The sequence below is a fragment of the Serratia sp. M24T3 genome, assembly GCF_000257645.1.
Lineage (GTDB): Bacteria > Pseudomonadota > Gammaproteobacteria > Enterobacterales > Enterobacteriaceae > Rouxiella.
In genome coordinates this window covers 1-57671 of record NZ_AJHJ01000001.1, presented here as the reverse complement: position 1 = coordinate 57671, position 57671 = coordinate 1, and the positions used below count along the sequence as shown (strand labels likewise).

General features: G+C 51.5%; 37 protein-coding genes (1 of these 37 running past the window's edge). 25 read left to right on the top strand and 12 right to left on the bottom strand.

Features of this window, described 5'->3' with window-relative positions:
* A protein-coding gene (locus tag SPM24T3_RS00185) for a glucan biosynthesis protein (protein ID WP_037377304.1) crosses the window boundary here: on the top strand, positions 1–1566 show its 3' portion. Its footprint begins 39 nt before the window's first position; the window shows 1566 of its 1605 coding nt (coding positions 40–1605); the start codon falls outside the window, past its left edge; it ends in the stop codon at positions 1564–1566.
* A 216-nt stretch (positions 1567–1782) separates the two neighbouring features.
* On the opposite strand, the gene folK is transcribed toward SPM24T3_RS00185, so the two are convergent.
* The 6 genes from folK to thpR form a co-directional block, all read right to left on the bottom strand.
* Complete coding sequence (folK, locus tag SPM24T3_RS00180) at positions 1783–2262, bottom strand: 2-amino-4-hydroxy-6-hydroxymethyldihydropteridine diphosphokinase (RefSeq protein WP_009634646.1); 480 nt, start codon at positions 2260–2262, stop codon at positions 1783–1785.
* The gene (gene pcnB / locus SPM24T3_RS00175) at positions 2259–3581 is read right to left on the bottom strand and encodes a polynucleotide adenylyltransferase PcnB (protein WP_237712953.1); all 1323 of its coding nucleotides are present in this window, start codon (positions 3579–3581) and stop codon (positions 2259–2261) included. The genes folK and pcnB overlap by 4 nt, the downstream gene beginning before the upstream one ends.
* Before the next feature lie 343 nt (positions 3582–3924).
* The gene (gene gluQRS, locus SPM24T3_RS00170) at positions 3925–4800 is read right to left on the bottom strand and encodes a tRNA glutamyl-Q(34) synthetase GluQRS (RefSeq protein WP_009634643.1); all 876 of its coding nucleotides are present in this window, start codon (positions 4798–4800) and stop codon (positions 3925–3927) included.
* A gap of 186 nt (positions 4801–4986) precedes the next feature.
* The gene (gene dksA / locus SPM24T3_RS00165; RefSeq protein WP_009634642.1) at positions 4987–5442 is read right to left on the bottom strand and encodes an RNA polymerase-binding protein DksA; all 456 of its coding nucleotides are present in this window, start codon (positions 5440–5442) and stop codon (positions 4987–4989) included.
* A gap of 207 nt (positions 5443–5649) precedes the next feature.
* Positions 5650–6360, bottom strand: coding sequence for a DNA/RNA nuclease SfsA (gene sfsA / locus SPM24T3_RS00160; protein ID WP_009634641.1), 711 nt, complete (start codon positions 6358–6360; stop codon positions 5650–5652).
* Between the two features lie 15 nt (positions 6361–6375).
* Complete coding sequence (thpR, locus tag SPM24T3_RS00155) at positions 6376–6918, bottom strand: RNA 2',3'-cyclic phosphodiesterase (RefSeq protein WP_009634640.1); 543 nt, start codon at positions 6916–6918, stop codon at positions 6376–6378.
* A 150-nt stretch (positions 6919–7068) separates the two neighbouring features.
* Here thpR and hrpB point away from each other — a divergent pair, with 150 nt between their 5' ends.
* The 6 genes from hrpB (at position 7069) to fhuB (ending at position 18828) form a co-directional block, all read left to right on the top strand.
* Positions 7069–9507: an ATP-dependent helicase HrpB gene (gene hrpB / locus SPM24T3_RS00150; RefSeq protein ID WP_009634639.1), complete on the top strand. Its 2439-nt coding sequence runs from the start codon at positions 7069–7071 to the stop codon at positions 9505–9507.
* A 193-nt stretch (positions 9508–9700) separates the two neighbouring features.
* Positions 9701–12334, top strand: coding sequence for a bifunctional glycosyl transferase/transpeptidase (gene mrcB / locus SPM24T3_RS00145; RefSeq protein ID WP_009634638.1), 2634 nt, complete (start codon positions 9701–9703; stop codon positions 12332–12334).
* Positions 12335–12612: 278 nt separating this feature from the next.
* Entirely contained in the window at positions 12613–14859 is a 2247-nt protein-coding gene (gene fhuA, locus SPM24T3_RS00140; protein WP_009634637.1) for a ferrichrome porin FhuA, read from the top strand.
* A 70-nt stretch (positions 14860–14929) separates the two neighbouring features.
* Positions 14930–15742, top strand: a complete 813-nt coding sequence (gene fhuC / locus SPM24T3_RS00135; protein WP_009634636.1) for a Fe3+-hydroxamate ABC transporter ATP-binding protein FhuC — start codon at positions 14930–14932, stop codon at positions 15740–15742.
* A 207-nt stretch (positions 15743–15949) separates the two neighbouring features.
* Positions 15950–16843, top strand: coding sequence for a Fe(3+)-hydroxamate ABC transporter substrate-binding protein FhuD (gene fhuD / locus SPM24T3_RS00130; protein WP_009634635.1), 894 nt, complete (start codon positions 15950–15952; stop codon positions 16841–16843).
* Positions 16840–18828 carry a Fe(3+)-hydroxamate ABC transporter permease FhuB gene (gene fhuB, locus SPM24T3_RS00125; RefSeq protein ID WP_009634634.1) on the top strand — a complete coding sequence of 663 codons (1989 nt, stop codon included), beginning with the start codon at positions 16840–16842 and terminating at the stop codon, positions 18826–18828. The genes fhuD and fhuB overlap by 4 nt, the downstream gene beginning before the upstream one ends.
* A gap of 96 nt (positions 18829–18924) precedes the next feature.
* Here the strand turns inward: fhuB and SPM24T3_RS00120 are convergent, their stop codons facing one another.
* Both SPM24T3_RS00120 and hemL read right to left on the bottom strand, forming a co-directional pair.
* Positions 18925–19695 (bottom strand): hypothetical protein, encoded by a 771-nt coding sequence (locus SPM24T3_RS00120; protein WP_009634633.1) that lies wholly within the window; start codon positions 19693–19695, stop codon positions 18925–18927.
* A gap of 193 nt (positions 19696–19888) precedes the next feature.
* Positions 19889–21169 carry a glutamate-1-semialdehyde 2,1-aminomutase gene (gene hemL / locus SPM24T3_RS00115; RefSeq protein WP_009634632.1) on the bottom strand — a complete coding sequence of 427 codons (1281 nt, stop codon included), beginning with the start codon at positions 21167–21169 and terminating at the stop codon, positions 19889–19891.
* A gap of 242 nt (positions 21170–21411) precedes the next feature.
* Here hemL and clcA point away from each other — a divergent pair, with 242 nt between their 5' ends.
* Both clcA and erpA read left to right on the top strand, forming a co-directional pair.
* Complete coding sequence (gene clcA, locus SPM24T3_RS00110; protein WP_009634631.1) at positions 21412–22854, top strand: H(+)/Cl(-) exchange transporter ClcA; 1443 nt, start codon at positions 21412–21414, stop codon at positions 22852–22854.
* Positions 22855–22988: 134 nt separating this feature from the next.
* Entirely contained in the window at positions 22989–23363 is a 375-nt protein-coding gene (erpA, locus tag SPM24T3_RS00105; protein WP_009634630.1) for an iron-sulfur cluster insertion protein ErpA, read from the top strand.
* 56 nt (positions 23364–23419) lie between these two features.
* Here erpA and btuF read toward each other — a convergent pair whose 3' ends face one another.
* Both btuF and mtnN read right to left on the bottom strand, forming a co-directional pair.
* Positions 23420–24226 carry a vitamin B12 ABC transporter substrate-binding protein BtuF gene (btuF, locus tag SPM24T3_RS00100; protein ID WP_009634629.1) on the bottom strand — a complete coding sequence of 269 codons (807 nt, stop codon included), beginning with the start codon at positions 24224–24226 and terminating at the stop codon, positions 23420–23422.
* A gap of 40 nt (positions 24227–24266) precedes the next feature.
* On the bottom strand, positions 24267–24974 hold the full coding sequence (gene mtnN, locus SPM24T3_RS00095) for a 5'-methylthioadenosine/S-adenosylhomocysteine nucleosidase (protein ID WP_009634628.1): 708 nt from the start codon (positions 24972–24974) through the stop codon (positions 24267–24269).
* Between the two features lie 177 nt (positions 24975–25151).
* Here mtnN and dgt point away from each other — a divergent pair, with 177 nt between their 5' ends.
* From dgt to gudD, 6 genes are all read left to right on the top strand, one after another.
* Complete coding sequence (dgt, locus tag SPM24T3_RS00090) at positions 25152–26669, top strand: dGTPase (protein ID WP_009634627.1); 1518 nt, start codon at positions 25152–25154, stop codon at positions 26667–26669.
* Positions 26670–26875: 206 nt separating this feature from the next.
* Positions 26876–28339, top strand: a complete 1464-nt coding sequence (gene degP, locus SPM24T3_RS00085; RefSeq protein WP_009634626.1) for a serine endoprotease DegP — start codon at positions 26876–26878, stop codon at positions 28337–28339.
* Positions 28340–28555: 216 nt separating this feature from the next.
* Complete coding sequence (locus tag SPM24T3_RS00080; protein ID WP_009634625.1) at positions 28556–29713, top strand: CdaR family transcriptional regulator; 1158 nt, start codon at positions 28556–28558, stop codon at positions 29711–29713.
* Positions 29714–30086: 373 nt separating this feature from the next.
* Entirely contained in the window at positions 30087–31439 is a 1353-nt protein-coding gene (locus tag SPM24T3_RS00075) for an MFS transporter (protein ID WP_009634624.1), read from the top strand.
* Positions 31440–31503: 64 nt separating this feature from the next.
* Complete coding sequence (locus tag SPM24T3_RS00070; RefSeq protein WP_009634623.1) at positions 31504–32841, top strand: enolase C-terminal domain-like protein; 1338 nt, start codon at positions 31504–31506, stop codon at positions 32839–32841.
* 12 nt (positions 32842–32853) lie between these two features.
* Positions 32854–34194: a glucarate dehydratase gene (gene gudD / locus SPM24T3_RS00065; protein WP_009634622.1), complete on the top strand. Its 1341-nt coding sequence runs from the start codon at positions 32854–32856 to the stop codon at positions 34192–34194.
* Positions 34195–36222: 2028 nt separating this feature from the next.
* Here gudD and garD read toward each other — a convergent pair.
* Positions 36223–37788 (bottom strand): galactarate dehydratase, encoded by a 1566-nt coding sequence (gene garD, locus SPM24T3_RS00060; protein WP_009634621.1) that lies wholly within the window; start codon positions 37786–37788, stop codon positions 36223–36225.
* Positions 37789–38160: 372 nt separating this feature from the next.
* Here garD and garL point away from each other — a divergent pair, with 372 nt between their 5' ends.
* The 4 genes from garL to SPM24T3_RS00040 all read left to right on the top strand — a co-directional run bounded on the left by garL (position 38161) and on the right by SPM24T3_RS00040 (position 42597).
* A complete protein-coding gene (gene garL, locus SPM24T3_RS00055; RefSeq protein WP_009634620.1) occupies positions 38161–38931 on the top strand; it encodes a 2-dehydro-3-deoxyglucarate aldolase in 771 nt (256 codons plus the stop codon).
* 52 nt (positions 38932–38983) lie between these two features.
* Positions 38984–39868, top strand: a complete 885-nt coding sequence (gene garR, locus SPM24T3_RS00050; RefSeq protein WP_009634619.1) for a 2-hydroxy-3-oxopropionate reductase — start codon at positions 38984–38986, stop codon at positions 39866–39868.
* A 127-nt stretch (positions 39869–39995) separates the two neighbouring features.
* Entirely contained in the window at positions 39996–41135 is a 1140-nt protein-coding gene (locus SPM24T3_RS00045) for a glycerate kinase (RefSeq protein WP_009634618.1), read from the top strand.
* 154 nt (positions 41136–41289) lie between these two features.
* Positions 41290–42597 (top strand): amino acid deaminase, encoded by a 1308-nt coding sequence (locus tag SPM24T3_RS00040; protein ID WP_009634617.1) that lies wholly within the window; start codon positions 41290–41292, stop codon positions 42595–42597.
* A 246-nt stretch (positions 42598–42843) separates the two neighbouring features.
* Here SPM24T3_RS00040 and barA read toward each other — a convergent pair whose 3' ends face one another.
* On the bottom strand, positions 42844–45609 hold the full coding sequence (gene barA, locus SPM24T3_RS00035) for a two-component sensor histidine kinase BarA (RefSeq protein ID WP_009634616.1): 2766 nt from the start codon (positions 45607–45609) through the stop codon (positions 42844–42846).
* Between the two features lie 480 nt (positions 45610–46089).
* Here barA and relA point away from each other — a divergent pair, with 480 nt between their 5' ends.
* The 6 genes from relA to queE all read left to right on the top strand — a co-directional run bounded on the left by relA (position 46090) and on the right by queE (position 57536).
* On the top strand, positions 46090–48333 hold the full coding sequence (gene relA, locus SPM24T3_RS00030; RefSeq protein ID WP_009634615.1) for a GTP diphosphokinase: 2244 nt from the start codon (positions 46090–46092) through the stop codon (positions 48331–48333).
* A gap of 143 nt (positions 48334–48476) precedes the next feature.
* Positions 48477–49292 carry a nucleoside triphosphate pyrophosphohydrolase gene (mazG, locus tag SPM24T3_RS00025; protein ID WP_009634614.1) on the top strand — a complete coding sequence of 272 codons (816 nt, stop codon included), beginning with the start codon at positions 48477–48479 and terminating at the stop codon, positions 49290–49292.
* A 339-nt stretch (positions 49293–49631) separates the two neighbouring features.
* Positions 49632–51269: a glutamine hydrolyzing CTP synthase gene (gene pyrG, locus SPM24T3_RS00020; protein WP_009634613.1), complete on the top strand. Its 1638-nt coding sequence runs from the start codon at positions 49632–49634 to the stop codon at positions 51267–51269.
* Between the two features lie 83 nt (positions 51270–51352).
* Positions 51353–52648 carry a phosphopyruvate hydratase gene (gene eno / locus SPM24T3_RS00015; protein ID WP_009634612.1) on the top strand — a complete coding sequence of 432 codons (1296 nt, stop codon included), beginning with the start codon at positions 51353–51355 and terminating at the stop codon, positions 52646–52648.
* A 153-nt stretch (positions 52649–52801) separates the two neighbouring features.
* Complete coding sequence (locus SPM24T3_RS00010) at positions 52802–56749, top strand: hypothetical protein (RefSeq protein WP_157135215.1); 3948 nt, start codon at positions 52802–52804, stop codon at positions 56747–56749.
* Between the two features lie 115 nt (positions 56750–56864).
* The gene (gene queE / locus SPM24T3_RS00005) at positions 56865–57536 is read left to right on the top strand and encodes a 7-carboxy-7-deazaguanine synthase QueE (protein ID WP_009634610.1); all 672 of its coding nucleotides are present in this window, start codon (positions 56865–56867) and stop codon (positions 57534–57536) included.
* Positions 57537–57671: the final 135 nt, after the last annotated feature.

The window sequence follows — 57671 nt, the reverse complement described above, 5'->3', positions numbered from 1 at the left end:
TCGCTGGCTTTGGCGGCAATAGGCATAACTCCGGAAGCCTTTGCCGCGCAAAAATTAAAATTTGCATCCGCTGAACCGTTTACGTATGGCGGATTAATCCAACAGGCAAAAACCTTGGCGAAAAGCGCCTATATTCCCCCGCACGCAGTTGATGCAAAAGCCTTGGCCAATATCAATTACGACGTTTACCGCAAAATTATCTACAAGCCCGACTATGCAATATTCTCTCAGGGCAAAGCCCGTTTTCCTGTCACTTTTTTCAGCGTCAGCAGTCTACATAACACCACGGTGAAAATGTCGGTGGTTGATAACCAATCCGCGCGTGAGATAGTGCAAGATATTAGCTATTTCAGCTTCCCCGATAATAAAAATGGCGTATTGCCTGATATCAAAGGCGATGTGTTTACTGGGTTCAGAGTGTTGGATAACCAGCAGGCGCTGAAAAATAATTCTGAAAAAGACTGGGTCTCCTTTATTGGCGCATCTTATTTCCGCGCGGTGGGCGAGCAGGGGCAGTTTGGACTGTCTGCTCGCGGTATCGTGATTAATACCGTTCTGGGAGATACCCCTGAAGAGTTTCCTAATTTCACTCATTTCTGGTTTGAAACACCCGCCAATGATAGCAACCAGCTTACCGTTTACGCGCTGCTAGACGGGCCAAGTATTTGCGGGGCTTATCGGTTTGTTTTACAGCGAACTAAAGGCGTCGTAATGGACGTTGACTGTTCGCTGTTTCTCCGCCGCGACGTTGGCCGTTTTGGTATCGCGCCACAAACCTCGATGTACTGGTTTTCCAAGACGGCGAAAGGCTCGGCCTCTGACTGGCGTCCTGAGGTGCATGACTCTGATGGATTGGCTTTGTGGACTGGCAGCGGGGAACATGTCTGGCGGCCGCTTAACAATCCGATGCAGGTCAGGGTTTCCGCTTTTGCCGATAACAATCCGCGCGGCTTTGGATTGATGCAAAAGGATCGCGATTTCAACAGTTATCTGGGTTCGGTCAGCTATGAAAAACGTCCTGACTTGTGGGTCGAGCCGAAAGGGCATTGGGGCGAAGGCGCGGTGCAGCTGGTGGAAATCCCGACCGACGATGAGATTTACGATAATATTGTCGCGATGTGGGTGCCCAAAAAGCCCGCTACGGCAGGTAGCGAGCACCAGTTTAGCTATCGCATGCACTGGTTGGCGGATCAGCCTTATCCGTCACCGCTGGCGCGCTGTGGGGCAACTCGGTTGGGAAGGGGCGGTAATCCCGGAGCCTATCCGCCATCTGGAGTGCGCAAGTTTATGGTGGAATTCAGTGGAGCAGTATTAGATAACCTGCCATCGAATGCCAGGCCGGAGGCAGTGCTAACCGCCTCTCGCGGCACGCTTGAGGGCATAAAAGTTGAGAAGTCGCCGGGCGGCAACGGTTTTTGGCGCGTTTTCTTTGACCTGCACGTTGAAGGCAAAGAGCCGGTCGAACTCAGGCTGTATCTCAAGGAAAGTAGCAAAACACTGTCAGAAACCTGGCTTTACCAATATCTGCCGTTTGAGTCTTCGCCGCGACCAATGCAGGGGATTTAACATTCAGTAAATTTATTGAATGGTACGCCGATAAGCGAGGCCGCAGAAATATCAAACATCTTGTGAAGTCTGCGGATCATTGGCAGCGAAAGCTGCCGCTGGCTATTGAGTAGTTCACAAACTCGACTCACTTGGCCGATGGCTGGCGAAATATGTTTAACCGTAACAGTCGATCAATTTAACGGGTGTGCAGCCTGAGTAGATATTTCTCAAAAACTACCAGCGTGTCAGCCCATTCATTGGCACCCGCTCAAGCAATTGTTGCAAGGATTCGCCGTCGGGAAAGACTAATTCTGGAGCGATTTCTGCCAGCGGATACAGCATAAACTCGCGATTTTTCATGTCATAGTGCGGCACAATTAACCGTTCGGTGCCGATAATCTCATTGCCATACAGCAGCATATCCAGATCCAGCGTTCGCGGTCCCCAACGTTCGGCCTTGCGGACGCGTCCCTGATTCAGTTCGATAGACTGTGTGCCGTCCAGCAACTCGTGGGCAGGGAGCAGGGTATCCAGAGCGACCACGGCGTTGAGATAGTCAGGTTGATCCTGAGGGCCAAGAGGTTTACTGCGATAAAACGAAGAGGTTTGTATCAGGCGAGTGCGAGGTAAATGCGCCAGAGCTTCCAGCGCACAGTTTACCTGGTCTAACGGCTTGGCAAGATTACTGCCAAGCGCGATGTAGACACGAATCATTGAGCGCTGCCGGAACGTGGAGCGCGTTTGCGAGGGCGTCGCGTGCGATTACGGCGCGGCGGTGCATCATCACCGAGAGTTCCCAGCATATTTTTCTGCGAAGCCGGGGTAGCTTCCTGGAACTCGCTCCACCATTGGGTGAGACTCTGTAATTCGCGGTGCTGTTCAACTTCGGCGCGCAACGCCAGCAAATCAAACGCGGCGCGGAATTTAGGATGTTCCATCAGCTTGTGCGCGCGCTTGCCTTGACGGCGAGAAAGGCGCAGCTGCAATGCCCAGATATCGCGAACCAGCGTCGTGATACGTTTCGGGATAGCCAATGAGCGGCACTGTTCGTCCAGCACGTCGTTCATCGCCAGCGAGAAGGCGTCGTAATAAGTCAGCCCGCCTTCCTGAGCCAGCTTCTGTGCGTGCTCGATCACCGGATACCACAGCATGGCTGCAAACAAGAATGCCGGATTAACACGCATATCATTGTGCAGACGATGATCGGTATTTTTCAGAACCTGATCCAGAATGCGTTCCATCGGGCTATCGCCACGCTCGGTAAACTGACGGGCAATCAGAGGGAACAACGGCTGGAACAGCTGATATTCACGCAGTAGCTGAGCGGTTCTGAAACCATAACCGGCCTGCAAGAGTTTCAGCGACTCTTCAAACAGGCGTGCCGGCGGGATCTCTTGTAGCAAGGTCGCCAAACGCGGGATAGGCTCAGCGGTTTCAGGGCTGATAGTCATGTCTAGCTTGGCGGCAAAACGCACCGCGCGCAGCATACGTACCGGGTCTTCACGGTAGCGAGTTTCCGGGTCGCCAATCAAACGAATCACGCCGTCTTTCAGATCTTTCAGACCGCCGGTGTAATCACGCAGCGTAAAGTCGGAAATCCCGTAGTACAGGCTGTTGATAGTGAAGTCGCGACGCTGAGCATCTTCTTCAATCGAACCAAAGATGTTGTCGCGCAGCAGCATGCCGTTTTGGGCCTGCTGAGAAAGGTTTTTATCGTCGGTTTCCTGAACCTGCTCGTGATGACCGCGGAAGGTCGCCACTTCAATGATTTCAGGGCCAAACATGACGTGCGCCAGACGGAAACGGCGACCAACCAGGCGGCAGTTACGGAACAGTTTACGAACCTGTTCAGGCGTAGCGTTGGTGGTGATATCAAAATCTTTAGGTTTTTTGTGCAGCAGCAGATCACGCACGCCGCCGCCAACCAGATAGGCCTCGTACCCTGATTTATTCAGGCGATAGAGTACCTTCAGCGCGTTGTCGCTGATATCTCTGCGCGAAATGTCGTGGCCGTCGCGCGGGATAACCGTCATGTTTTCAGACCTGGTTTCGCTAGGTTTGCTCACAGGTTTTTGCTGTGCTTGTTGCGCGCGCGGCGATTGGCGCTGCGGGCTGCGTCTTTCGCGATGCTCAGGCGCTTTCGCCTTCACGTGTTCAACTTCAGGAGAAGTGACGGGATCGCGGTGGCCGTTATCATCGTGAACCGGAGTCTCTTCACGGATGACTTTATCTTCACGAACTAGCACCTTACGGCAAAAATTGGCTACTCGGGTAAAAATGGTACACCTCGATAGTGTCGGATAAAAATGGCGCAACTTGAAAACAGCGGCTAATCATAGCTTACGCGGGCTACTTTGAGAATGCCGAATCCCATTCCTATTGGGGAATCGACACAGATCGTGGAACTTTTTTTAACGACCAATGCGCCACTGCCCAGCGTAATAATAAAGGCAAAGTTAAATCCTGCCAGCATTCTGGTAAAGATTGTCCTAAAAATAACATTGTTTGCACAATGATCGGCCGTGGATCACCAGCCGGTAAAGCAGGGGCATGATTCTGCTTGGATAACTTGTCACCTTTGGCATTTATGGCCAGCGGCAAATGCACATAACCCGGTTCGGGCAGCCCTAAGTGTCGATACAATGACAGCTGGCGCACAGTGGGAGCGATTAGGTCTGCGCCGCGCACAATATGATTCACGCCTTGAAAATGGTCGTCAATCACCACCGCCAGATTATAGGCAAACAGCCCATCTCGGCGGCGAATAATAAAATCTTCCTCGGCCAAAGCCGTGTCGGCGATAAATTTGCCTTGCAGCTCATCGTCGAAACTGTGAACCGGCATTGTCTGTACCAGGCGGATAGCCGCATTTTCCGCGCCGTGACCCGCACAGCGACAATGGCCGTCATAGGTTCCGCCTAATTGAGATACGCGCTGACGCGTGCAGGTGCAGTAATAACTTTTACCCTGCCGATGCAGCCAGTCCAGCGTTTCCCGGTAAGCTTGATGGCGTTCTGACTGCCAAACGACTTCCCCGTCCCACTCCAGCCCATAATGTTCCAACATTGTCAGAATGCGGCGAGCCGAGCCGGGAACTTCGCGTGGGGGATCAATATCATCGATTCGCACGTGCCATTGCCCACCGAGAGAACGGGCGTGCAGATAGCTACCGAGTGCGGCAATCAATGAACCAAAATGGAGGTCGCCTGAAGGCGAGGGTGCGAAACGACCAATATAGGGAGATGTAAACATAGCGAGGCGTCAGGAGATCGCGGTGGGCATCGTAATGCCGCACCGCGTAATGCTCGTCGTTAATGGAAATGCAGCGATGCCAGTGTCGTTTGTTCACCAGAATCACTTACTTGTGTAGGCTCATCCAGATCTTCGCGCTTGCTGCCTTGCTGCAATTCCAATGACTCGAACATGTCTCCCGTGCAATTAACCAGCCATCTGCTTTTCGCGGATTTCGGCCAACGTTTTGCAGTCGATGCACAGGTCAGCGGTAGGACGAGCTTCAAGACGGCGGATGCCGATCTCTACGCCACAGGATTCACAAAAACCGAAATCCTCGTCTTCCACTTTCTTCAACGTCTTCTCAATCTTTTTAATCAGCTTACGTTCGCGATCGCGGTTACGCAGTTCCAGGCTGAACTCTTCTTCCTGAGTGGCACGGTCTGCCGGGTCAGGGAAGTTCGCAGCTTCTTCCTGCATGTGTGTAACGGTACGATCGACTTCATCCCTGAGCTGATTGCGCCATGCTTCAAGAATTTTTTTGAAGTGGTTCAGCTGGGCGTCATTCATGTACTCTTCGCCTGGCTTCTCTTGATACGGCTCCACCCCAGCGATGGCGAGAATGCTCAGGGACGAGGTTTTACGGGTTTGCCCTTCTTGCATGATGCTTCTCCTACATACATAACGCACTATCGATCCCCAACGGGGGGAAAAATCAGGCCGCTATAAATACCAGATGGTGGCGAAGTTGGCAATTATTCATCACAGGCACTTGACAAGCGTGTGAGGGAAAGCGTATTCGCGCCCAACGGTTTTAGGCTGCTGACGACTTCAATTCGGGTACATTACTATTGATTCAATTATTGATTATCAGCCAGCAATTACCAGCGGTAACCGCTCTGTGAGATGAATTCCCTCGGCAGAGAGTTCGGCTCCATAACAAATTACTTCGACACCGTTTTGCTGCACCTGCGTCAACAATTCCGCGTAACGGGGATCAATATGGTGTGCCGGAGCGACAGTTTCAATGCCTGAATGCAATACAGCGAAAAAAAGTACTGTTCGCTGACCCTGTTCTGCCATGGCCTGTAATTCGCGTAAATGCTTTTGGCCGCGCAGCGTTACTGCATCAGGAAAGTAACCACAGCCTTGTTGCAATAACGTGACAGATTTCACTTCAATATAGCAGTTAGGTTGTTGGTCCGCCTGCAATAACAAGTCTATACGGCTATTTTCAGAACCATACCGTACTTCTGCCGATAGTTTACTGTAACCGGATAATTCGGTAATCCTTCCTTGTTCGATAGCTTCACGCACTAGCTGGTTGGCGCGCAGCGTGTTGACGCAGATCCAGTGACCAGCCTGGGTCTGGCATAGCTCCCAGCTGTGGGCGTATTTTCTTTTTGGATTATCCGAGGTGGAATACCACACCGTATCGCCTGGCGTGGCGCAGCCGGTCATCGCGCCAGTATTGGCGCAGTGCAGGGTGAGTTCGCGGCCGTCGAGGGTAATAACGTCGGCGAGAAAACGTTTGTAACGTTTGATCAGGGTTGCCTGTTGAAGCGGCGGAAAGAATTGCATCAAATCACTCTCTGATTAATTGGCAGACGGCGTAACCAGTGGCCAGCTTTGCAGGCATTGATAGCGTGTTCGTCCTCGATGAAAGCGGGACTCGTAGAGTGAAAACTCGGTTGAATCAAGTTGCCACCGTGGCGTTAAGGCTGGCAAAGCAACCGGACGCGTGGCGCCGCGCAGCAGAGAAACGTGGGGATGAAACGGCAATGTAGACTGATGGCAGCCGTTACGCGCAGCGTGCGATCGCAATAAAGAGGCAAGCTGTAACAGCGCCAGCGGCGCACGGCGGGTACCCAGCCATACCACGCCGGGGCGGGGCCAGTGACCAACATCGTCGAGTTTGAGGCTGAAGGCCGGTGACTGAATGCGTGAAGCTATCTCGCGTAGCGCGGTTTCCTTTTGCTGGCTGACCTCCCCAAGAAAGGCCAGCGTCAAATGGAGATTCGCCGCAACGACAGGGCGACCCGCGTCAGGTTCAAAATGGTCAGCGCGCCATTGAATAACGTTTTTCTGCAGCCTGGGCGGCAGAGACAGGGCAAAAAACAGGCGGCGTGATTCAGACATGGTTTTTCCTTGAGCGAGACAGCGCTGCGGGGGGACAAATCCCCACGGCGAGGCTAGATGCTACAATTCATCCCGCCCGACGACAATTTTTTCTATTACAATGCCCGCCCTGAACGTCATTATCGCAATGTGAAATTATCTGGAGAAGCTGTGTCATTACTGCCCGTCGGTGCTGTACTCAACCAAATTATTGCTGCGCTACAACAGGCGCCGCAAGTGTTACTCCATGCACCCACTGGCGCAGGTAAATCGACCTGGCTGCCCCTGCAAATCCTCGATGCGGGCATTTTCTCAGGCAAAATATTATTGCTGGAGCCGCGCAGACTGGCGGCGAAAAGTGTGGCCTATCGTTTGGCGCAGCAGCTTGACGAACCGCCGGGCAAGACTATCGGTTACCGTATGCGCGCCGAATCTAAAGTCAGCGCCGAGACGCGACTTGAAGTGGTCACCGAAGGGATTCTGACCCGTATGGTGCAGCAGGACCCCGAGCTTGCCGACTACTCTCTGGTGATCCTCGATGAATTTCACGAACGCAGCTTACAGGCCGATCTCGCGCTGGCACTGCTTTTGGACGTGCAGCAGGGGCTGCGAGAGGATTTAAAGCTGTTAATCATGTCGGCGACGCTGGATAACGCCCGGCTTTCACCGCTGTTACCCGATGCGCCGGTAATTATCTCCGAAGGGCGTAGTTTCCCTGTCCTGCGTGATTATTTGCCGCTGGCCAGTCACGAGCGGCTGGATGAGGGCGTTGCGCGGATTGTTAGTCGCCTGATGGCGGAAAATAGCGGCTCGATGCTGCTTTTTCTGCCCGGCGTAGCGGAAATTACCCGTACGCAGAATTTACTCGGCGGTCGGCTTGGCGATGATGTTGACCTGTGCCCGCTTTACGGTGCGCTGTCGCTGGAACAACAGCAAAAAGCCATCCAGCCTGCTCCAGCCGGTCGTCGCAAGGTGGTACTGGCGACCAATATTGCCGAAACCAGCCTGACCATCGAAGGTATTCGCCTGGTGGTGGACAGTGGTCTCGAGCGCAGCGCACAGTTTGATCCCCGCAGCGGCCTGACTCGCCTGGTAACCCAGCGCATCAGTCAGGCCGCGATGACCCAGCGAGCAGGGCGCGCAGGGCGTCTCGAGCCTGGACAGTGCTGGCATCTGTTCAGTAAAGAGCAGGGTGAGCGTGCGGCGGCGCAGAGTGAAGCTGAAATCTTGCACAGCGATTTGAGCGGTTTATGGCTTGAGCTGTTGCAGTGGGGATGTCAAGATGCCGCGCAGCTAACCTGGCTGGACGTTCCGCCGACCGTGGCATTACGCGTGGCTCAACAATTGCTGGCCTCGCTTGGTGCGGTCGATGAACGGGGCAATCTGAATTCACGGGGTCGCAAAATGGCCTCACTGGGCTGTGACCCACGTTTAGCGGCTATGTTGGTACAGGCCGAAATCCAGAGCGCTGATGCACTGGCGACGGCAGCCTTGCTGGCGGCAATTATTGAAGAACCCCCGCGCGGCGGCCAGCCGGATATCGATTACTGGCTAAGTCGTCCTCAGCCGCATTGGCAAAGGCGCGCACGCCAGCTGCGTCAGAGGCTCTCGCATTCCGGCGGCGGAGTGGATGCTTCGCTCGCGCCGTGGCTGCTGGCAGAGGCGTTCAGCGATCGTATTGCCGAACGGCGAGGATTGGATGGCCGTTATTTACTGGCTAACGGCCTTGGGGCATCGCTGCCTCAGGACGACGGGCTAAGCCGCGCCGCGTGGCTGGTTGCTCCACAGTTACTACAGGGCAATAACAGCCCCGATGCGCGAATTTTGCTGGCGATTACGCTTGATGCTACCCAGTTGGCCGCTCGACTTCCGAAGATCGTAAAAGAGCAGACGGCGGTGGAGTGGGACGAAGAAAAGGGCACGCTGCGCGCATGGCGGCGCTGGCAAGTTGGCAGGTTGGTATTGAAAGCACAGCCGCAGGCCAAACCGGCCGATGAGGATTTGCAGCAGGCGTTAATCGAATGGATTCGCGTGCAGGGATTAGCGGCGCTGACCTGGTCACCGCAGGCAGAACAGCTGCGTATCCGTCTGGCCTGTGCGGCTAAATGGCTGCCTGAAGTTCAATGGCCGGCAACGGATGAGCAAAGCCTCCTCGACAGCCTTGAGCAGTGGTTATCGCCTTCGCTCAGCGGCGTCAGGAGCCTGCGCGCGCTGCAACAGGTTGATCTGTTTGATGCCTTGATGCGCTTGCCGAGCTGGGAGCAGCGCCAGAAACTTGACGCTAATTTACCCACCCATTACACCGTTCCGACTGGCAGTCGGCTGGCAATCCGCTATCATAGCGACCAGCCGCCGGCACTCTCGGTGCGTTTGCAGGAAATGTTCGGCGAGCAGAGAAGCCCGACGTTGGCCGCTGGGCGCATCGCGGTGGTTCTCGAGCTGTTGTCTCCCGCGCATCGTCCATTGCAGATCACCAGCGATTTGGCCGCCTTCTGGCAAGGTTCCTACCGCGAAGTGCAGAAAGAGATGAAAGGCCGCTATCCGAAACACCCGTGGCCGGACAATCCCGCGGAGGCCATGCCGACAAAACGCACGAAAAAATATTCGTAAATCCGTCGTTCTTGATGCCGCAATAGATTCAGAAACGTAGAGGATTTTCAGACCTTTCTTCTGGACGAGGTGAAAGGTGAGGCACAGAGTAAGCGCCAGTTTTACACAGCCCTTATTTTAGAATTTAAATTTTTATAACCGCAGTAAATAGCATCCGGCATTTTTTATAAGTCGGGTCTGATGGAGATTAAGTATGTCTGGCGATGATCGCGAGCCGATTGGCCGAAAAGGCAAACCGTCACCCCCCAAGCCCAAACGTGGGCGTCCTGCGCGTCGTAACCGCGACGAAGACGAAGATACACGCTACGTCTATCAGGGCGATGATGAGCAAGAAGATGATGACGTTAGAAGCAATGCAGCACCTCAGGAGTCGCGCATGACCCGTAAGACCGCCGCATCAGGGAAGGCTGGCAAGGCAGGAAACAGCAAAAAGCCGCGTAAAAGACGCCGCTGGCTGGGACTGCTGATTAAATTATTCGTTATATTTGTGGTCTTGATGGCCGCCTACGGCGTGTACCTGGATTCCGAAATCCGCAGCCGCATTGATGGCAAAGTCTGGCAATTGCCTGCCGCCGTTTATGGACGCATGGTAACGCTGGAGCCAGGTTCGCCTTATACCGAAAAAGAGATGATCAACCTGCTTGAGGGTACCCAGTACCGTCAGGTGACGCGCATTACACGCCCGGGTGAGTTCAGCGTTAAAGGTGGAAACATCGACCTGCTGCGCCGTCCGTTTGACTTCCCGGACGGTAAAGAAGGGCAAATCAACGCCAGGCTGATTTTCAAAGGCAATCAGCTTTCTGAAATCAAAAACATGGATAACAATCGCGATTTCGGGATTTTCCGTCTCGATCCGCGTCTGATAACCATGCTGCAATCGCCAAACGGTGAGCAGCGCCTGTTTGTGCCGCGCGCCGGGTTCCCGGATCTGCTGGTACAGACCTTGATAGCCACTGAAGACCGCCATTTCTATGAACATGACGGTATCAGCCCGTATTCTATCGGTCGCGCTTTCCTGGCGAATATCACTGCCGGACATGCGGTGCAGGGCGGCAGTACGCTGACCCAGCAGCTGGTTAAAAACCTGTTTTTGACCAATCAGCGCACCCTGTGGCGTAAAGCTCGCGAAGCCTACATGGCAGTGTTGATGGACGGTCGCTACAGCAAAGACCGTATCCTTGAGCTCTATCTGAACGAAGTTTATCTCGGCCAGAGCGGTTCCGATCAGATTCGCGGCTTCCCGTTGGCGAGCCTGTACTACTTTGGTCGTCCGGTGGATGAGCTGAGCCTCGACCAGCAAGCTCTGCTGGTCGGTATGGTCAAAGGTGCGTCGCTGTATAACCCATGGCGTAATCCGACGCTGGCGTTGCAACGTCGCAACCTGGTTCTGCGTTTGTTGCAAGAGCAGGGTATTATCGACAAAGAGCTGTATGACATGCTCAGTGCGCGTCCGCTCGGCGTGCAGCCAAAAGGTGGGGTGATTTCTCCTCAGCCGGCATTTATGCAGATGGTTCGTCAGGAGCTACAGCAAAAGCTGGGCGACAAGATTACCGGCATGTCAGGGGTGAAAATTTTCACCACGCTGGACCCAATAGCGCAAGACGGTGCCGAGAAAGCGGTGGAAGAGGGCGTTCCTCTGTTGCGTAAGCGCAGTGGATTCAACGACATCGAAACTGCAATGGTAATCGTCGACCGCTACACCGGTGAAGTACGCGCCATGGTTGGGGGTGCCGAAACCCAGTTTGCTGGCTTTAACCGTGCGATGCAGGCTCGTCGTCAGGTCGGCTCGTTGGCCAAGCCTGCGACTTATCTGACCGCGTTGAGCGATCCGAATAAATATCGTCTGAATACCGTGTTGGCTGACCAACCGCTGACGATCAAATTGTCGAACGGCCAGACCTGGTCACCGCACAATGATGATAATCAGTTCCGTGGTCAGGTACTGCTGGTTGATGCGCTGGCGCGTTCTATGAACGTACCGACCGTTAATCTCGGGATGGCTGTCGGGTTGGATAACATAACCAAAACGCTGATTAATCTCGGTATTCCTAAAGAGTCTCTGAGTCAGACGCCATCAATGCTGCTGGGTGCGATTGCCCTGACGCCGATGGAAGTTGCGCAGGAGTATCAGACCATTGCCAGCGGCGGCAACAAGGCACCGTTGTCTGCAGTTCGCTCGGTTATCGCTGAAGATGGCACGGTGCTGTATCAGAGCTATCCGCAGGCAGAGCGAGTTGTTCCGTCGGAAGCGGCTTATCTGACCATGTATGCCATGCAACAGGTTGTTTCTGAAGGGACCTCGCGCGCGCTGGCGGTGAAATATCCTAAATTGCATCTGGCGGCGAAAACCGGTACTTCCAACGAACTGCGTGATAGCTGGTTCGCAGGTATCGACGGCAACCAGGTCGCGATTACCTGGGTCGGGCGTGACAATAACCAGCCTTCCAAACTTTGGGGTGCAACCGGTGCATTGCAGCTCTACAGCCGCTATCTGGGTAATATCACGCCAACGCCATTGGATCTGCAAGTTCCCGACGACGTCAGCATGATGAATATTGACTCCAGCGGAAACTTTATCTGTAACGGTGGCGGCGGCCTATTGACCGGCGGCGGGCTGCGCACTATTCCTGTATGGACAGACAATGCCCAGCAGCTATGTCAGGCTTCTCAGGCGGCGGCTTATCAGCAGCAACAACAACAGCAACTTTTGCAGCAGCAACAGCAGCAACAGATGCCGGGCCAACCGCAGCAGCAGCCTCAGCAAGACCAGCAGAAAGATAGCAATGGCGTAGCAGGTTGGATAAAAGACATGTTCGGCTCAAAATAGTGCTGACACTGTTATTTTTCACCATGTCATAAGCAAAATTAGTCTTATACAGAGAGCGCGATGAAAATCGCGCTTTTTTTTCGCCTGAACCCAGCCCTTTAATTATCAGCTTTCTGTCAGTTTATTGACCACAAACAAAGCATGGATAACGTTATTTGTCTTGGCTATGGATAAAAGTAAATGCTCTTGCAGTTTCCTTACGCTTACGCATATCATGCGATCGTTATAATAATAATAATCGTTTCCATTCCCATTCAAATTTCTCCAGAGATAAACCAATGGCTCAAATGCGTACTGCATCTGTGAAAAACTGCTCAACTAAAATTATTCCAAATAGATCAGAGACTTTTATTCCCAACAAACTTGCCTTAACCGTGGCTGCAGCCATGGCCAGCTTTGTTTTTCAAGCCTCTGCGGTTACAACGGCCATCAGTGCGCCAAAAAATGACACGATTACAGTCGTCGGTGATGCCGCTAACAACGTGGCACAAGAATCAGCCTGGGGCCCGGCAGCGACTATTGTCGCCAAACATAGCGCCAGCGGCACCAAAACCGATACGCCGATCGTGAAAACACCGCAGTCTATCTCCGTGGTTACTCGCGAAGAGATGGACATGCGTCAGCCGAAAACGGTTAAAGAAGCTCTGAATTATGCGCCGGGTATTTTCGCCAACCGTGGCAGCTCAAACACGATTGATGCGGTCGAAATCCGTGGGTTCACCTCAGTCAATACCAACCAGTATCTGGACGGCATCAAGTTACAGGGCGACAATTACTCTGAAGTGTCGATGGACCCTTACATGCTGGAGCGTGTGGAGCTGCTGCGTGGGCCATCATCAGTGTTGTATGGCAAGAGCAATCCAGGTGGCGTTATCACCATGGTCAGCAAGCGTCCAACCACCGAGCCGTTGCATGAAATTCAGTTTAAAATGGGCACCGACAACCTTTATGAGACCGGTTTTGACTTCAGCGATGCGATTGATGATGCGGGGGTTTATTCTTACCGCCTGACCGGCGTGGCGCACAGCCAGGACACTCAACAGCAAATGTCGAAGGAAAAACGTTATTCCATCGCGCCTTCATTTAGCTGGCGTCCTGATGATAAAACCAACTTTACCTTCCTGAGCAATTTCCAGAACGATCCTTACCTTGGATTCTATGGCTGGCTGCCGCGTCAGGGAACGGTTGTGCCGTATTACGATGCGGCGGGCAATGCGCACAAACTGCCAACCGATTTCAACGACGGCGAAGCAGGCAACAAAATGTCACGTAACCAGAAAATGATCGGCTACAGCTTCGATCACCAATTCAACGATACCTGGACCGTGCGGCAAAATCTGCGTTATACCAAACTGCAAACGCAATACATTGGTTTCTATGGCAATGGTTACACTGCCCCGGCAACGTTGAATCGCGCTTACGTGCAGTCCAATGAAAATCTGAGCAACTTTGACGTAGATACCCAAGCACAGGCCAAGTTTGCTACCGGTGCGGTTGATCACACCTTGCTGATGGGTGTCGATTATATGCGCATGCGTAATGACATTGATGCAGACTACGGTACAGCCTCCAACCTGAATCTGCTGGCTCCGCAATATGGCAATGACAAGACGGATCTTTACTACGCCTACCATATTCTGAATCGTCAGGAGCAGACGGGTTTCTATGCGCAAGATCAGGCGGAATGGAATCACTGGATCCTGACTGCGGGCGGTCGCTATGACATTGCAAAAACCTCAACGCTCACTCGCAGCACCGAAACAACCGCCTCGATAACCGACCACAAATTTACCTGGCGCGGTGGTTTGAATTACCTGTTCGACAACGGGATATCTCCGTACTTTAGCTACAGCCAGTCGTTTGAGCCAACATCCGGTTCAACCTCTGGTGGACAGCCATTCAAACCGTCCGTTGGCAAGCAATACGAAGCCGGCCTGAAATATATCCCTAACGATCGTCCCATCAGCATCACGGCTGCCATTTATCAGCTGACCAAAGATAATAATCTGACCGTTGATCCCGCGAATACGGCGTTTAGCATTCAGTCTGGCGTGATCCGCTCAAGAGGGCTGGAGCTGGAAGCCAAAGCTGCCGTTAATGCCAATATTAACGTAATCGCTTCTTATACCTTTACCGATGCAAAATATACTCACGACACGACTTATCAGGGCCAGCGCCCGGTGGAAGTGCCGCGCAACATGGCATCACTGTGGGCTGACTACACCTTCCACGAAACAGCATTAAGCGGCCTGACCGTGGGCTCTGGCGTGCGTTACGTAGGCGCAACTTCAAGCTTCTACACTACCGGTGATAACACCGACAAGCCCTTCAACGTGGCGGGTTACGCGCTTGTTGATGCCACTGTTAAATACGATTTGGGACGTTTCGGCATGCCCGGCTCATCCGTCGGCATCAATGTAAACAACCTGTTTGACCGCGAATATGTTGCCAGTTGCTATCGTGATTACGCCTGCTATTGGGGCACCGATCGCCAGATTCAGGCAACAGCAACCTTCCGCTTCTGATAGGTTATGTCTCGCAGAAATAGTCGGGCGCAACTGAAAATGCGCCCGTTAAACTTAACGATAGGCCACTATGAAAACTGCCACTCTAGAACAGAAAACGGAGCTTGCCGACAGCGTTTATCGTCTGGACCAGGTCAGCTTCACCGTGCCGGGACGTACTCTGTTAGCGCCTCTGTCTTTGACCTTTCCACAGGGAAAAGTCTGCGGACTGATCGGGCACAACGGTTCCGGGAAATCGACGCTGCTTAAAATGCTCGGTCGTCATCAGCCTGCTTCCTCGGGCCGTGTTCTGTTGAATGAACAGCTGGTCGCACAGTGGGAAAGCAAGGCTTTTGCGCGGCAGGTAGCCTATCTTCCACAACAACTTCCCGCTGCCGAAGGCATGACCGTGCACGAGCTGGTGGCGATTGGCCGTTATCCCTGGCACGGTGCATTAGGGCGCTTTCGCTTGCATGACCGCGAAAAGGTTGAAGAAGCTATTGAGCTGGTAGGGTTGAAACCGTTTGCCCAGCGCCTGGTCGATAGCCTGTCTGGTGGTGAACGTCAGCGCGCCTGGTTAGCGATGATGGTTGCCCAAGATAGCCGCTGTCTGCTGCTTGATGAACCGACTTCTGCGCTGGACATTGCCCATCAGGTTGAGGTTCTGGCGCTTATTCAGCGTCTTAGCCACGAGAAGGGTCTCACCGTTATCGCAGTGCTGCATGATATTAATATGGCAGCTCGCTACTGTGACCGACTGGTGGCATTGCGCGGCGGCGAAATGATTGCCGAAGGGACTCCCGCCGAGATGATGAAAGGCGAGGTGCTGGAGAACGTATATGGCATTCCGATGGGGATACTGCCGCATCCTGCCGGGGGCGCACCCGTGAGCTTTGTTTTTTAAATCGGCTGCTTGCTTGACGCTGCCACGGTGTTCACGGTGTTCATTAATCCGAATCAATTACTTGAGCAAGCGCATCGAAACTTTGATTCACGTCCCCGCGGCTCATCCTTTGGATTTACGCAAGTTTGGCTCAACGCGGTTTCCGGCCGAATTGTCATCCACTTGCTGCCTGGTTGCACCTCCAATTAATTTGCGGATTGGTTTGGAATGATTGATTTAAATAATTTAACTCGCCGTCGTCTGTTGCAGATAATGGCGCTGACCCCACTCGCGGCAGCCTTGCCGGCTTTTAGTACTCCCGGCACGAGTCTGAGTCGCATTATCGCCCTTGAATGGTTACCCGCCGAGCTGTTGATTGCACTGGGCGTGATGCCAATGGGCATTGCGGACATCCCCAACTATAACCTGTGGGTCGAAGAGCCAAAACTTGCCCCGTCGGTTATCGAGGTCGGGCAACGCACTGCGCCGAATCTTGAGTTGATGCAGCAGCTAGCGCCATCGCTGATCCTGGTTTCACAAGGTTATGGTCCAAAAGCCAGTCAACTGGCGCCGATTGCTCCGGTATTAAGCGTGCTCGCTAATGATGGCACCGGGCATCCGCTGCAACAGGCGATCCGCTCGCTGCATAAACTGGCCGATTATCTGGGGTTGCAGGAGCGCGCGGCGACGCATCTGCAGGCCTATCAGCAGGTGCTGGAGCAGACTCGACAACAGGTGAAGGCTGCCACCGATCGGCCATTATTACTGTTCTCCTTTTTGGATAAACGCCACGTACTGGTTTTCGGCGAAGGCAGTTTATTGCAGGAAGTGATGAACGAAATAGGGCTGACCAACGCCTGGAAAGGCGAGAAAAGCTTTTGGGGCAGCGTGACAGTTGGCATAGAGCGCTTGGCGTCAATCAAGCACGCCCGAGCCCTGTGCTTCGATCACGGTAGTTCGGCCCTGATCGACGAAGTGTCAAAATCGCCGCTGTGGCAGTCGCTATCTTTCGTACGTGAAAAACAGCTCAACGTAGTACCCGCCGTCTGGTTCTATGGCGCCACAATTAGCGCCATGCGTTTTTGCCATATCCTGTCGACCACACTCGGTAAGCCATTATGAATCGACGCAATCTCAGCCTGACGCTGACTCTGTTAATCACCATTGCGGTCATTTGTTCGCTGCTCAGTGTTTATAATCTGCATAATCAGCTACCTTTTGCACTCTGGCATCGGGCGCTGTGGCAGCCAAACATCGACGACGTGCAGCAGATGCTGTTTCATTACAGCCTGATGCCGCGCGTCACGGTAGCAATGCTTGCCGGGGCTGGACTTGGATTGGTTGGGCTATTGTTTCAGCAGGTTCTGCGCAATCCGCTGGCCGAGCCTTCGACGCTGGGCGTTTCTGCCGGTGCGCAACTTGGCCTGACTGTCGCAACCCTGTGGAGCTTGCCGGGAGGCGAAATCACCCAGCAGTTTGCCGCAATGATTGGCGCGATTGTGGTCGGGCTTCTGGTCTTTGGCGTGGCGTGGGGCAAGAGGATGTCGCCGGTGACACTGATCCTCGCCGGTCTGGTGCTGGGCCTTTATTGCGGCGCGGTCAGCAGCCTGCTCGGGCTGTTTAACTATCAGCAACTGCAAAGCATTTATCTGTGGAACACCGGCTCGTTGAATCAGCAGGACTGGACAACCACGGCGTTCCTGCTTCCCAGAGTCGCGATCGTTTGGCTGTTGGCTTTCTTGATGCAACGCCCAATGACACTGCTGGGGCTCGATGATGGCGTCGCCAAAAATCTGGGACTTGGCTTGTCAGCCGCTCGTTTCACAGTACTGGCGCTGGCGATTTTCTTGAGTGCGCAGTTAGTAAACGCGGTGGGAATTATCGGCTTTGTCGGGCTATTCGCTCCGCTACTGGCAAGAACATTGGGCGCTCGCCGTCTGAGCACGCGTTTAATACTCGCGCCATTGATTGGCGCCTTGTTGCTGTGGCTTACTGACCAAATTGTACTTTGGCTGGCTGGCGTGTGGACTGAAATTTCTACCGGTGCGGCCACCGCATTAGTGGGCGCGCCGATCCTGCTGTGGTTGCTGCCGCGTTTACGTCATAGCGCCGTGCCGCCTCCAATGAATCAGGGCGATCACATCCCCAAAGAGCGGCATCATCTGGTTCGCTGGATGCTGCTGGCGGGCATTTTGCTACTCATGGGCTTGGTGGTCGCGCTGTGCTTTGGCCGTAACGCGCAAGGATGGCACTGGTCGCTGGGCCATCAGCTGAACCTGCTGTTGCCCTGGCGCACGCCGCGAGTGTTTGCCGCATTGGCGGCGGGAGTCATGCTGGCTTCTGCTGGCGTAATCATTCAAAAGCTGACCGGCAATCCGATGGCCAGTCCAGAAGTGTTGGGTATCAGCTCGGGTGCAACCTTTGGCGTGGTGCTGATGTTGTTTCTGGTGCCTGGCGACGCGTTCGTGTGGCTGTTACCTGCGGGGAGCCTTGGCGCAGCGGCAACTTTAGGCATTATTCTGCTGGTTTCCGGCCTGAGGCAATTTTCGGCAGAGCGCATGCTATTAACCGGTATAGCCCTGAGCACTGTGTTCAACACGATACTGGTAATGCTGATGGCCAGTGGCGATCCTCGGATGGGCGATTTACTGTCGTGGATCTCTGGCTCGACCTATTCGGTTACTGCGGCCCAGGCCTGGCGTACTGGTATTATTGCTCTGGTGCTGTTGATGCTGGTGCCGTTCTGTCGCCGGTGGATCAATATTTTGCCACTCGGCAGCGTGACCGGTCGTGCGGTAGGGCTTGCACTTACGCCGACGCGCATAGCATTGCTGGCATTGACGGCAATAATGACCGCTGTGGCGACCTTGACCGTCGGGCCGCTGAGTTTTGTCGGACTAATGGCCCCACATATGGCGAGAATGCTGGGTTTCCGCCGGGCTATTCCGCAGTGGATGGTAGCGAGTGTGATGGGTGGATTACTGATGATGCTGGCCGACTGGTGCGGGCGGATGATTATCTTCCCCAATCAGATCCCGGCAGGGCTGCTGGCAACCTTTATTGGCGCACCATACTTTATCTACCTGTTGCGTAAACAGGCGTCATAAATCAGGAATTACTCAGCGCGTAATCAGGAAATTATCAGGATTACGCGCTGTTTTACCCTAGACTTATCAACAAAATCTCGGCTATCCGGTGCTAAATTAACTAAATTTCCACTGTTGATTCGGCGCACCACGCTTGGTTAAAACGGCTACGGCTTCGTCGCTATCCGTTTTATAGGCAATGGTCAGGACGGTATACCAATCGCCGCTGACATAGATAAAGCCGTCCTCATAGCGCCACGACTTAACGCCTTCTCGTCCCGCGCCAAACATTCTCAAACCCACGGCAGGTTCGGTGATGTCTTTCAGTGGATAGCTGAATTTTTGGGGGGCATCGGCGGGATACATCTTGACGAAAAGCTCATAGTCCTTTCGGGTTTGCTCATCAAACCGGCTTAAGTATTGCTTTTGATATTTTTCAGGAACATTCCGCATTTCCTCGAAGTCATATCTGCGATTTTCAATCCTTTGATACGCTGAATAGACCTCCATAAAATTGCCGCCTGGGGTGACAAAATCCTCAAGCTTAGGTCCAATCGGGCTTGGACTATAGGATTGAGCAGAGTTAGGTTGTAGTACCCAGCGAGAGCGAATATCAGTAATTAAATTATAAAGATAGTTTTTTGGGGTGCCCCAGGAATCTTTTGAACTGTCGAACCACCACAGTTCAATATCTTCACCTTGTGGCTTAGAGCGAATTCCGAAAACTCTATCGTTGGTATGTGAGTAGGTAATTGAACCTTTCTCACCGGTTAAACGGTCATAGGCATCCTGCTGACCATAAGATTGGCCGCCGTAAAAGCTAGCCAGGCAGTGGCCGGTGTCTTTATTGATTAGTCGGAAGTTACCTTCTGGAAATCCATTTGCCATAATATTTCCCCTCTCTATTGATAAGAAAAAGTTAACTATCTCAATAAAGGTAGCGAGTAATTTGGCTTATGTGAAATTTAACTCAGATAAAAATCAGACTAATCGAGAGGAATTAAGATTAAATCACAAAAAAATCAGGGCCAGTGAGGTGTTTAAGCCCGAACTGACCCTGATGGATTAATGTTAAATAGTATTAAAGTTTGGCGAAGCTGCGACGCGCTGCATCGACTGTATGCTGAATATCTTCCGGCGTATGGGCCAGTGACATAAAGCCCGCTTCAAACGCGGAAGGTGCCAGATAAACACCTTCTTCCAACATTAAATGGAAGAACTTTTTGAAGCGTTCCACGTTGCTTTTCATCACATCATCGTAGCTGGTGATGGTTGGCAGTTCAGAGAAGAATAGGCCAAACATACCGCCAACGTGATTGACCACGAACGGAATGTTTTCTGCTGCTGCGGCGGCTTTCAGGCCTTCTGCCAGCTGTGTGGTCAGGTCGGTGAGTTTCTGATGGACGCCCGGTTCTGCAACCTGAGTCAAACAGGCAATGCCCGCCGCCATGGCGATTGGGTTGCCCGACAGTGTACCGGCCTGGTAAACAGGTCCGGTTGGTGCCAGCGCCTGCATCACGTCGCGACGACCGCCGAATGCGCCTACCGGCATACCGCCGCCGATGATTTTGCCCAGACAGGTCAGGTCAGGTTTCACGTTGTAATATTCCTGAGCACCGCCGAGCGCGACGCGGAAACCGGTCATCACTTCGTCAATAATCAGCAGCGCGCCAAACTCGTCGCACAGCGCACGCAGGCCCGGCAGGAATTCCGGCAACGGCGGCACGCAGTTCATGTTGCCTGCAACCGGCTCCACGATGATACAGGCGACGTCTGTCGGATACTGTTCGAACACCGCGCGAACCGAGGACAGATCGTTATAGGTACAGGTTAAGGTGTGCTTCGCAAAATCAGCCGGTACGCCCGGGGAGTTTGGCTGGCCGAGAGTCAACGCGCCTGAGCCGGCTTTTACTAGCAGGCAGTCGGCGTGGCCGTGATAGCAGCCTTCAAATTTGATGATCTTGTCGCGATGGGTGTAACCACGGGCCAGACGAATCGCGCTCATGGTCGCTTCGGTGCCAGAGTTAACCATGCGCACCATGTCCATACTCGGCACAAGACCCGTCACCAGATCGGCCATGGTAATTTCTTGCTCGGTCGGCGCGCCGAAGCTCAAGCCGCGTTCGGCAGCTTCAATGACAGCGTTGCGGATCCTGGCATTGTTGTGGCCCAGGACCATGGGTCCCCAAGAACCAACGTAGTCGATATAGGAATTGCCGTCGGCATCGTATAACAACGCACCGTCGGCGCGTTCAATGAATAGTGGGGCACCGCCAACGCCATTGAACGCGCGAACCGGCGAGTTAACACCACCGGGGATCAGCGTTTGCGCTTGGGTGAATAAACTTTCTGACTTACTCATTGATCGGCTCCTGGTTTTTTTTCGTGCTGAGAGGATAAGCTCGCACTAAGAAAAATAGTATAGTGGCACGACGATCTTCATGGACCGCCGGACGATGTGCCCTATTCTAGAGAACATAGCGTCGATAGGAAATGTTTCACGGCCTGTGAAAGGTTAAGAAATATATTATGCATACTGAATATGCGATTTTTATGGTTAACTCTTCAGTCTGATTTTCATTCTTCTTCATTAAAAAGAACATCATGAAAGAATCTCTCGAAACTAGCCCTGATGTCTCAGGCCTCCCCGAGCGCAGAAGACCCAGCGTCATTCTGCGTCAATTTTTGCGCCGCGATAAAACGCCGGTCGCTATTCTTATCGTTGCCGCGTTGGTGGGGATCGTGGCTGGCCTGCTTGGCGTGGCGTTCGAAAAAGCCGTCGACTGGGTACAACATGTCAGGCTTTCTGGGCTGGACAGCGTAAGCGGCCACTTCTGGCTGCTGTGGCCGCTGACCTTTATCGTTTCGGCTCTACTGGCGATGGTCGGTTATTATCTGGTACGCAAATTTGCTCCTGAAGCGAGTGGTTCGGGGATTCCGGAAATCGAAGGGGCGCTGGAAGAGCTGCGGCCGGTGCGCTGGTGGCGAGTCATTCCGGTAAAGTTTGTCGGCGGGATGGGCACTCTGGGCGCGGGTATGGTGCTGGGGCGAGAAGGGCCTACGGTGCAGATGGGCGCAAACCTTGGCAAGATGCTGGCTGATATTTTCCGCATGCGCAGCGCCGAAGCTCGTCACAGTCTGCTGGCAACCGGTGCAGCGGCAGGACTTTCCGCCGCGTTTAATGCACCGCTGGCGGGGATTCTTTTTATCATCGAAGAGATGCGCTTGCAGTTTCGCTACAGCCTTATTTCAGTTAAAGCGGTGTTTATCGGCGTAATTATGTCGAGCATTGTTTACCGCTTATTCAACGGTGAAAGGGCGGTTATTAACGTTGGCGTGCTGGCAAATGTATCACTGAATACTTTTTGGCTCTATCTGGTGCTGGGCATGGTGTTTGGCATTGTAGGCGTCTGTTTCAATGCGCTGATATTTCGCACTCAGGATTTTTTCGCCCGTATTCACGGTGGAAATCTACAAAAGATCCTGCTGATTGGAGGCCTGCTCGGCGGCGTTTGCGGGTTGTTGGGATTGATTAAACCCGAAGCTGCCGGTGGTGGTTTTGCGCTGATCCCGCTGGCGGCGATGGGGACTTATTCGCTCGGAGCGCTGCTGTTTATTTTTATCACCCGCGTGGTCACGACACTGTTGTGCTTCTCATCGGGTGCGCCGGGCGGGATTTTTGCCCCGATGCTGGCGCTGGGCACGCTGCTAGGCACCGCTTTTGGCATGGCCGCGGCGGCGATGTTTCCACAATATGGTATTCAGCCGGGAACCTTCGCTATTGCCGGGATGGGAGCATTGTTTGCCGCTACAGTGCGAGCGCCGCTGACTGGCATCGTGCTGGTATTGGAGATGACCGAAAATTATCAGCTGATTTTACCGATGATCATCACCTGTCTCGGTGCGACGCTGCTGGCCCAGTTTCTTGGCGGCAAGCCCTTGTATTCTGCACTTTTAACCCGCACGTTACAGAAGCAGGAACGCGAACAGGCGAATTTGGCCGCGCGTCAGACTGCCCAGGCAGAGAGCACGGTTACGCAAAAATAAGCCTTAAATTTTGCGGGACGCGGTGATGAAAACGGCCCATACTTGTATCTAAGATGCAGGTATAAGATAATCAGTTCATTATTCAGACAGTCAATCCGGCGGCCTGAACAGAATTCGGATTGGGAGCAAAAACTATGAGTGAACCTATTTTAAGCGAGCCAACCCTGGACGAGCATGTTGCGCTGCCGTTACAGTTTACTGAAGCCGCTGCTCGTAAAGTTAAAAATCTGGTGGCAGATGAGGAAAATCCCGAGCTGAAACTTCGCGTGTATATTACCGGCGGCGGTTGCAGCGGATTCCAATACGGCTTTACCTTTGACGACAAGATCAACGACGGCGACATGACCATTGAGAAATCTGGCGTTGCGCTGGTGGTTGACCCGATGAGCCTGCAATATTTGGTCGGCGGATCGGTTGACTACACCGAGGGGCTGGAAGGTTCACGCTTTGTGGTCACCAACCCGAACGCAAAAACTACCTGCGGCTGCGGATCCTCTTTCAGTATCTAATCCTGAAGATTTGCCTGAACATAAAACCCTGTGCATTTGCACGGGGTTTTTTTTGCTCACTGGCGTTTCAACGCATCAATCTCAGCACATAGCTGCTGCGCAGCCAGCATCACTCGAGGACCGGCGCGGTTAAACCAGTCAGCGTTTACCGCCAGCATTGGCACATCGAGTTGCCCCTGCCAGAAGGTGCGGATATCCGCCTGCTGCTTTTCATTACCGGGAAAAATGATCGCCTTCGGTTGTCGGCTTAACACCTGCTCGCGGCTCACCTGCGGCCAGGGCGCCGGACTAGCGGCAAAAATATTCTCGGCGCCGCACAGGCTGGCTATCTGGCTCTGCAAGGTTTTACCGGAAGAGGTAAACAGTGGCTGGGTTGAGAATTGTATAAACACCGGCACGGCGGTTTTCTTAGGATGGTTAGCGCGCAGTTCAGCGAGCTGTTGTCTGATTTGTTGCGCCGCGTCATGGCCCGTTTTGGGTGAAGCGCTGTACGCTGCTAATTGTTCTAGAGCATCGGCAACCTGCTCCACGCTTTCAGGATCCAGATAAACGATAGGGATGCCAAACGAGGCCAGTTGTTCCAGCGGGCGCTGCGGATTTCCCCCGCGCCACGCTAGCAGCAGATCGGGTTTCAACGCCAAAATCCGTTCGACGTTAATCCCCTGCCAATTAGCCACCTGCTCGAGACTCAAAGCCTGCGGAGGGTAATCTGAGTAAGCGCTAACTGCCACCAGCTTATCGCCCAGACCCGCCGCATAAGCCAGCTCGGTCAGGTTGGGAGCCAGGCTAATCACCCTTTCGGCAACCTGCGCCTGCGCCGCCAAAGGCAGCCACAGGGCGATTAACAGCAGCAGTTTGCGCAAGGTGAGCAGCCTTTATGTTATGTGACGCATCTACCGCCGATTAACGCAGCGGATTGGCAGCCAGTGATTTCAGCATTGCATCAACCATCAGGGTTGACTGCTCGGCGGCAACCACCAGGAACTCTTCAAAGCTCAGGTGTGATTCAGTGTCTGCGACGTCGGAAATCGCGCGCACCACAACAAATGGCGTACCGAACAGGTGGCAAACGTGACCCACGGCGGCTGCTTCCATCTCTACAGCAGCTACGCTTGGGAAGGTATTGCGAATGCGAGCAAGAGGTTCGGCACCGTTGATAAAGGCATCGCCGCTGCAAATCAGACCGCGAACGGCATTCAGATTTAGCCCGGTGATACAGCTCTCCGCCAGCTTGATAAGCGCTGCGTCGGCAACGAAAGAAGGCGGGCAACCTGCCATCTGGCCCGGCTCATAGCCAAAAGCGGTGACATCGGCGTCGTGATAACGTACTTCTTCGGAAACCACGATATCGCCTACTTTCAAGGTCTTGGCCAGACCACCGGCGGAACCTGTGTTGATAACCACGTCAGGTTTGCAGTGTTCCAGCAGCAGGGTCGTGCCCATGGCAGCCGAGACTTTACCAATGCCGGATTTCAGCAGCGCGACGTCAACGCCGTGCAGCTGGCCGGTGTAGATTTCACAGCCAGCACGCTGAATGGTTTGACGGTTTTCGATTTTGTCGCGCAGCAGGGTAACTTCTTGTTCCATGGCGCCAATAATGCCTACTTTCATAATGAATACTCGCAGCAGATAAAAATGTTCCCTTCATCATTTCGATGCAGGGCATGTTGGACACGACCTCGATCAATGCGGCATAGTCTATCATGGCTAAAGGCAAGAAATAATGCGTTTGCTGCCAGCGCTCGAGGGCAATCGCAATGGATGAAGTGACTGATAAGGTAGGGAATCATGGCTGGGATCGATTTTAAAACGAAATTCAACTTCCAACGTCCCTTTAGTCCAACGCTCGCAGCAGCCGACGAATACGATATCATCCGTCAGTTTGAAAGCGATCGCGGGCGGATCATCAATTCTGCTGCCATCCGCCGCCTGCAGCAAAAAACGCAGGTCTTTCCACTGGAAAAAAACGCGGCGGTGCGCAGTCGCCTGACGCATTCCATGGAGGTCCAGCAGGTGGGGCGTCATATTGCCAAAGAGGTCTTGCATCGCCTGAGAAAAGACGGCGGGCTGGAGAAGTTCGGCCTGAGTGAATCAACCGAACCCTTTGAAAGTGTTGTGGAAATGGCCTGCCTGATGCACGACATCGGCAACCCGCCGTTTGGCCATTTTGGCGAATCGGCAATCAACAACTGGTTTGCAAAACGGATGGATATCGCCAGCCTTAAAAGCGGCAGTTCGGCATTTGAAAACTGTAGCCTGGATTTTCTGCGTCTCGATTCGCAGAACCAGGAATTAAACCAGCTGCGCAAAAAAGTCCGCTACGATCTGTGCCATTTCGACGGCAACGCGCAGGCTATCCGACTGGTCTTTACCCTGTTAAAACTTAACCTTACCTTCAGTCAGACCGCCTGTATCTTGAAATATACAAGGCCAGCCTATTGGTTTGATTCTTTGCCAGAATCCTTTGATTATCTTATGAAAAAACCGGGATTTTACCTCTCGGAAGAGCCGTTTATTCGCCGGATGCGCGATGAGTTGCAGCTGGGTGAATTCAGTCGTTTTCCACTGACTTACATCATGGAAGCGGCGGATGATATTTCCTACTGTATTGCCGATCTTGAAGACGCGGTGGAAAAAAACATTTTTACCGTCGAGCAGCTCTATAAGCACCTTAAATATCAGTGGGGAAAGAGCCAGCCAAACGATCTTTTTGAAAGCGTGGTCGAGACTGCTTATCAAAAAATGGATCGCGCCAAAACGTTCCGCAATCCGGTGGATTACTTCTTTATGGAGCTGCGGGTACAAACGGTGAAACAGCTGGTACCGCACGCGGCTAAACGATTTATAAGTAATTTATCGTCAATATATTCAGGAATCTTCAATCAGGCATTACTCGAGGACGACAGCCAGCCTAATCGCCTGCTGGAAATATATAAAAGCGTGGCGCGTAAACATGTTTTCAACCACTATGAAGTGGAGGAGTTGGAACTCCAGGGATATCGAGTCATTAGCGGGCTATTGGATATTTATAGCCCGCTGCTGGATATGCCGTTGACCGAATTTACCCATTTAGTTGAGCAAGACGATCATCGCAGCTATCTTATTGAAACCAGGCTGTTTCATAAACTCTCTTCCAAGCATCGTTTAGCGTACAGCGAAGCGATAGCCAAATTGCAGAATTGCAGCGAAGATGAAAAGCAGGTGAGTGAATATTATTACCGCGCGCGAATGATTCAGGATTATATCAGCGGTATGACCGATCTTTATGCTTACGACGAATATCGCAGGCTGATGGCTGCCGAATAATCGGGTGATAAAGCTCGGAATTTAAGTGAAATAATTGCCCAAACTGCTGATTAAAAAGTATGCTTTTGTAAATGTCGACAATACTTTTTTACTATTGTGAATTCGACGGAGATGAACTTCGGGTTATTAATAAAATCTCAATTTACGACTACCTGGCAAGGTGGCAAAACTTGTCGCCACCACATAATTTAAAGAGATTTCTTCTGATGAAAAAAACTACTCTATTCTTGAGCGCCCTGGCGTTAAGTGTTGGTATGGCTGTTGCGCCTGTTTCATCGGCATTGGCTGCAGAGACTGCTTCTTCAAGCAACACGCAAGTGCCAAGCCTGGCGCCGATGCTGGAAAAAGTTATGCCTTCGGTGGTAAGTATTAACATAGACGGTAGTGCACCGGTTAAAACGCCTCGCATGGGTCAACAGTTCCAGCAGTTCTTCGGTGAAAACTCACCGCTTTGCCAGGATGGTTCCCCATTCCAAAATTCTCCGGTCTGCCAACAAGGTGGACAGGGCGGTGACGACGGTGACGATGACGGCCAGCAGCAACAGGCTCCAGCCAAGCAGGCTTTCCAGGCGCTGGGTTCAGGCGTCATTATTGATGCTGCGAAAGGCTATGTTGTCACCAACAATCACGTCGTTGAAAATGCCAACAAGATTACTGTACAGCTTAACGATGGACGTCGTTTTACCGCTAAAGTTATCGGCAAAGATCCACAGTCCGATATCGCAGTGATCCAGCTTATCGACGCTAAAAATCTGACCGCAATCAAGTTTGCCGATTCAGAGCAGCTGCGCGTCGGTGACTACACTGTGGCTATCGGTAATCCATACGGTCTGGGCCAAACCGCCACCTCGGGCATCGTGTCTGCGCTGGGCCGAAGCGGTCTGAACATTGAAAATTATGAAAACTTCATCCAGACCGATGCGGCAATTAACCGTGGTAACTCCGGCGGTGCGCTGGTTAACCTCAACGGTGAACTGATTGGCCTGAATACGGCGATTCTGGCCCCGGACGGCGGCAACATCGGTATCGGTTTTGCAATCCCAAGCAACATGGTGCAAAACCTGTCTAAACAGATGATCGAGTACGGTCAGGTGAAACGCGGTGAGCTGGGCATCATGGGTACCGAGCTGAATTCCGAGCTGGCTAAAGCGATGAAGGTCGATGCTCAGCGCGGCGCATTCATCAGCCAGGTATTGCCGAAGTCTGCTGCCGAGAAAGCGGGCCTGAAAGCGGGCGACGTGATTGTCAGCATGAACGGTAAACCTATCAGCAGCTTCGCCTCCTTCCGTGCAGACGTGGGGACTATGGCGATTGGTACCAAAATCTCCATCGGCATCCTGCGTGACGGCAAGCCGTTGAATGTTGACGTGACTCTGCAGCAAAGCACTCAGCCATCGCAGACTGCTTCCGCTACGGTTTACACCGGTATTGAAGGGGCTGAACTCAGCAACAGCGATGTTGGCGGCCAGAAAGGCGTTAAAGTTGATACCGTTAAACCAGGCACCGCCGCCGCGCGCGTGGGTCTGAAGAAAGGCGACATCATCCACGGCGTTAACCAGCAGCCGGTCAATAACCTTGGCGACCTGCGCAAAATTCTGGATACCAAGCCGGGCGTGCTGGCGCTGGATATTCAGCGCGGTGATACACAGATTTACCTGCTGGCCCAGTAATCACCTCGTAAGACATCAACTCAAGTTATCCAAGGCAGACTTCGGTCTGCCTTTTCTCATTCCGGTATGGGCATTCGCCTAACTAAGACCGTTCAAACTGTGATGGTACTCCCAACTCTGAGCTGATTTTTTCAGCTTTGGGCGTTTGCACAATGTATGACCTTTCCACCATGTCTATTCTGTTTAAAACAATCTAATTAAAAAGAGCAGCGACTTATGGCGGTATATCACCTGGATGCAAAGCTGGCACAGACTATCGTTGCCCGTACCATGCAAATCATTGATAGCAATATTAATGTGATGGATTCCCGTGGGAAAATTATTGGCAGCGGCGACGATCAACGGCTAGGTGAGTTGCATGAAGGTGCTTTGTTGAGTATTTCCCAGCAGCGGGTGGTGGATATTGATGAGGGCGTGGCGCGCCATCTGCACGGCGTTCGTCCAGGTATCAACCTGCCGCTGCGCATTGACGGGGAGATAGTCGGTGTAATTGGCCTGACTGGCAATCCAGCCCAGCTGCGGCAATACGGCGAACTCGTGTGCATGACGGCGGAAATGATGCTTGAACAGGCGCGTTTACTGCATATGCTGGCCCAGGACAGCCGCCTGCGAGAGGAGCTGGTCCTCAATCTGATCCGCATGGATGAGTTGACTCCGGCGCTGATGGAGTGGGCACAGCGTTTGGGCATTGATGTCAACAAGCCGCGCGTTGTAGCGGTGGTCGAAGTGGACAGCGGCCAGCTTGGCGTCGATACCGCCATGGCTGAGCTGCAGCAGTTGCAGCAACTGTTGACCACGCCCGAGCGCGACAATCTCATCGCTATTGTGTCGCTGACCGAAATGGTGGTGCTGAAACCGGCGCTGAACAGTTACGACCGTTGGGACCCGGAGTCACACCGCCAGCGGGTCGATCACCTGCTCTCCAGAATGACCGAGAGCGGTCGACTGCGAGTCCGTCTGTCGCTGGGCAACTTCTTTACCGGCCCGGGGAGTATAGCCCGTTCGTATCGCACCGCTAAAACTACCATGTCAGTAGGCAAACAGCGTATGCCGGATCAGCGTTGCTATTTTTATCAGGATTTGATCTTGCCAGTGCTGCTCGACAGTTTACGCGGGGGATGGCAGGCCGATGAGCTGGTGCGTCCGCTGGCGCGTTTGAAAGCCACTGACGGTAACGGATTATTGAGGCGCACCCTGAGCGCCTGGTTTAGCCACAACGTGCAACCGACTGCCACTTCGAAGGCGTTATATATCCATCGCAATACGCTTGAATATCGTCTTAATCGGATCTCTGAATTAACCGGTCTGGATTTGGGTAATTTCGACGATCGCCTTTTGTTATATGTCGCCTTGCAACTTGATGACGATCGCTAAATAGACTAATCGCACAATCCCATTTTTCGCCGTGAGTGACGAGGCTTTTACGGCCTGTAATCAATTCGTGAGCTAATTCGCATCGCCTTGTGCAGGTGCAACAATCTAATTCTTTTTTGGGCCTTAAGCTTGTTGATTTGCCTAATGAGGCACCCGTTGCTTGCTCCTATACTGACTATCGTCATGTTTATCCGTGGTATTTGCCGCCTGAAAAGCGGATTACCGTCGGTAACCTGTTCCAATGAATTTTCTAATAAGAATGACGTTTTCATGAATAGCGTGACGCCTTGTTTTGTACGAGCTCAATGCTGAACCCTACAATTTTTCCTAATCAGTTTTGAGCTTCTCGATCTTCCTCTCTTTGGAGAACACCATGGTTACAATCAGCTCGGCGGAGAGTATGACAAAAAAAAGAACCAATGCTCGCTACTGGATTGTTGTGATGCTATTTATCGTGACCTCTTTCAACTACGGTGACCGGGCAACGCTGTCAATTGCCGGTTCCGCAATGGCGAAAGATATAGGCCTCGATTCAATCGGGATGGGATATATCTTTTCTGCTTTCTCATGGGCTTATGTTATCGGCCAAATTCCTGGCGGCTGGTTGCTCGATAAGTTCGGCTCCAAAAAAGTATATTTCTACAGCATCTTTATCTGGTCGCTGTTTACGCTGTTACAAGGCTTTGTAGATATTTTCCACGGCTTCGGCATTGTTGTCGCGTTATTTGCTTTACGCTTTTTGGTCGGACTCGCCGAATCACCTTCCTTCCCCGGTAATAGCCGTATCGTTGCTGCCTGGTTTCCGGCGCAAGAGCGCGGCACTGCGGTATCTATTTTCAACTCCGCCCAGTATTTCGCCACGGTGATCTTTGCGCCGATCATGGGCTGGCTAACCTCGGCGGTAGGCTGGTCACACGTATTCTTCTTTATGGGCGGCCTTGGAATTATCCTGAGCTTTATCTGGCTCAAGGTTATTTACGATCCTAAAGATCATCCCAAAGCTAATCAGGCCGAGCTGGACTACATCGAGGCAGGTGGTGCATTGATCAATATGGATCACCAGGAGAATAAAGGCGGCAAGGTTATTGGCAAAGGCACGAGGGTGCAGCAAATCAAACAGCTGCTCTCAAACCGCATGATGATCGGCATTTATCTCGGCCAATATTGTATTAATGCGCTGACTTACTTTTTTATTACCTGGTTCCCCATCTATTTGGTGCAGGAAAAAGGTATGTCGATCCTCAAGGCCGGTATGGTGGCGTCGATCCCGGCGATCATGGGCTTCCTCGGCGGTATTCTCGGTGGCGTCATTTCTGATTATCTGATGCGGCGTACCCATTCTCTGACCTTTGCCCGCAAACTCCCGATTGTACTTGGCATGCTGATGTCGATGTCGATGGTGATTTGTAATTACGTATCGACAGAATGGATTGTGGTCGCGGTAATGGCAGCTGCCTTCTTTGGTAAGGGGATCGGCGCGCTGGGCTGGGCCGTATTGGCCGATACCGCGCCGAAAGAGATTAGCGGCCTGAGCGGCGGTCTGTTCAATATGTGCGGCAACATCTCCGGGATCATTACTCCCATCGCCATCGGTTACATCATCGCTGCCACAGGCTCGTTTGACGGCGCACTGCTTTATGTCGCAATCCATGCACTGGTTGCGGTAGTCAGCTTCCTGTTTATTGTCCAGAAAATCGAGCGTATCGAACTTAAGTCCTACGCATAAAGCCAATATAAATCGAAATAAGTTATCGCATCACGTTGCCAATTTAACAAAGAAGGAAACCATGATGAGTACACAAAGTTCGCCCATTATTACTGATATGCAGGTCATTCCGGTGGCAGGTCACGACAGCATGTTACTCAATATCGGTGGCGCGCACGGCGCGTATTTCACGCGTAATATCGTGATTTTGAAAGACAGCGCGGGCAATACCGGCGTCGGGGAAGCGCCGGGAGGTGAAGTCATTTTAAACACTCTGCTCGAGGCAGTGCCGCAGGTCGTGGGCAAAGAAATTGCACGCATGAACAGTTTGGTGCATGAAATTCACGTCGGCAATCAGTCCTCGGATTTCGACTCTTTCGCCAAAGGCGCATGGACCTTCGAGCTGCGGGTTAATGCCGTAGCTGCACTGGAGGCGGCCCTGCTGGATCTGATGGGCAAATTCCTCGGCGTGCCGGTTGTGGAATTATTGGGACCGGGTAAGCAGCGTGATGAAGTTACCGTGTTGGGCTACCTGTTTTATGTAGGCGATCGTGAAAAAACCGATTTGCCTTACCAGAGCGGGGAGGGCGGCAAAGACGATTGGTATCATCTGCGTCATCAAAAAGCGATGGATAGCGAGGCTATTGTACGTCTGGGCGAAGCGGCACAGGACCGTTACGGTTTTAAAGATTTTAAACTGAAAGGCGGCGTACTGCGCGGTGAACAAGAGATCGAAGCGGTTAAAGAGTTGCACAAGCGCTTCCCTGATGCGCGAATTACTGTCGATCCGAACGGCGCATGGATGCTCGACGAAGCCATTGCGCTGTGTAAAAACATGCACGGCATTCTGACCTACGCCGAAGATCCATGCGGAGCAGAACAGGGCTTCTCGGGCCGTGAAGTGATGGCCGAGTTCCGCCGCGCGACCGGGCTGCCGGTGGCTACCAACATGATTGCCACCAACTGGCGCGAGTTGCAGCCCGCAGTAATGTTGCAGTCGGTGGATATTCCGCTGGCCGATCCGCATTTCTGGACGATGCAGGGGGCGGTTCGCGTTGCACAGCTATGCAACGACTGGGGGCTGACCTGGGGCTGCCATTCCAATAATCATTTTGATATTTCATTGGCAATGTTTACCCACGTCGGCGCGGCGGCTCCCGGAAAACCAACCGCGATCGATACCCACTGGATCTGGCAAGAAGGCAATCAGCGCCTGACCAAAGATCCACTGCAAATCGTGAACGGAAAAATAAAAGTGCCTGAAAAACCGGGCCTTGGTGTGGAAATTGACATGGACCGCATTCATCAGGCTCATGAACTCCATAAAAAACTGCCAAGCGGTGCGCGTAACGACGCGGCCTCTATGCAATACCTGGTTCCCGACTGGAAATTTGATCGAAAACGTCCGGCGTTTGGTCGTTAAAAAGGAGTTTTTATGGCAGCTTCATCGACTACCCCCAAAATCATTTCCATGCAGGTTGTGCCCGTAGCAGGGCATGACAGCATGTTGCTAAATCTGAGCGGCGCGCACTCGCCGTTCTTTACTCGCAATATATTGATTCTTAAAGATAACGACGGACATACTGGCGTTGGTGAGGTGCCGGGTGGTGAGAAGATTCGCCAAACGCTGACTGACGCCGAGTCGCTTGTGATAGGGAAAACGCTGGGCGAGTATAAAAATGTGATGAACGCCGTGCGCCAGCAGTTCGCCGATCGCGATGCTTCCGGGCGCGGCTTACAGACTTTTGATCTGCGCACGACAATTCACGTGGTGACCGCGATTGAAGCGGCAATGCTTGACTTGCTCGGGCAATATCTTGATGTCTCAGTGGCGTCATTACTGGGGGACGGGCAGCAGCGGGATGCGGTTGAAATGCTGGGCTATTTGTTTTACGTCGGCGATCCGGATAAAACTTCGCTACCGTATCAGCGCGAGCGCGACCAGCGCAATGACTGGTATCGACTGCGCCATGAAGAAGCCCTGACTCCCGAGGCAGTCGTGCGTTTGGCCGAAGCTGCCTATGATCAATATGGCTTCAATGATTTCAAACTAAAAGGCGGCGTGCTGCGCGGTAGTGAAGAGGCCGAGGCGGTGACTGCGTTGTCGCAACGCTTCCCGCAGGCGCGCATTACGCTGGACCCCAACGGGGCCTGGTCGCTGGATGAGGCGATTGATTTAGGCAAGCAGCTGCGCAACGTGCTGGCCTACGCGGAAGACCCTTGCGGCGCTGAACAGGGTTTTTCTGGCCGCGAGATTATGGCCGAGTTCCGTCAAGCCACCGGTTTGCCCACCGCGACCAATATGATAGCCACCGACTGGCGGCAAATGGGGCATACCATCCAATTAAAATCGGTGGATATCCCGCTGGCTGACCCACATTTCTGGACGATGCAAGGCTCGGTGCGCGTCGCGCAGATGTGCCACGAATGGGGCCTGACATGGGGTTCGCATTCCAATAATCACTTTGATATTTCATTAGCAATGTTCACTCACGTTGCCGCCGCGGCGCCCGGCAAAATTACCGCTATAGATACTCACTGGATCTGGCAGGAAGGCAATCAGCGTCTCACCAAAGAACCTCTGCAAATCAAGGGCGGAATGGTGAAAGTGCCGGAGCGCCCGGGGCTGGGCGTAGAATTGGATACTGACCAGCTGATGAAAGCAAACGAGCTTTATGAAAGCATGGGATTAGGCGCCAGAGACGATGCCGCGGGGATGCAATTCCTGGTGCCAAACTGGACGTTTGATCCTAAAAAACCCTGTTTGGTGAGGTAAGAGGGCTAGGCTGCTCCTTTAGCGAGTTTAGATTTAGAATCCTAAAGGCAATTTGTTGTGCTGCGCAGGGCTTCTGGTGCTGCGCATAGGCTTTTAAGGTCAATGATCACCGAGGCGTTTTTCCGGTTCACTAAACATGGGCTTTAGATGCTGCGCACGGGCTTTTTAAGGTCAATGATCACCGAGCATTTTTTCCGGTTCATTAATTTCAATGGATATTTAACCGGCAGCGCCGGAACCGGGCAAGAGGTCTCCAGGGCGAGCCCTCTTGCATCTCCGCGCCCTTTGGTGTCGTTTACTTGTATGGCACCAGACGATGAGTTCGTTTCAGTGACACCCGTGTGTGGCGTTGGTCGCGCCGCTGCGCGGTCCCTTCGTTCGTTCGAAAGCCAAAAGCGTCTTTCTCCCTCCCTCAGCGCCGCCCCGAGGCCGCCAATCTCGACAATTAAAAAGACAGGCAACCTGACCTTAGGTCCAAAAACTTTCCATCCGGCATAAAGTCAAAATCCATCGCCCTTACTAATTATTTTTCCTTTGCCGTTGTGAGTTTTATTTAAAAAAGGAGGGAGCGGTTTTCCCTAGGGGCTAATATTGGCGCACTCCGTGACGGCGCTGAGTGAGAGGAAGGAGACGTTTTTGGCTCCTGACCGAACGAAGGAATGGCGGAGCCACGCGGCAACGCGCCACACAGAGGAGTGACTGGAAAGAGCTACAAACTTGAGAACCGTTTTATTCAACGGCGACAAGGGCCCGGGATTCTTAAGGGTGGCGGCCCACAGGCCACCCTTGAGGCGGTCTGGGCCGCAGCCCAGTAAGCGAAGCGCATAAAGTTGAATTTGAAGTTAAGCTAAAGACCGTGCGCAGCATCAAGAGTTGCGTTGGACGCGAGCAACTTTTAAGGCCATCAAACTCCGAGCATTTTTTCCGGTTCATTAATTTCAATGGTCATTTAACCGGCCGCGCCGGAACCGGGCAAGAGGTCTCCAGGGCGAGCCCTCTTGCATCTCCGCGCCCTTTGGGTGTCGTTTACTTGTATGGCACCAGACGATGAGTTCGTTTCAGTGACTCCCGTCTGTGGCGTTGGTCGCGCCGCTGCGTGGTCCCCTCGTTCGTTCGAAAGCCAAAAGCGTCTTTCTCACTCCCTCAGCGCCGCCCCGAGGCCGCCAATCAGGGCTATTAAAGAAAAATCGGCAACCTAAGCTGAGGTCAAAAGACCTTTCTTCTGACAAAAACTTTCATTTGAAGGTGACATTCTGTGCATATCGGTTTTATTAATTCAGAAACGAAATCAAAAGTTATATCTAGTCTTGAACAAACCTAAGAGTTCTATCTTTGTGAGATCGGCTTTTGACCGCCGTAGAGTTGCCGGTTTTTCTTTTTAGCTGCTATTGGCGGCCTCGGGCCTACGCTGAGCGAAGGAAAGGGAGACGCTTTTGGCTCCCGACTGAGTGAAGGCAGCCCGCAGGGCCGTGGCCAACGCCACGCACGGAGGCCTCTGAAAAGATCTACTTTTTTTGCACCAATCTGGTCACGAGAAATGGGGCCCGGGATTCTTAAGGGTGGCGGCCCAAGGGCCACCCTTAAGGCGGTCTGGGCCGCAGCCCAGTAAGCGAAGCGCATGAAGTTGAAGTTGAAGTTGAATTTGAAGTTAAGCCATGCGCAGCATTAAGCGTAGCGTTGGTCGCCGTAAAGTTGCCGGTTTTCTTTTTAGCTGCTATTGGCGGCCTCAGGCCTACGCTGAGCGAAGGAAAGGGAGACGCTTTTGGCTCCCGACTGAGTGAAGGCAGCCCGCAGGGCCGTGGCCAACGCCACGCACCGAGGCTTCTGAAAAGATCTACTTTTTTTGCACCAATCTGGTCGCGAGGAAAAAGGGCCCGGGATTCTTAAGGGTGGCGGCCCAAGGGCCACCCTTGAGGCGGTCTGGGCCGCAGCCCAGTAAGCGAAGCGCATGAAGTTGAATTTGAAGTTAAGCTAAAGGCCGTGCGCAGCACAAAAAGTTGCCTTAGATTTCAAATCTAAAACCCATTTTTATGTCACTGGCGCAGGATTAAATACCGCCAAGGCGTTATGAATTCCCCATTGATCTGACCAGGTTTTCTTGCGGCCACTGGCAATATCCAGAATAAAATGGAACAACTCCCAGCCAACATCCTCGATAGTCGCGTCACCAGTGGCGATAGTTCCTGCGTTGATATCCATCAAATCAAACCAGCGATTCGCCAGCGTGGTGCGGGTCGCCATTTTGATTACCGGCACCGCCGTTAATCCATAAGGAGTTCCACGACCGGTGGTAAATACCTGTACGGTGATACCCGATGCGACTTGCTGTGTTCCACAAACAAAATCACTGGCCGGGGTAGCAGCATAAATCAGCCCGCGGCGGGTTGGGCGCTGACCGGGAGATAACACTTCGACGATTGCGCTAGTACCGGATTTTGCAATCGAACCCAGCGCTTTTTCAACGACATTGGCCAGTCCGCCTTTCTTATTACCTGGGGAGGGATTGGCGCTGCGATCGGTCATGCCGCTGGCCAAGTAGTTGTCGTACCACGCCATTTCTTCGAACAAGCGTTTTCCAACTTGCTCATCAACAGCCCTTGGCGTGAGTAAATGAATGGCGTCTCGCACCTCGGTGACTTCCGAAAACATCACGGTTGCGCCGCAGCGTACCAGCAAGTCCGAGGCAAACCCGACGGCAGGATTAGCCGTAACGCCCGAGAAAGCATCGCTGCCGCCGCACTGCGTGCCGACCACTAGATCCGCAGCAGGACAGCTCTCGCGTTGGCGTTTATTCAGTCGCTGCAAATGAAAATTGGCTACGGTAAGAATGTCGTCAACCATCGATTGAAAGCCGACATGCTGCTCATCTTGCAAACGCACGATTTTCACCTCATCCAGCGAGATGGCTTGTACATCGGAGGTACCTTGCAGCAGTTTTTCCGGCTGCAGTTTTTCGCAACCCAGCCCAACGACCATAATTTCGCCACCAAAATTGGGGTTTAGCGCCAGATTATGAATAGTGCGAATCGGGATGATGGCGGCAGGCGCGTTGATTGCCACACCGCAGCCATAAAGATGATTAAGACCGACTACACCATCGACATTGGGATATTTCGGCAGCAGATCGCGTTCAATTATTTTCACCACGTAATCGACTACGCCAGCCACACAGTGCACGCTGGTGGTGATGCCCAATAGATTTTTGGTTCCGACGCTGCCATCGGCGTTGCGATAACCCTCGAAAGTGTAACCCTCGAGCGTGGGAAGTGTCGCGGGAACGCGCGTCGCCAACGGTAAACTTTCCAACTCGGGCGCCTGCGGCAGTTCAACGACTGACTCATCAATCCAGCTACCCTGCGCAATATTTCGCAGCGCATAGCCGATCACCTCGCCGTAACGAACGATATCCTCGCCTTGAGGAATATCTGTCAGCGCGACTTTATGCCCCTGTGGAATGTGTTCTACCAGCTTCAAACCATTGGCAAACTGTGTCCCCGCTGGCAGGCCATTGTCATTAACAATAATGGCTACGTTATCGCGGTCATGCACTTTGATAAACAAAGGTTTGCTGACTTGCTCTTTTATGGCGGACATAGATATCTCCATCTGCGCGAGTTTTATCGGTTATGAGCAAAATTATAGGGAATGTCCAGCAATAGCTCATTGTGCAACTGACCAGCTTTAATGCGGCTTAAACAGTTTTTCTCAGGCATTTGAGGGATAAGAAGTGACAACAATCACCCTTCGTTAAACGCTTTTGTATGTCGCTGAAATAGTGTGATTCCTATCCCATGGTGATGTGATATTGCAAAAAAATTCATCCTCTTTTTGCGAGGATTGTTGGGCGCCTGCACAGTGTCATTTGCGCGGTCTCTTTTTATACTGAATTATCTAATCATTACCGTAGTTAACCGTGCAGGCGCATCACTATTTCTCTAATGCCCGCTTCAACCATTGAGGTTTCGTATGAGTAATCAAGTATTCCCAAACCGCTTACGACAAGATTTGCTGGCAGGAAAAACGCTGATTGGCTGTTGGTCTGCCTTGTCTAATCCGATCTCGACCGAGGTATTAGGGTTGGCTGGTTTTGACTGGCTGCTGCTTGATGGCGAACATGCGCCAAACGATATATCCAGCTTTGTCGTTCAACTAATGGCGCTTAAAAGCAGCAAAAGTGCTCCAGTTGTTCGCCCTCCGACCAACGAACCGGTAATTATCAAGCGGCTGCTGGATATCGGTTTTGCCAACTTCCTGATCCCCTATGTTGAAACTCGCGAACAGGCCGAGCTGGCAGTGGCTTCAACTCGCTATCCACCGGCCGGCATTCGCGGCGTTTCAGTTTCTCATCGCGGCAATATGTTTGGCACCGTGCCCGACTATCTGGCGCAGGCCAATGACCATATCTGTGTGATGGTGCAGATAGAAAGTCAGCAAGGAATTGATAATCTTGATGCTATTGCCTCCGTTGACGGTGTCGATAGTCTTTTCGTCGGACCTAGCGATCTGGCCGCCGCTCTGGGACATTTGGGCAACGCCGGGCACCCTGAGGTGCAGTCAGCCATCAAATATATTCTCGACAAAGCCAAAGCTCACGGCAAACCCAGCGGCATTCTGGCTCCCGTCGAAGCCGATGCTCGTCGCTACATTGAATGGGGTGCAACCTTTGTCGCAGTGGGCAGCGATTTAGGCGTGTTCCGCGCGGGGACACAAGCCTTATACGATCGTTTTACCCAATAGTCTTGATCACTCTAATAAACGAAATTTCAGCAATTAATCAGAGGGTAACCGCATGAAAATCGGATTTATCGGCCTTGGGATCATGGGCAAGCCTATGAGTAAAAACCTGCTTAAGGCAGGTTATTCAGTGGTGATCCTCGACCATCACAAAGACACCACTGACGAGCTGGTTGCTGCCGGAGCAGAAAAGGCTGACACCCCGAAGGCCGTGGCCGCACTCAGCGATATTATTATCACCATGCTACCTAATTCTCCCCAGGTGAAAGAGGTGGCGCTGGGTAAAAATGGCATTATTGAAGGGGCGAAAGAGGGCGCTATTTTGATCGACATGAGTTCGATTGCGCCGCTTGCCAGCCGTGAAATCAGTGAGGCGTTGGCGGCGAAAAAGATTGTCATGCTCGATGCACCCGTCAGCGGCGGTGAGCCAAAAGCGATTGAGGGCACGCTGTCAGTAATGGTTGGAGGTGACAAAGCCATCTTCGATAAATGCTATGAAGTAATGAAATCAATGGCAGGTTCTGTGGTGCATACCGGCGATATCGGTGCTGGCAATGTCACCAAGTTGGCGAATCAGGTGATCGTGGCTCTGAATATTGCCGCCATGTCGGAAGCGCTGGTGTTGGCAACCAAGGCGGGAGTTGATCCTGACCTGGTTTATCAGGCCATTCGCGGTGGTTTAGCCGGGAGCACAGTATTAGACGCTAAAGCGCCTATGGTAATGGATCGCAACTTTAAGCCGGGATTCAGGATCGATCTGCATATCAAGGATCTTGCCAACGCTCTGGATACCTCGCATGAAATCGGTGCCCAACTGCCTTTAACTGCTGCGGTTATGGAAATTATGCAGGCATTGCGAGCTGACGGCCACGGACAATCTGACCACAGCGCAATAGCACGCTATTATGAAAATCTGGCGAAGGTAGAAGTCACGCGGTAATTACCTGAGATAGCGCCGCTCTGGGAGGCGCTATCATCAGCAATAATACCTCATTCTGACAGGACGCATTTTCACAGCCGTGCGGATTGTTTCTGAAAAGTGGATTGTTTCTAAGAGTGGATAGCTTATGAAAATAGTAATCGCACCGGATTCATTTAAAGAAAGCTTGTCTGCCCTGGACGTGGCAAAAGCCATTGAAAGTGGATTTCGCGAAATTTTTCCTCACGCCGAGTATGTGAAACTTCCTGTTGCCGACGGCGGTGAGGGCACCGTTGAGGCGATGGTGGCGGCTACCGGCGGGCGGGTGGTGGAAGTCAGGGTAACAGGACCGCTTGGAGAGCCAATCGACGCCTTCTTCGGGCTTTCGGGTGATGAAAAGATTGCCTTTATTGAAATGGCAGCGGCCAGCGGGCTGGAAAGTGTGCCCCAGTCGCTACGCAATCCATTAAAAACAACCTCTTACGGGACCGGTGAACTGATTAAAAATGCTCTTGATCATGGCGTAGAGCACTGCATCATTGGCATTGGCGGCAGCGCAACCAACGACGGTGGTGCAGGAATGGTGCAGGCACTGGGAGTCAAACTGTTGACCAAAGAGGGTAAACAGATTGGCTTCGGCGGCGGCGAATTGATCAAGCTAGAAAAAATTGACATCAGCGGGCTGGATAAACGCATTAAAAAATGCCGTTTTGAAGTGGCCTGTGACGTAACCAATCCGTTAACCGGCCATCGAGGAGCGACAGCGATTTTTGGCCCGCAAAAAGGCGCGACGCCTGAAATGATCGAGCAGCTTGATGGTTATTTAAGCCATTATGCCGAGGTGATCAAAAAGGATCTTGGCATCGACGTTGACGACGTTCCTGGAGCTGGAGCAGCAGGCGGAATGGGTGCCGCGCTTTACGGTTTTTGCAACGCCGAGCTGCGTCAGGGGATCGAGATTGTTACCGAGGCGCTGGGTCTGGATGAACTGGTTAAAGATGCCACGCTGGTGATTACGGGTGAGGGGCGTATTGATAGCCAGAGCATCAACGGCAAGGTACCGATCGGCGTAGCGCGGGTGGCTAAGCGCTATAACAAGCCGGTTATTGCGATAGGTGGCAGCCTGACTAAAGACGTTGACGTGGTTTTCGACCACGGCCTGGATGCGGTGTTTAGTGTCTTGTATAGCATCTGTACACTGGACGAAGCGCTGGATAATGCAGCTGAGAATTTGCGTAAATCGGCGCGCAATATTGCGGCGACAATCCGTTTGGCACAAAAATTGTAATCTGCTGTCTGCCAAGGTTTTATAACCTCTGAACCGGTGTCTTGACAGGGAGATATCGGTTTTTTAGTTCATCCCTTAATCTCCTCCTGAAAGCGGTTTATTCCTGCACACTTTTGCGTTAGTTTTGAGGTCAATTTGTTAAAGAGAACTCATCATGTCAGAGACTTTTTTCGCCAGCCAACCTGCTAATTCACACACCAAGGGGCTGGGCCTGCTCACCGCCGATGCGAGCATGGGCGATATCGCCAGGCAGGGCTGGAATATTTTGCAGGAGCAGGTCAGCCTGCCGGTTGCCGTGCTCTCTAAAGAGAAAGTCGAGCATAATCTGGCATGGATGCAAGAGTTTATCGATCGCTACAAAGTAAAACTTGCCCCACACGGTAAAACCACCATGAGCCCGGAGCTGTTTCAGATGCAGCTTGATGCTGGCGCCTGGGGGATAACGCTGGCAACCGCGCCGCAGGTAGATGCCGCCTTTGCTCACGGTGTGCGCAAATTTCTGATGGCTAACCAGCTGGTGGGTAAAGGGAATATGGCGATTATTGCTAACCTGATGCGCCAGGCTGCGGATTTCGAATTTGTTTGTATTGTAGATTCAGCTGCTAACGTTGATGCCTTGGGCGAGTATTTTGCCGAAGCGGGTTTGACGCTGCGCCTGCTGCTGGAATATGGCGTGACAGGTGGCAGAACGGGTATTCGTGACGGGCTGCAGGAAATTGAATTGCTGGAGGCCGTAAGCCGCTGGCCACAGTCGCTGTCACTGGTCGGTGTCGAGATTTATGAAGGTGTTTTAAACGAAGAAGACCCCATCCGTGAATTCTTGCAGCATGTATTAGGCAGAACTCAGGCGCTGGCTGAAGCCGGGCACTTTAAGGAAACCGACGTGATTCTATCGGGCGCAGGATCGGCCTGGTATGACGTGGTTGCAGAAGAGTTCAGTCGAGGGGGGCAGCATCTTGATGCTGGCGAACGCCATCGGCTTGATGTGGTGCTGCGTCCGGGCTGCTACCTGACTCATGATGTTGGGGCCTATCACCGTGCTGCCGATCGTATCAAACAGAGTAACCCGGTTGCTCGCGAAATGAACTTTAGCCTGTTACCAGCCTTGCAGGTGTGGGCCTACGTGCAGTCATTGCCGGAGCCAGGGCGCGCCATTGTCGGGCTAGGTAAACGCGACACCTCCTCAGATGCCGGATTTCCGGTCGCCAGCAGTCACTATCGTCCACAGAGTGGCAAAAATCAGGCTTATGCCGCAGTGGTACCTGCGCCCGAAGACTGGACAATCTTTGCCATGATGGATCAGCACGCGTTTATGTCGATACCACAGAATGCGGATATCAAGGTTGGCGACATGCTGGCTTTTGACATCTCACATCCTTGCCTGACTTTTGACAAATGGCGTCAGCTGCTGTTGATCAACGAGCAGTATGATGTGACGGCCGCCGTCACCACCTGGTTCTAAATGCCCGTCATCTTTCGAGCTGCAGATGCGTTAGCTTCCCTCACTCACCCCAGTCACTTACCTGAGTAAGCTTCTGGGGATTCGTTCGGTTGCTGCCTTCCTGCAACTCGAAATCTATAGGGCATTAGCCTGATATTTATCTTTCGAGCTGCAGATGCGTTGGCTTCCCTTACTCACCCCAGTCACTTACCTGAGTAAGCTTCTGGGGATTTGTTCGGTTGCTGCCTTCCTGCAGCGTGGAAGCTGTTAGGTATTATTTCTTTTATCCAGATGTGCTTTCGCTTCCCGGGTGACGTTACCGATTTCATCTAACAGCTCAAGCCATTCGGGTTCCAGTTCTTCGTTTGATGCATTTTTGCGCAGCTGTTGTTCGATATAGAAACACAGTTGCTTTAAACGAGGGACACCGCTGTAGCTGCAACTGCCGTGGAGTTTGTGGATCAACGCTACGATAGAATCATCTTTCTCGCCTTGAATAATCGCGTTAACGCGGCCGCTCACCTCGGGCAGGAAATCAATCAACATTTGCAGCAAATCGTTGGCCAATCCCTCTTTATTAGCTGACTGACGAAGGGCCAATGCCCAATCCAGGGTTTTAGGCGAGACATTCTCGAGAGAATTTTCCCGCACTGGATCAGCGGAATGCGGTGGAGGAATTTGCGAGGAGTGATAGCGTGCCAGCACCACTTTCAGCATCCCTTCGTCGATCGGTTTCGATAGATAGTCTTCCATTCCGGCTTTAATAAACTGCTCTCTCTCGCCGCTGAGCGAATGCGCGGTCACGGCGACAATCGGGGTAGTAATGTGATGTGGCAGCAGATGAATCAGCTCGCTAGTGCGGATACCGTCGATATTTGGCATCTGAATATCCATCAAAATTACGTCCATATTAACGTTCTTTGCCAGCTCGATAGCTTCTTCACCGCTGTTGCACAGTAGCGTCGTTTCCACCAGCTCTTCAAGCAGCGCGCCAATCAGCTTCAAGTTAGCCGGGTTGTCATCCACCGCCATCACTGTCATTGGCAGTCGCTGATCGTGCGAGTTGTCTTCCTCGATGAAGTTTTTCGGGTCTTCAAGCAGATACGGCAAGAGGCGAACGCTAGAAAGCGGCTTGTTAAGGCAGGCATAAACCCCTTTGTCTTTAAGCTGTTCGGCGGAAATCTGGAATTGGCTGGGCAATGCCAGAATTAATCGGTCGCACTGGCTGAGCAACTGCTGCAATCGTTCTTCATAGTCGTTAAGGTGATGATTCAGTAGGATTGGCATGCCATAAACAATGAAATCATAGTGTTCGTCAGGCAGCAGGGCTTGACTGGTGCGATGGATAACCTCTATCGGCATACTGGAAAGCATTTCTTTAACTGCTTTGGTCGCCGTCGGATTGGCTTCGATATAAGCCAGCTTTTTGTCTCGCAGGCACGCCATTGATCTCGGCCGCTGATGGTGGCTTTCATTAAGTTCCAGCGTAACGTGAAACCAGAAAGTCGAACCGCGGTTTAGCTGGCTGTAGAAGCTGATGTCTCCGCCCATTTCCTTGACCAGCCGCTGGGTGATTACCAGCCCAAGGCCGGTGCCTCCGTGACGTCGGGTGATGCTGGCATCCGCCTGGCGAAAAGCCTGGAACAATTGCGCCTGCTGGCGTTCGGAAATACCAATGCCGGTATCGTGAAACTGCATCTCCAGCTCGACTTGCGCGTTTTTTTGCGAGCGTAATTCCACATTGATATCAATGTTGCCGTTTTCAGTGAATTTAATGGCATTACCCAGTAAATTGGTCACAACTTGCTGCAAACGCATTGGGTCGCCCAGCACAAACTCCGGCACGTTGCTGTGCACATTAATGGTCAGCTCCAGCCCCTTGTCGTGCGCGCTATGGGCCAACAAGATGACGACCTCATCGAGCATTTCACGCAGTGAGAAAGGAATATGCTCGAGCACCAGTTTGCCCGCCTCCAGCTTGGAGAAATCAAGCACGTCATTAATGATGGTCAGCAGGTTGTTGGCCGAGCGTTCGATAGTTTGCAGGTAATCGGTTTGAGTAGGAGAAAGCTGGGTTTTCAAGGTTTGGCGGGTAAAACCGATCACGCCGTTTAGCGGGGTTCTCAGCTCGTGAGACATATTGGCCAGAAACTCTGATTTGATGCGCGCTGCTTCCTGGGCGCGCTTCTTGGCCAAGTCTAGCTCGACGTTCTGGATTTCCATCTGCTCCAGCGTTTCTCGCAGATCAGAGGTGGCCTGATCAATATTTTGCTGCACTTCCTCGTGGTAGGCAGTCAATGACATCGCCATCGAATTTATGCCGTTTTTAAGCATGCTTAGCTCACCGAGCATATTACCTTCTACTCGGCTATCGAGCTGACCACGGCGGATGCGGTCAACGGTGTTGACCATATTGCGGATCGGGCCAGTCACGTCACGCACCAGGCGGTAAGCAAACAGCGTGGCAATGCCCAGACACAACAGTAGAAGCAGCGTAGAAACAAAGGCTTCCTGATACTGCTGTAGCCGAACCGAGGAGAGATCCAGCTCGATGGAGATATACCCCAGATTGTGTCCCGGAGATTCGCGGAAGGTGTTCTCGTCGGCTGAGGTATGATTCTCGGCCATAATCGGCGTGCGCAGGATCAGTGAGTCTCCCGAACGTAGCTGGGTCAGCTGCTGCGGCATTGGCTCGCCTGCTTTAACCTGCATCAGCGCAGTGTCACGCAAAGGATTTGAAGAGGCGAAAAGCAGATTATTGCCATCGTAAACACTAATGGCCCGCACGATGTCGGAATGGGTACGATGCAGGCGATCAATGAGTCGGGTAATGGGCGCTCGTTCACGGAATGTCATCCCGTACTCACTGGCAACCGCCAACGGTTCTATAATACTGGCACCAGAGTCGATCAACTGATTTTGCAGCTCGTTATAACGATGCACCACAAAAAAAGTGCTGAGCAGCAAACCGATCATCAAGGTCGGCGCAAGTATTAAAATCATCATCCTTGCCCGAAGGCTATATTTGGTCATGAGGTTCCAATGTGGGAGAATTGGTAGCTGACATCGATTAACGGTAAATAAAGTTGTCGCTGAGAGGCAACGTTAAGTACGAAATGTATAGACTATATCAATCAGTGTGCCAACGACATTGGCCTGATTCAACTCTCCTGACAGGCGGGTGATGACTCTAAAAATGTTAACTAAGACCATAGTGTGCAGAAACCTGGCGTGAAGTTTGCTTAGGGTCTACTTTAAGTTTGCATCGTATGTCTGGGTCGAGCGACGGCGAAGCAAATTGTCAGGATAGAAGAAGTTGCCACGCTGGTGGTGAATGGGCAAGATAAGGCCAAGCGTTAATTGGTGTGCCTGAGCCGGTGAGTTTTCCCGTATGGCAGGCACCTCGAATCGATGGCTTTGTTTATCAACCAGTCTGGTGCTTAAAATAGATACCCGCGTAATAGTAGTAAAAGCTTAAGTACGATGGGTATACCAGAAACGTAGGGAGTGGTTATGGTTGCGGTACGAAGTGCACATTTGAATACGGCTGGCGAATTTGCGCTTGACGAGTGGATCACGACTTTAGGCATCTCCAGCCAGGAATCATGTGAGCGTTTAGCCGTAACCTGGCGCTACTGCGAGCAACAAACTCAAGGGCATCCCGATGCCTCGCTGCTGCTTTGGCGCGGCCTGGAAATGGTCGAGATTCTTTCCACGCTGAGTATGGACAACGACAGCATGCGCGCGGCGCTGCTTTTCCCGCTGGTTGATGAGAATGTTATCGACGAAGACACGCTCACCAAAGACTTCGGGAAAGAAATCACCTATCTGGTGCATGGTGTGCGCGATATGGACGCCATACGCCAGCTTAAAGCTACGCAAAACGACTCCATGGGCTCGGAGCAGGTCGACAATGTTCGCCGCATGTTGTTGGCGATGGTCGAAGACTTCCGCTGCGTGGTCTTAAAACTTGCCGAGCGTATTGCTCACCTGCGTGAAGTCAAAGACGCGCCGGAAGAAGAGCGCGTTCTGGCGGCTAAAGAATGTACCAATATTTATGCGCCACTGGCAAACCGCCTCGGCATCGGCCAGTTGAAATGGGAGCTGGAGGATTTCTGCTTCCGTTATCTGCACCCCGATGAGTACAAGCGCATTGCCAAACTGCTGCATGAGCGCCGCATTGACCGCGCGCAGTACATTGACGACTTCGTGTCTACCGTGCGTAACGCCATGGCGGAAGAGGGCATTAAAGTTGATGTGTACGGGCGACCAAAACATATCTACAGCATCTGGCGCAAGATGCAGAAAAAATCCCTGTCCTTCGACGAGCTGTTTGACGTGCGCGCCGTGCGTGTCGTGGTCGAACGCCTGCAGGATTGCTATGCCGCATTGGGTATCGTACATACTCATTTCCGTCATCTGCCTGACGAATTCGATGACTACGTTGCCAACCCGAAACCCAACGGTTATCAGTCGATCCATACTGTGGTGCTTGGCCCGCGCGGTAAAACGCTTGAGGTACAGATTCGCACCCGCCAGATGCACGAAGATGCCGAGCTTGGCGTAGCGGCGCATTGGAAATATAAAGAAGGCACGGCCGTGGTCGGTGGTCGCAGTGGCGGCTACGAAGGGCGTATTGCCTGGCTGCGCAAACTTATTGCCTGGCAGGAAGAAATGGCCGATTCGGGCGAGATGCTCGACGAGGTTCGCAGTCAGGTCTTCGACGACCGAGTCTATGTGTTTACCCCGAAAGGTGACGTGGTCGATTTGCCAACCGGCTCAACGCCGCTGGACTTCGCCTACCACATTCACAGCGACGTGGGACATCGTTGCATCGGCGCCAAAATTGGTGGCCGCATCGTGCCGTTTACCTATCAGCTGCAAATGGGCGACCAGATTGAGGTCATCACTCAAAAGCATCCGAACCCTAGCCGTGACTGGCTGAACCCAAGTCTGGGATATATCACCACCAGCCGCGGGCGTTCGAAGATCCAGAACTGGTTCCGCAAGCAGGATCGTGACAAAAACATCATCGCCGGGAAGCAAATTCTCGACGACGAGCTGGAACGTCTGGATATTTCGTACAAAGATGCAGAAAAACTGCTGTTGCCGCGCTACAACTTCAACTCGCTTGACGAGCTGCTGGCAGCAATAGGCAACGGCGATATCCGCCTTAATCAGATGGCGAATTATCTGCAATCGCAGCTGAAAAAACCGAGTCTCGAAGAGCTCGACGAAGAGGCTCTGCGCCAGCTGACGCAGAAAACCACTCGTGCTCCGGTGCGCAGTGGTTCTAAAGAAAACGGCCGCGTGGTGGTCGAGGGCGTGGGCAATCTGATGCACCACATCGCTCGCTGTTGCCAGCCGATACCCGGTGACGAGATCATTGGTTTTATCACCCAGGGGCGAGGAATTTCGATTCACCGCGCCGATTGTGACCAATTGGAAGATCTCAAGTCGCACGCGCCTGAGCGTATCGTCGATGCAGTGTGGGGCGAAAGTTATTCAAGCGGATACTCGCTGGTGCTGCGCGTAGTGGCAAACGACAGGAGTGGGCTACTACGAGATATCACCACCATTCTGGCTAACGAAAAAGTTAATGTACTGGGCGTTGCGAGCCGCAGCGACACCAAAAATATGCTGGCAACCATCGATATGGACATCGAGATTTATAATCCGCAAGTATTGAGCAGGGTTGTTGCCAAGTTGAATCAGCTGCCGGATGTTATCGAGGCCAAGCGCCTGCACGGTAGCTAATCTTTGTCGCCTTTGAAACTGCAGCAGCGTTAACGGAGCTGGCTCATTTGAATCACTGACTCAAGCCAGTGATTCAGGATCCGTTAGCCTTCTGCAACTTCAATGACGTAGATGACTTATTTTTTGATATTTCGGAATACTCAATGACTTCTACGGTTCCCCTGCAACGCCTGCTTTCTATCATGAAAACCCTGCGTGACCCCCTTGCTGGCTGTCCGTGGGACAAAGCGCAGAGCTTCGAGACTATCGCCCCTTACACGCTGGAAGAAACTTACGAGGTGCTGGATGCTATCCAGCGTCAGGATTTCGCCGACCTGCGCGACGAACTTGGCGATCTGCTATTTCAGGTCGTGTTTTACGCCCAGATGGGCAGTGAGCAGGGGCTGTTCAATTTTGACGACATCTGTAACGCGATTTCTGACAAGCTTGAACGCCGTCATCCGCATATTTTCGATGCCGATGAAAATACCGTTGGCAAAGACCAGGCTCAGGTATTGCTGGACTGGGAAAAGGGTAAAACCCGGGAGCGAGCTGACAAGGCGTTATATTCGGCGCTCGACGATATCCCCGCCACTCTTCCAGCCCTGATGAAAGCGCATAAAATCCAGAAGCGCTGTGCCAACGTCGGATTTGACTGGGACACATTGGGCCCGGTGCTCGACAAGGTCTATGAAGAAATCGACGAGGTGATGTTCGAGGCGAAACAGGCGGTCGTTGATCAAGAGAAACTGGGCGAAGAAATCGGCGATCTGTTGTTTGCCACGGTCAATCTTTCTCGCCATTTGGGTCACAAGGCTGAAAGCGCATTACAGGCAGCCAACATCAAATTCGAGCGTCGTTTTCGTCAGGTTGAACAGATCATTCGCGACCGAGGCTTAACCATGGATGATGCCAGTCTTGATCAAATGGAAGACGCCTGGCAACAGGTCAAGCTGCTGGAAAAATCAACAGCAAAATAATTTTAATCTTACCGTGATCGATATCAAAACCTTGCCACTCAACGCTGTTAACATAGCTCGAGCTGATGAATTTTCGGTAAAACATAAAAAATTAATAAATTGAATTATAAAGCCTTTTTTTACGGCGTAACGCTTTTTTTTAGCTGGAAATGTTTAATAAATGGCTGTTTAATAAAGGTTTTATGATGTTAAGGTCTGAAATTTTCATGAGAGGGGGTGCTGGAAGGCTCCGAGGTGAAGAGAGTAAAACGATCGTTTGTGAGGCATCGAAGGTTCGGGTATACTATTTTCCCGTCTTGGTTCTTCCATCGTCTTTAAACCTAACCTCTCAGGTTCAGCATGACAACTAATTATATTTTTGTGACCGGCGGGGTTGTATCCTCTCTGGGTAAAGGCATTGCCGCAGCCTCTCTGGCGGCTATTCTCGAAGCCCGTGGTTTGAACGTTACCATCATGAAACTCGATCCGTATATCAACGTCGATCCGGGTACCATGAGCCCAACCCAGCACGGTGAAGTTTTCGTTACCGAAGACGGTGCTGAAACCGATCTCGATCTGGGTCACTACGAACGTTTCATTCGCACCAAAATGACCCGCCGTAACAACTTTACTACCGGTCGTATTTACTCCGACGTCCTGCGCAAAGAGCGCCGTGGCGATTATCTCGGCGCGACCATTCAGGTTATTCCGCACATCACCAACGCCATCAAAGAACGTATTATTGAAGGCGGCGAAGGTCATGACGTGGTTCTGGTTGAAATCGGCGGTACCGTCGGTGATATCGAATCTCTGCCATTCCTCGAAGCGATCCGCCAGATGGCGGTTGACGTTGGCCGCGAGCACACGCTGTACATGCACCTGACTTTGGTGCCATACATGGCAGCTGCCGGTGAAGTCAAAACCAAGCCTACTCAGCACTCGGTTAAAGAACTGCTGTCTATCGGTATTCAACCAGATGTGTTGATCTGCCGTTCGGACCGCCCGGTTCCTGCCAACGAACGCGCAAAAATTGCGCTGTTCTGTAACGTGCCAGAGAAAGCGGTTATCTCTTTAAAAGACGTTGATTCAATTTATAAAATCCCGGCGCTCTTGAAATCACAGGGTCTGGACGATTATATTTGTAAACGATTCAGCTTGAGCTGCAAAGAAGCCGATCTGGCCGAGTGGGAACAGGTTATCTATGAAGAAGCCAACCCGGGCGGTGAAGTCAACATTGGTATGGTCGGTAAATACACCGAGCTGCCGGATGCTTACAAATCGGTTATCGAAGCGCTGAAACACGCAGGCCTGAAAAATCGTCTGACCGTGAACATCAAGCTGATCGATTCGCAGGACGTTGAAACCCGCGGCGTAGAAATGCTGAAAGATCTGGATGCTATCCTGATCCCTGGCGGTTTCGGCTATCGTGGAGTTGAAGGCAAGTTGATGACCGCGCGTTATGCGCGTGAAAACAACATTCCTTATCTGGGCATCTGCCTGGGTATGCAAGTTGCGCTGATTGAGTTTGCCCGTAACGTCGTCGGTATGGAAAACGCGAACTCAACAGAATTTGTGCCAGACTGTAAATTCCCTGTCGTGGCGCTGATTACTGAATGGCGTGATGAAAACGGTAACGTAGAAGTACGTACCGAAGAGAGTGATTTGGGCGGCACTATGCGTGTAGGTGGTCAGCAATGTCACCTGACCGAAGGCAGCCTGGTCCGTCAGATGTACGGCGAACCAACGATTGTTGAACGTCATCGTCACCGTTATGAAGTAAACAACATGCTGCTCAAGCCAATTGAAGAAGCTGGTTTACGCATTGCGGGTCGCTCTGGCGATAAGCAACTGGTAGAAATGATCGAGCTGCCTGACCATCCATGGTTTGTAGCTTGTCAGTTCCACCCGGAATTTACGTCAACGCCGCGTGATGGTCATCCGTTGTTTGCAGGCTTTGTCAAGGCAGCCGGTGAGTATCAGAAGCGTCAGGTAAAATAAAATATAGGGCCCACGACAGGCCGCGGGAATGCAGTCTGTCGTGGAGTCTGAAGCTTTAGTTAACTTGTACTGAGGAAATCCTAATGTCCAAAATCGTTAAAGTGCTCGGTCGTGAAATCATCGACTCCCGTGGTAACCCGACCGTTGAAGCTGAAGTACATCTGGAAGGCGGTTTCGTAGGTCTGGCTGCTGCACCATCAGGTGCGTCGACGGGTTCTCGCGAAGCTCTGGAATTGCGTGACGGTGATAAATCTCGTTTTCTGGGTAAAGGCGTAACTAAAGCGGTTGACGCGGTTAACGGTCCTATCGCTCAGGCTCTGCAAGGCAAAGACGCCAAAGACCAGGCTAATATCGACAAGATCATGATCGAGCTTGACGGTACCGAAAACAAATCCCAATTCGGCGCTAACGCAATTCTGGCTGTTTCTCTTGCTGCTGCCAAAGCTGCTGCTGCCTCTAAAGGCCTGCCACTGTACGCACACATCGCGGAACTGAATGGCACTCCTGGCAAATATTCTATGCCACTGCCTATGATGAACATCATCAACGGTGGTGAGCACGCCGACAACAACGTCGACATTCAAGAATTCATGATCCAGCCTGTTGGCGCGAAAACGCTGAAAGAAGCCGTGCGTATCGGTTCTGAAGTTTTCCACACTCTGGCTAAAGTTCTGAAATCAAAAGGTATGGGTACTGCAGTAGGTGACGAAGGTGGCTACGCGCCAAACCTGGGTTCCAACGCAGAAGCTCTGGCTGTTATCGCTGAAGCGGTAAAACTTGCGGGCTACGAGCTGGGCAAAGACATCACTCTGGCGATGGACTGTGCGGCTTCAGAATTCTACAAGGACGGTAAATACGTTCTGGCTGGCGAAGGCAACAAAGCCTACACCTCTGAAGAGTTCACTCACTTCCTGGAAGACCTGACCAAGCAATATCCAATCGTTTCTATCGAAGACGGTCTGGACGAATCTGACTGGGATGGTTTCGCTTACCAGACTAAAGTTCTGGGCGACAAAATTCAGCTGGTGGGCGACGACCTGTTCGTTACCAACACCAAGATCCTGAAAGAAGGTATCGATAAAGGTATCGCTAACTCCATCCTGATTAAATTCAACCAGATCGGTTCTCTGACCGAGACTCTGGCTGCAATCAAGATGGCTAAAGATGCTGGTTACACTGCTATCATTTCTCACCGTTCAGGCGAGACTGAAGATGCAACCATCGCTGACCTGGCTGTAGGTACTGCTGCGGGTCAAATCAAAACCGGTTCTATGAGCCGCTCTGACCGCGTTGCTAAATACAACCAGCTGATTCGTATCGAAGAAGCGTTGGGTGATTTAGCTCCGTTCAACGGTCTTAAAGAAGTTAAAGGTCAGTAATATCTGACCCTTGCTTCATAAACCCGCTTCGGCGGGTTTTTCATTTTTAAGCAGCAGGAAAATAATAAACCGCAGCCTAACCACCAGCTTTAACCGTTAGACGTAAATTTTTACGAGGCCTATTATCAAATTTCCTTCTCTGGAGATAATAAAATGCCTTTTAACTCAGTAATGCTATCTTCCCCCCCTAAACTTTTTCCTTTGGTATCTGAGAAACTACAGGCGGATAATCCAAAGCCTTTCTTAAAAGTTGATTACAGTACTAGACAGCCTGCCAGTAATAGAAAATATTATAACGTTGACCAAGATGAGTGGAGAGTAATAGAAAATCATATTAGAGCTATTAAAGGCGAGCCTCAGAGTGAGGTTGCAATCTGTAAATCCTTAAAAGAGGTTGCTGTAAGATATATACCAACGTTATTAGGATTATCCACAGCGTTGTCATTAAACAGAACTTCTTCAATTGATAAAAATAATAGTCCTGATTTCTCCTCTTCCCTATTACCTTCAAATTCTTATTTCTCGTCTTTGCATATAGATAAGTTAATGAGTGCTGCCTCGAACGTATGGAATACCATTCCTGTTTTATCACAATGGCCGTCAGGGGCTAATGCAAACCCGTTAACACCCCCTGACTTCCTCGAACATCAACCTACCGATGGCACTACGCTGCTTAAAGCTCAACTGGAAAGTTTCCAACTCACCTCGGCGTTTTCAGAAAACGTTCCGCTGATTGATTATCTCGAAAATAAATATGTGCTGTTCAGTAGAGAAGCACCGGAACACTCTTCGTCGGGTCGTTACCGCCGAGAGCTTGATGATGGTCGTCCAAGAATCCCGATGCGAACGATGGTTGTTATTGATCCCGCAACTAAAGGCAATAGCAAAGCCGGTTCAGTGATTCGCTGGGGTGAAAATCAAATGGCCGCCAGTAAATTAATTTTCAAGATGGCTTGGGAAAAAGGGGAAGGAGGCCTGATGGCCTATATAAGCTCCGGGTTGGTAGCTATTGCCGGTTCATTGGCACAGACTCTTGGCGCAACGATGGATGGAACACTATTTGATAAGGAACCACACGAAACGCCTGCCGAATGGTTATTAAGACTAACCAGCAACATTATTATGCCGCCTGAAGCTGTAGCGGCGCGTGCATTTAAAATCATGCCTGCTTTATCTACACAATTGCGAACTTTACCGGCTAATTCAGCACGTAGAGGGGTAAGAGTAACTCATGAACCGACAGGTTTGACACAAATTTCCAGCAGGGATAATACAGAATCAGGTTTACATATTAAGGTGCAGGATAAGTATTATCCCATTAATGAAAATGCTGTTGATGGCACTTTCAGTTTAAGCAATGCACACAAGATTTATTTTAATCATCGAACGGGTGAGTGGCGGGAGTTCTGGTCGGGTAATACCCATTTGACGGCTAAATCACTGTCGGCAATTCCTGATGAATTATTAAGCCTTTCGCCCGGAGACAATTCGATACTTGCGTTTAATGGAAGGGTCAGTGCAGAAGGCAAGGTTTGGACTGTGCCCAATACCGGGAAATATTATCTTGAAGTGATGAAGCGTAATCCTTCAAATCCAAACAGTGTGATTACTCAATATGTAGAGGGCCATCTGGAAGAACGTTTTTTCTCGATTAATCAGGATGCTTTGCCAGTAAATAAACAAACATTACTGGAGTGGAAATCTGCAACGGGTAAGTGGGAAGTCGTCACCAATGCGGGGAATACGGTGACGGCTAAAGTAACTTCGGCAGTATTTAATGATCTACCGGCCAGCATTTTGGTTCAGCCGTTATTCAAATTCGAAAGTGCCTCGGCGCTTGCGGGTTTTAAAAATGTATTTCGCAGTCCGAATACCCAAGAGGTTTTTATTTATACAGGCAATACGCGCAGAGGATTGGCGCAATATATTAAGGTCGTACAGGAAGCGGGAGACGGCAATCGATTTAAACTTGAAATCCCAGACGGCGAGATGCGTATCGAGGAAATGCGCTATTATCTTTATCATGAGAATGGTGAATTCACACTTGATGAAGTCGTGAGCTGTCGCCGAATAAAGCGTGCGGATGATAATCCCTGTTTAGCAGGAACTTCACGAGAAGAACCCGATGCCAAGCGTGCTCGAATAGAGTTCAGCCCGCAACAGATTGTCCAGGAAAAATTAGCCGAGATAGAGAGTAATCCTTTAGAGCTGGTACCCATAAATAGAGCAGGCGAACATGATATATTACATGACCTGGCTATTGAGGCGATAAGATCAGATTATCAACAACAGATAATGAATAATGTCCCAGTCGAACAGTTAACCGATGTTTTTAAAGCACAGGCAAGAACGGCAAAAATCATCAGCGAATATTATGCCGAACAGCTATTAAAAGGTTCAGTAGCCGGAGCTAAAGAGTTTAGTTATATTCTTCTTGATAAGTTATTAGATGCGGGATTATCCGGCGAAAATTTAATGGTAGTACATATGACTATTAACGGTGTAATTAAATACACCGCACTCTTGTATTATCCCGAACATAGTATGCGAGAGATAATTGTCACCGCAGCCCCATTTTTATTCCTGCATGAATTTAATGTTTTCGAGCTAGTTGGGGCAATTAAATTTTCCGAAAAGCCAATTTTTGTCCTTAACCCATGGTCGGCAGAAAATACATTATTGCAGTTTGATGTTGGAACAACGCGAGAGGCTGTACAGCAAAAGATGATTAAAATGCTGCAGGAGGCCGGAATAACGAGCATGGATAAGTCAATGCAAAGGACGCAAGGATCTACTGAGCAAAATAATCGCTTGTTTCTGGAAAATATAAAGTTAAGTCTGCCTGAGTCTCTTGCGGATCCAGCAAGCGCTATGGAACTACAAGAAAAAGTATATCTTAATTTTATTGCCGCCGAAAACTATCGTATTCGCGTGCGTGGCGAGTCAGTATTGAATGAGCCGGCTGGTATAAACGGGGAAGAGCCATTAACACTGCGTGATCGGTTCGTCAGTGCCAGGGCTATTATTGATGAATTAAGCAATCTTGGCGATCCTGCTATAAAAGAGTTTGTCATGACGCATTTTGGTGGCAATAATTTTTTGAAGAAGGTAGATATTTTCAGGCGTTATTTAGCACACGCAAAAAGCGATCTGGCGCGTTATTTTTCAGGGGGCGATCGTCTTGGCAAATTGGTCCTTTTAGAGCCAGAAAATGCAATGGTTGAAAGTTCGACCGTCGCTTTTGTAACGGATGGTGTACAATTCCACACCCCGATTTTATCGATAGTCAACGCCGCTTTCTGGAAATCTACAACCCTTAGTGAATATGCAGAGTCAATACAGACGCTGTTGCATGAAATAAGCCATGTTAAAGAAAGCGTTGTACCCACTTCGAAAACGCCTCTGTTAGCTTTTGATTTTATCTACAATGCTGCCGAGCTTTTTAATCCCGAGAGTAATCAGTTTAATTTTAGAATGGACTATTATTCCTCGCGTCAAAATAATCAGAATTTTATAGAATCTAATGAAGCCAATTTAAAACTGATGAATTATGATGAATACTTATTTACAGAGTCAAAATATAGCGAAAATTTTAACCTTATTAAAGATCGAAATCTTTTTGAAAGGAAAGTTTTAGGCGAGTTAGAGCACCGAGTTAAGCTTTTAGATGATTTTCTGAAAGAAAATGAAAATGTGAAAATCACTGTTAATGCTATTCGTTCTAGGGAGTCCCCTGTTCACCGCCTTTTTGGAGAGATTAATACGGTATCTGAGAGACTGGATATCCCGCAAAAAAAATACGATTCTCCATCATTAACCCAAACTTATGAGTCTGATCAGACTAAACGACAACTCGATCCGGCAGCTATCATGTCACTTCGTGAGTGGATTCATGAAATATCCGCCAATAAAGAAATCCGTGCGGCCGTGGTGCTTAATAATGCTGAAAGTATTGCCTATTACCAGTTGCTGTTCGCGGCTAAAAATAAGTTTGTCGCTAAGCATCTTATCAATGAAGGCGTGCTACCTAAGCCCGATCCCAATTTGCCGTGGGAAGCGTCGGACGATGAGGGATCAGAAGTCGAAAGTTCAAATAAATAAGTGCTGAATAATCTCTAACTTAAGATTTGACCAGTCATTTGGCACCGTCCCTGATTTGGCGCGGGGCCAGATGTCTGCGATAATACGCGCTGGCTCCTTAAACTTTGAGATTCAGATGCAGTACCCGATTAACGAAATGTTTGAAACCCTGCAAGGGGAAGGCTTTTTTACCGGCGTGCCGGCTATTTTTATTCGTTTGCAAGGCTGCCCAGTGGGTTGCAGCTGGTGCGATACGAAACACACCTGGGAAAAATTCGCCGATCGTGAAGTCGATATGCAGCGTATCCTGGTAAAAACCGAAGAGACTGACGCGTGGGGCAATGCCACTGCCGAGCAGCTTCATCAGGTGATCCAGAAACAGGGATGGACAGCGAAACACGTGGTGATCACCGGTGGAGAGCCGTGCATTTATGACTTGCAGCCGCTGACAAAGCTGCTGGAAGAGCAGGGTTACAGCTGCCAAATTGAAACCAGCGGCACGCATGAAGTGCGCTGCTCGGAAAAAACGTGGGTAACTGTTTCACCAAAAGTGAACATGCGCGGGGGTTACGACATTCTGCCGCAGGCGTTGCAGCGTGCCGATGAGATCAAGCATCCTGTGGCTCGTCAGCGAGATGTCGATGCATTGGAGCAGCTGCTGGCGACTCTAAATGACCAGAAAGCACGAATTATCGCCCTACAGCCGATTAGCCAGAAAGATGAAGCCACCAAACTGTGTATTGCAACTTGTATTGCAAAAAACTGGCGGTTGTCCATGCAGACGCACAAATACTTAAACATCGCCTAATTTTCTTCTCCCTTGTCACTGTAATGTTGTTGGCTGCGCTCACTCGCCCGAATCACTGACTCATGTCAGCTCATCGGGACTCGTTTGTTTGCCGCCGCGTTACAGCACCAATGGCTTTGAAAATTCATTCTTCGT

Coding starts and splice junctions, on each gene's coding strand:
- folK (WP_009634646.1), bottom strand. CDS start 2,262: ATGATTCGTGTCTACATCGCGCTTGGCAGTAATCTTGCCAAGCCGTTA.
- pcnB (WP_237712953.1), bottom strand. CDS start 3,581: ATGACGGTTATCCCGCGCGACGGCCACGACATTTCGCGCAGAGATATC.
- gluQRS (WP_009634643.1), bottom strand. CDS start 4,800: ATGTTTACATCTCCCTATATTGGTCGTTTCGCACCCTCGCCTTCAGGC.
- dksA (WP_009634642.1), bottom strand. CDS start 5,442: ATGCAAGAAGGGCAAACCCGTAAAACCTCGTCCCTGAGCATTCTCGCC.
- sfsA (WP_009634641.1), bottom strand. CDS start 6,360: ATGCAATTCTTTCCGCCGCTTCAACAGGCAACCCTGATCAAACGTTAC.
- thpR (WP_009634640.1), bottom strand. CDS start 6,918: ATGTCTGAATCACGCCGCCTGTTTTTTGCCCTGTCTCTGCCGCCCAGG.
- mrcB (WP_009634638.1), top strand. CDS start 9,701: ATGTCTGGCGATGATCGCGAGCCGATTGGCCGAAAAGGCAAACCGTCA.
- fhuA (WP_009634637.1), top strand. CDS start 12,613: ATGGCTCAAATGCGTACTGCATCTGTGAAAAACTGCTCAACTAAAATT.
- fhuC (WP_009634636.1), top strand. CDS start 14,930: ATGAAAACTGCCACTCTAGAACAGAAAACGGAGCTTGCCGACAGCGTT.
- fhuD (WP_009634635.1), top strand. CDS start 15,950: ATGATTGATTTAAATAATTTAACTCGCCGTCGTCTGTTGCAGATAATG.
- fhuB (WP_009634634.1), top strand. CDS start 16,840: ATGAATCGACGCAATCTCAGCCTGACGCTGACTCTGTTAATCACCATT.
- SPM24T3_RS00120 (WP_009634633.1), bottom strand. CDS start 19,695: ATGGCAAATGGATTTCCAGAAGGTAACTTCCGACTAATCAATAAAGAC.
- hemL (WP_009634632.1), bottom strand. CDS start 21,169: ATGAGTAAGTCAGAAAGTTTATTCACCCAAGCGCAAACGCTGATCCCC.
- clcA (WP_009634631.1), top strand. CDS start 21,412: ATGAAAGAATCTCTCGAAACTAGCCCTGATGTCTCAGGCCTCCCCGAG.
- erpA (WP_009634630.1), top strand. CDS start 22,989: ATGAGTGAACCTATTTTAAGCGAGCCAACCCTGGACGAGCATGTTGCG.
- mtnN (WP_009634628.1), bottom strand. CDS start 24,974: ATGAAAGTAGGCATTATTGGCGCCATGGAACAAGAAGTTACCCTGCTG.
- dgt (WP_009634627.1), top strand. CDS start 25,152: ATGGCTGGGATCGATTTTAAAACGAAATTCAACTTCCAACGTCCCTTT.
- degP (WP_009634626.1), top strand. CDS start 26,876: ATGAAAAAAACTACTCTATTCTTGAGCGCCCTGGCGTTAAGTGTTGGT.
- SPM24T3_RS00080 (WP_009634625.1), top strand. CDS start 28,556: ATGGCGGTATATCACCTGGATGCAAAGCTGGCACAGACTATCGTTGCC.
- SPM24T3_RS00075 (WP_009634624.1), top strand. CDS start 30,087: ATGGTTACAATCAGCTCGGCGGAGAGTATGACAAAAAAAAGAACCAAT.
- SPM24T3_RS00070 (WP_009634623.1), top strand. CDS start 31,504: ATGAGTACACAAAGTTCGCCCATTATTACTGATATGCAGGTCATTCCG.
- gudD (WP_009634622.1), top strand. CDS start 32,854: ATGGCAGCTTCATCGACTACCCCCAAAATCATTTCCATGCAGGTTGTG.
- garD (WP_009634621.1), bottom strand. CDS start 37,788: ATGTCCGCCATAAAAGAGCAAGTCAGCAAACCTTTGTTTATCAAAGTG.
- garL (WP_009634620.1), top strand. CDS start 38,161: ATGAGTAATCAAGTATTCCCAAACCGCTTACGACAAGATTTGCTGGCA.
- garR (WP_009634619.1), top strand. CDS start 38,984: ATGAAAATCGGATTTATCGGCCTTGGGATCATGGGCAAGCCTATGAGT.
- SPM24T3_RS00045 (WP_009634618.1), top strand. CDS start 39,996: ATGAAAATAGTAATCGCACCGGATTCATTTAAAGAAAGCTTGTCTGCC.
- SPM24T3_RS00040 (WP_009634617.1), top strand. CDS start 41,290: ATGTCAGAGACTTTTTTCGCCAGCCAACCTGCTAATTCACACACCAAG.
- barA (WP_009634616.1), bottom strand. CDS start 45,609: ATGACCAAATATAGCCTTCGGGCAAGGATGATGATTTTAATACTTGCG.
- relA (WP_009634615.1), top strand. CDS start 46,090: ATGGTTGCGGTACGAAGTGCACATTTGAATACGGCTGGCGAATTTGCG.
- mazG (WP_009634614.1), top strand. CDS start 48,477: ATGACTTCTACGGTTCCCCTGCAACGCCTGCTTTCTATCATGAAAACC.
- pyrG (WP_009634613.1), top strand. CDS start 49,632: ATGACAACTAATTATATTTTTGTGACCGGCGGGGTTGTATCCTCTCTG.
- eno (WP_009634612.1), top strand. CDS start 51,353: ATGTCCAAAATCGTTAAAGTGCTCGGTCGTGAAATCATCGACTCCCGT.
- SPM24T3_RS00010 (WP_157135215.1), top strand. CDS start 52,802: ATGCCTTTTAACTCAGTAATGCTATCTTCCCCCCCTAAACTTTTTCCT.
- queE (WP_009634610.1), top strand. CDS start 56,865: ATGCAGTACCCGATTAACGAAATGTTTGAAACCCTGCAAGGGGAAGGC.